At 56.9% G+C, this 45,879-nt stretch carries 38 protein-coding genes and 4 pseudogenes; 22 read left to right on the top strand and 20 right to left on the bottom strand.

Annotated features, from left to right (window positions below; genetic code table 11):
* Window positions 1-42: 42 nt before the first annotated feature.
* Window positions 43-396: pseudogene (locus tag GOB85_RS19320) on the bottom strand (IS5/IS1182 family transposase); the annotation flags it as partial.
* Window positions 397-598: 202 nt separating this feature from the next.
* Here GOB85_RS19320 and GOB85_RS13175 point away from each other — a divergent pair.
* From GOB85_RS13175 to GOB85_RS13165, 3 genes are read left to right on the top strand one after another with little or no spacing between them, the layout of a single operon-like run.
* Window positions 599-3,763, top strand: coding sequence for an efflux RND transporter permease subunit (locus GOB85_RS13175; protein WP_173577951.1), 3,165 nt, complete (start codon window positions 599-601; stop codon window positions 3,761-3,763).
* Window positions 3,756-4,931, top strand: coding sequence for an efflux RND transporter periplasmic adaptor subunit (locus GOB85_RS13170; RefSeq protein WP_173577950.1), 1,176 nt, complete (start codon window positions 3,756-3,758; stop codon window positions 4,929-4,931). Before GOB85_RS13175 ends, GOB85_RS13170 begins: the two co-directional genes overlap by 8 nt.
* Entirely contained in the window at window positions 4,885-6,339 is a 1,455-nt protein-coding gene (locus GOB85_RS13165) for an efflux transporter outer membrane subunit (protein ID WP_242011499.1), read from the top strand. The genes GOB85_RS13170 and GOB85_RS13165 overlap by 47 nt, the downstream gene beginning before the upstream one ends.
* A 336-nt stretch (window positions 6,340-6,675) precedes the next feature.
* On the opposite strand, the gene GOB85_RS13160 is transcribed toward GOB85_RS13165, so the two are convergent.
* Together GOB85_RS13160 and GOB85_RS13155 are read right to left on the bottom strand one after the other, a co-directional pair.
* Window positions 6,676-7,500 carry a family 1 encapsulin nanocompartment shell protein gene (locus GOB85_RS13160; RefSeq protein ID WP_173577949.1) on the bottom strand — a complete coding sequence of 275 codons (825 nt, stop codon included), beginning with the start codon at window positions 7,498-7,500 and terminating at the stop codon, window positions 6,676-6,678.
* The gene (locus GOB85_RS13155) at window positions 7,497-8,495 is read right to left on the bottom strand and encodes a Dyp-type peroxidase (protein WP_408737073.1); all 999 of its coding nucleotides are present in this window, start codon (window positions 8,493-8,495) and stop codon (window positions 7,497-7,499) included. Before GOB85_RS13155 ends, GOB85_RS13160 begins: the two co-directional genes overlap by 4 nt.
* Window positions 8,496-8,964: 469 nt before the next feature.
* Between GOB85_RS13155 and GOB85_RS13150 the strand changes: the two are divergent.
* The 13 genes and pseudogenes from GOB85_RS13150 to GOB85_RS19695 form a co-directional block, all read left to right on the top strand.
* A pseudogene (locus tag GOB85_RS13150) lies at window positions 8,965-9,369 on the top strand (cytochrome ubiquinol oxidase subunit I); the annotation flags it as partial.
* Window positions 9,370-9,372: 3 nt separating this feature from the next.
* Window positions 9,373-10,152 (top strand): cytochrome d ubiquinol oxidase subunit II, encoded by a 780-nt coding sequence (locus tag GOB85_RS13145; RefSeq protein ID WP_173577947.1) that lies wholly within the window; start codon window positions 9,373-9,375, stop codon window positions 10,150-10,152.
* Window positions 10,139-10,288 (top strand): DUF2474 family protein, encoded by a 150-nt coding sequence (locus GOB85_RS13140; protein ID WP_173577946.1) that lies wholly within the window; start codon window positions 10,139-10,141, stop codon window positions 10,286-10,288. Before GOB85_RS13145 ends, GOB85_RS13140 begins: the two co-directional genes overlap by 14 nt.
* 53 nt (window positions 10,289-10,341) lie before the next feature.
* Complete coding sequence (locus tag GOB85_RS13135; protein WP_173577954.1) at window positions 10,342-10,803, top strand: nitrate reductase associated protein; 462 nt, start codon at window positions 10,342-10,344, stop codon at window positions 10,801-10,803.
* A gap of 4 nt (window positions 10,804-10,807) precedes the next feature.
* Window positions 10,808-13,111, top strand: a complete 2,304-nt coding sequence (locus GOB85_RS13130) for an FdhF/YdeP family oxidoreductase (RefSeq protein WP_173577945.1) — start codon at window positions 10,808-10,810, stop codon at window positions 13,109-13,111.
* Window positions 13,112-13,181: 70 nt separating this feature from the next.
* Window positions 13,182-14,255 carry a GTP 3',8-cyclase MoaA gene (gene moaA / locus GOB85_RS13125; protein ID WP_173577944.1) on the top strand — a complete coding sequence of 358 codons (1,074 nt, stop codon included), beginning with the start codon at window positions 13,182-13,184 and terminating at the stop codon, window positions 14,253-14,255.
* A gap of 120 nt (window positions 14,256-14,375) precedes the next feature.
* Window positions 14,376-14,984, top strand: a complete 609-nt coding sequence (locus GOB85_RS13120; protein ID WP_173577943.1) for an NTP transferase domain-containing protein — start codon at window positions 14,376-14,378, stop codon at window positions 14,982-14,984.
* Window positions 14,972-15,214 (top strand): MoaD/ThiS family protein, encoded by a 243-nt coding sequence (locus tag GOB85_RS13115; protein WP_173577942.1) that lies wholly within the window; start codon window positions 14,972-14,974, stop codon window positions 15,212-15,214. Before GOB85_RS13120 ends, GOB85_RS13115 begins: the two co-directional genes overlap by 13 nt.
* A complete protein-coding gene (locus tag GOB85_RS13110) occupies window positions 15,211-15,687 on the top strand; it encodes a molybdenum cofactor biosynthesis protein MoaE (protein WP_242011498.1) in 477 nt (158 codons plus the stop codon). Before GOB85_RS13115 ends, GOB85_RS13110 begins: the two co-directional genes overlap by 4 nt.
* Window positions 15,684-16,487: a formate dehydrogenase accessory sulfurtransferase FdhD gene (gene fdhD / locus GOB85_RS13105; RefSeq protein ID WP_173577941.1), complete on the top strand. Its 804-nt coding sequence runs from the start codon at window positions 15,684-15,686 to the stop codon at window positions 16,485-16,487. The genes GOB85_RS13110 and fdhD overlap by 4 nt, the downstream gene beginning before the upstream one ends.
* A 193-nt stretch (window positions 16,488-16,680) precedes the next feature.
* A complete protein-coding gene (locus tag GOB85_RS13100) occupies window positions 16,681-17,619 on the top strand; it encodes a LysR family transcriptional regulator (RefSeq protein ID WP_173577940.1) in 939 nt (312 codons plus the stop codon).
* Between the two features lie 182 nt (window positions 17,620-17,801).
* Window positions 17,802-17,939: pseudogene (locus GOB85_RS19780) on the top strand (transposase); the annotation flags it as partial.
* Between the two features lie 26 nt (window positions 17,940-17,965).
* Entirely contained in the window at window positions 17,966-18,532 is a 567-nt protein-coding gene (locus GOB85_RS19695) for an IS5 family transposase (RefSeq protein ID WP_408737072.1), read from the top strand.
* 29 nt (window positions 18,533-18,561) lie between these two features.
* Here the strand turns inward: GOB85_RS19695 and GOB85_RS13090 are convergent, their stop codons facing one another.
* From GOB85_RS13090 to GOB85_RS13070, 5 genes are all read right to left on the bottom strand, one after another.
* The gene (locus tag GOB85_RS13090) at window positions 18,562-20,274 is read right to left on the bottom strand and encodes an FAD-dependent oxidoreductase (protein WP_173577938.1); all 1,713 of its coding nucleotides are present in this window, start codon (window positions 20,272-20,274) and stop codon (window positions 18,562-18,564) included.
* A gap of 11 nt (window positions 20,275-20,285) precedes the next feature.
* Complete coding sequence (locus tag GOB85_RS13085; protein WP_173577937.1) at window positions 20,286-21,350, bottom strand: Gfo/Idh/MocA family protein; 1,065 nt, start codon at window positions 21,348-21,350, stop codon at window positions 20,286-20,288.
* Entirely contained in the window at window positions 21,347-22,165 is an 819-nt protein-coding gene (locus GOB85_RS13080; protein WP_173577936.1) for a sugar phosphate isomerase/epimerase family protein, read from the bottom strand. The genes GOB85_RS13085 and GOB85_RS13080 overlap by 4 nt, the downstream gene beginning before the upstream one ends.
* A gap of 35 nt (window positions 22,166-22,200) precedes the next feature.
* Entirely contained in the window at window positions 22,201-23,934 is a 1,734-nt protein-coding gene (locus tag GOB85_RS13075; protein ID WP_198912216.1) for an FAD-dependent oxidoreductase, read from the bottom strand.
* A 124-nt stretch (window positions 23,935-24,058) separates the two neighbouring features.
* Window positions 24,059-24,913, bottom strand: coding sequence for an IclR family transcriptional regulator (locus GOB85_RS13070; RefSeq protein ID WP_173577934.1), 855 nt, complete (start codon window positions 24,911-24,913; stop codon window positions 24,059-24,061).
* A 475-nt stretch (window positions 24,914-25,388) separates the two neighbouring features.
* Between GOB85_RS13070 and GOB85_RS13065 the strand changes: the two genes are divergently transcribed.
* On the top strand, window positions 25,389-26,873 hold the full coding sequence (locus tag GOB85_RS13065; RefSeq protein ID WP_173577933.1) for a carbohydrate porin: 1,485 nt from the start codon (window positions 25,389-25,391) through the stop codon (window positions 26,871-26,873).
* Between the two features lie 7 nt (window positions 26,874-26,880).
* On the opposite strand, the gene GOB85_RS13060 is transcribed toward GOB85_RS13065, so the two are convergent.
* Window positions 26,881-27,684 (bottom strand): IclR family transcriptional regulator domain-containing protein, encoded by an 804-nt coding sequence (locus GOB85_RS13060; RefSeq protein WP_173577932.1) that lies wholly within the window; start codon window positions 27,682-27,684, stop codon window positions 26,881-26,883.
* A 51-nt stretch (window positions 27,685-27,735) separates the two neighbouring features.
* On the bottom strand, window positions 27,736-28,623 hold the full coding sequence (locus tag GOB85_RS13055; protein ID WP_173577931.1) for a helix-turn-helix domain-containing protein: 888 nt from the start codon (window positions 28,621-28,623) through the stop codon (window positions 27,736-27,738).
* Between the two features lie 130 nt (window positions 28,624-28,753).
* On the opposite strand from GOB85_RS13055, the gene pcaH reads away from it, so the two are divergent.
* The 5 genes from pcaH to GOB85_RS13030 all read left to right on the top strand — a co-directional run bounded on the left by pcaH (window position 28,754) and on the right by GOB85_RS13030 (window position 33,657).
* Window positions 28,754-29,557: a protocatechuate 3,4-dioxygenase subunit beta gene (gene pcaH, locus GOB85_RS13050; RefSeq protein WP_338421731.1), complete on the top strand. Its 804-nt coding sequence runs from the start codon at window positions 28,754-28,756 to the stop codon at window positions 29,555-29,557.
* Window positions 29,554-30,153, top strand: coding sequence for a protocatechuate 3,4-dioxygenase subunit alpha (gene pcaG / locus GOB85_RS13045; RefSeq protein ID WP_173577930.1), 600 nt, complete (start codon window positions 29,554-29,556; stop codon window positions 30,151-30,153). The genes pcaH and pcaG overlap by 4 nt, the downstream gene beginning before the upstream one ends.
* Complete coding sequence (gene pcaB / locus GOB85_RS13040; RefSeq protein ID WP_173577929.1) at window positions 30,146-31,543, top strand: 3-carboxy-cis,cis-muconate cycloisomerase; 1,398 nt, start codon at window positions 30,146-30,148, stop codon at window positions 31,541-31,543. Before pcaG ends, pcaB begins: the two co-directional genes overlap by 8 nt.
* On the top strand, window positions 31,534-32,703 hold the full coding sequence (gene pcaDC / locus GOB85_RS13035) for a bifunctional 3-oxoadipate enol-lactonase/4-carboxymuconolactone decarboxylase PcaDC (protein ID WP_173577928.1): 1,170 nt from the start codon (window positions 31,534-31,536) through the stop codon (window positions 32,701-32,703). Before pcaB ends, pcaDC begins: the two co-directional genes overlap by 10 nt.
* Before the next feature lie 126 nt (window positions 32,704-32,829).
* Entirely contained in the window at window positions 32,830-33,657 is an 828-nt protein-coding gene (locus GOB85_RS13030; RefSeq protein ID WP_173577927.1) for a shikimate dehydrogenase family protein, read from the top strand.
* A 133-nt stretch (window positions 33,658-33,790) separates the two neighbouring features.
* On the opposite strand, the gene pckA is transcribed toward GOB85_RS13030, so the two are convergent.
* The 10 genes and pseudogenes from pckA to GOB85_RS12980 all read right to left on the bottom strand — a co-directional run bounded on the left by pckA (window position 33,791) and on the right by GOB85_RS12980 (window position 45,808).
* Entirely contained in the window at window positions 33,791-35,410 is a 1,620-nt protein-coding gene (pckA, locus tag GOB85_RS13025; RefSeq protein WP_173577926.1) for a phosphoenolpyruvate carboxykinase (ATP), read from the bottom strand.
* 141 nt (window positions 35,411-35,551) lie between these two features.
* Window positions 35,552-37,441, bottom strand: a complete 1,890-nt coding sequence (locus GOB85_RS13020) for a bifunctional sugar phosphate isomerase/epimerase/4-hydroxyphenylpyruvate dioxygenase family protein (protein ID WP_173577925.1) — start codon at window positions 37,439-37,441, stop codon at window positions 35,552-35,554.
* 37 nt (window positions 37,442-37,478) lie between these two features.
* Window positions 37,479-38,234 carry a type I 3-dehydroquinate dehydratase gene (gene aroD, locus GOB85_RS13015; RefSeq protein ID WP_173577924.1) on the bottom strand — a complete coding sequence of 252 codons (756 nt, stop codon included), beginning with the start codon at window positions 38,232-38,234 and terminating at the stop codon, window positions 37,479-37,481.
* Window positions 38,228-39,055: a sugar phosphate isomerase/epimerase family protein gene (locus tag GOB85_RS13010; RefSeq protein WP_173577923.1), complete on the bottom strand. Its 828-nt coding sequence runs from the start codon at window positions 39,053-39,055 to the stop codon at window positions 38,228-38,230. Before GOB85_RS13010 ends, aroD begins: the two co-directional genes overlap by 7 nt.
* Window positions 39,055-39,885: a shikimate dehydrogenase gene (locus GOB85_RS13005; protein WP_173577922.1), complete on the bottom strand. Its 831-nt coding sequence runs from the start codon at window positions 39,883-39,885 to the stop codon at window positions 39,055-39,057. The genes GOB85_RS13010 and GOB85_RS13005 overlap by 1 nt, the downstream gene beginning before the upstream one ends.
* Window positions 39,882-41,273, bottom strand: coding sequence for an MFS transporter (locus GOB85_RS13000; RefSeq protein ID WP_173577921.1), 1,392 nt, complete (start codon window positions 41,271-41,273; stop codon window positions 39,882-39,884). The genes GOB85_RS13005 and GOB85_RS13000 overlap by 4 nt, the downstream gene beginning before the upstream one ends.
* Window positions 41,274-41,377: 104 nt before the next feature.
* Window positions 41,378-42,583, bottom strand: a complete 1,206-nt coding sequence (gene pcaF, locus GOB85_RS12995; protein ID WP_173577920.1) for a 3-oxoadipyl-CoA thiolase — start codon at window positions 42,581-42,583, stop codon at window positions 41,378-41,380.
* Window positions 42,576-43,238, bottom strand: coding sequence for a 3-oxoacid CoA-transferase subunit B (locus GOB85_RS12990; protein ID WP_173577919.1), 663 nt, complete (start codon window positions 43,236-43,238; stop codon window positions 42,576-42,578). The genes pcaF and GOB85_RS12990 overlap by 8 nt, the downstream gene beginning before the upstream one ends.
* A 2-nt stretch (window positions 43,239-43,240) precedes the next feature.
* The gene (locus tag GOB85_RS12985; RefSeq protein WP_173577918.1) at window positions 43,241-43,942 is read right to left on the bottom strand and encodes a 3-oxoacid CoA-transferase subunit A; all 702 of its coding nucleotides are present in this window, start codon (window positions 43,940-43,942) and stop codon (window positions 43,241-43,243) included.
* Window positions 43,943-45,044: 1,102 nt separating this feature from the next.
* Window positions 45,045-45,808: pseudogene (locus GOB85_RS12980) on the bottom strand (IS5 family transposase).
* Between the last annotated feature and the right edge of the window lie 71 nt (window positions 45,809-45,879).

Here is a 45,879-nt window from a genome sequence, read left to right as displayed (position 1 = left end):
AGAAGCTCTGCTTCAGTGATATCCGCCCTTGCCCGGGTGTCAGGACAGAATCACGGCCTTTCCTGCCGCATCGACAATGGCGTGGGTCTTTGTGGTCAGCCACCCCGGGATCGCCCAATGGCCTGATCCGCGCCCTCCGCCCTTTTTGCGAGTGCCTGTGCTGTGCTGATGCGCCCGGACAATCGTGCTTTCGGTCATCATGTATTCATTGTCGTGATCTGCGGCCAGATGTCGGAAAATTCGTTCGGTCACGCCGCCTTCGCACCAGCGACGTAACCGCCGGTGGACATTCTTTCCGTCACCGAGGCGCGATTCCCGCCGACATGACCTTCGCGCCCCGGAAGAAGATCCTTTTATCTGCTCTCGCTGACTGTCACTCAGGCCATACCATCGCATCCGCATTGCTCTCTGAAAATCAGGGAAAACATCATAAAACAAGCTGAAGTATAAGGTCGCTATCGCCTCCTGTTAACTGACGACACGTCCTGATTCAAAATTGTTGGCCCCAGGCCATAAACCGGCCAGCACGACAGGCGTTGTCTGCTGGCCTGCGAACATATGAATCATCAGGGCATCACAATCGATAGAAAATAACGGCATGAATGCAATTGTACTGCTGGCACTTGCCCGTCCCTATACATTTGTTGTGATGGCCATCCTTATCGCCATATCCGGGGTGCTTTCTGCCATCCGCACGCCAGAGGATATCTTTCCCGATATCGGGATTCCCGTCATTGCGGTGGCATGGACCTACAGCAACCTCTCTCCGCAGGACATGTCCGGGCGCATCGTACTGCCGTTCCAGCGCACGCTGACCACGACGGTCAACAATATCGAACATATCGAGGGACAGTCGCTGACGGGCATCGGTGTGATAAAGGTCTTTTTCCAGCCTGGCACCGATATCAGCATCGCGAACGCGCAGGTCACCGCTATCGCCCAGACCATTCTGCGCCAGCTCCCCATTGGCACCACCCCACCGCTGATCCTGAATTACAATGCCTCCACCGTGCCGATCGTGCAGCTTGCACTGTCAGGCGAGGGCATGACCGAACAACAGCTTTATGATTACGGTTTCAACTTCATCCGTAACCGGCTGGTAACAGTGCCGGGCGCGGCCCTGCCTTACCCCTATGGCGGTCGCGTGCGCCAGATCCAGATGGATCTCGACCCCGGCAAGTTGCAATCCCGGGGCGTATCCGCTCAGGATGTGAGCAACGCTCTGACCACCCAGACACAGATCACTCCCGCAGGTTTCGTAAAAATCGGGGAGTACCAGTATAATTTCAGGCTGAATAACGCGCCGCTTTCGGTCGAACTGCTCAACATGCTGCCCGTACGCACGATCAATGGTGCAGTCGTACGTGTGCGTGATGTGGCCCATGTGCGTGATGGTTCCACTCCCCAGCAGAACGTGGTGCATGTGGATGGCCAGCGCTCCGCGCTCCTGACCGTGCTGAAATCGGGCGCCACCTCCACGATCGCCATCGTGGAGGGGATCAAGACGATGATCCCCGATGCGACACGCGGCCTGCCCAGGCAGCTTAAACTCAGGCCCGTCAACGATCAGTCGCTTTTTGTCCGGGCGGCCGTGGATGGGGTGATGCGCGAAGGGGCTATCGCGGCTGGCCTGACCAGCCTCATGATTCTGCTGTTTCTTGGTTCATGGCGATCCACGCTTATTGTGGCGACCTCTATACCGTTATCGGTCATGGGTGCGGTCGTGGCACTGTCCGTGCTGGGTGAAACGCTGAATGTCATGACACTGGGCGGCCTTGCGCTGGCCGTGGGCATTCTGGTGGATGAGGCGACGGTCACGATCGAGAATATCGAGCGTCACCTCGAAATGGGCAAGGACGTCCATACCGCCATCGTTGACGGATCAGGGGAGATCATCGTCCCGGCTTTTCTCTCGCTGATCTGTATCTGCATCGTGTTTGTGCCGATGTTCTACCTGCCGGGTGTGGCGGGCTTCCTGTTCGTGCCGATGGCGCTGTCGGTCATGTTCGCCATGACCATGTCCTTCATCCTGTCACGCACACTCGTGCCGACCATGGCCATGTTCCTGCTGCGTCCACATGAGGACGCAAAACAGCCCGGAGAGAATATCTTCACACGCTTCCAGCACGGTTTCGAGCGACGTTTTGAGGCGTTGCGTGCCCGCTACAGTGCGCTTCTGGGAAGTATTCTGGACTATCGCGGTCGGTTCGTGGCTGGTTTCCTGTGCTTTGCCGCTCTCAGCATGGGTTTGCTCCCGTTCCTTGGTCGCAACTTCTTTCCGCAGGTCGATGCGGGCACAATGACTCTGCATGTGCGTGGCCCCACAGGCATGCGGATCGAAGAGACGTCGGCCCTGTTCCAGCGCATCGAAAAAGAGATCCGCCAAAGGGTTCCGGCAAGCGAGATTGATTCCATTGCCGACAATATCGGCCTGCCCACCAGCGCCATCAATGTCGCCTATAATGCATCGGGTACCATCGGGCCGCAGGATGGCGATATCCTCGTCGCTCTCAAGGAAAATCATCACCCGACCGAGCGGTACATCCGCATTCTGCGGCGTGAACTGCCCAGAGCATTCCCCGAGGCCAGTTTTGCCTTCCTGCCGTCGGACATCACAACCCAGATCCTCAATTTCGGCGCACCGGCCCCGATCGACATTCAGGTATCCGGCCCCAACCCTGACGAGACGCGGCAGTTTGCCGGCCGCATATTGCGAGCCATACGTCCCATTGACGGTCTGGTCGATGCCCGCACCCAGCAGCCCGGCCATTACCCCGAACTGCGTTTTGATGCGGACCGCACCCGCATCAACCAGCTTGGTCTGACGGAAGGGGATATCACCAGCGCCATCGCAACCTCCATTGCCGGAACCGTGCAGACTGCCCCGCTTTACTGGCTGGACCCGCACAGCATGGTCACTTACCCCATCGCGGTGCAGATGCCCGAATACCGGATCAGTTCTCTGGCGGATATCATCGGCCTGCCCGTAACCGGAGTGTCGACCACCCGGCTTCAGGTGCTCGGCGCCCTTGGCACAATTACGCGCGGCACGACTTCACCAGTCGAAGCACAGTATAATATCCGCTCGCTGATCGATGTTTTCGCAGGCGGGGACGGACGCGATCTGGGTGCCATCGCATCGGACGTGCAGGCGGCCCTGCACCATCTGGAACATGACCGGCCCGAGACCGTCACGGTTACGCTGCGTGGCCAGTACCAGGCCATGACAACCGCTTTTTCCGGTATGGGGTTTGGCCTGCTGGGAGCGATCGTTCTGATCTATCTTCTCATTGTCATCAATTTTCAGAGCTGGACCGATCCGTGCATCGTTGTGCTGGCGCTGCCGGGCGCGCTGGCGGGAATATGCTGGATGCTGTTTGCAACGCATACTCCGCTTTCCGTGCCCGCGTTGACGGGAGCGATCATGTGCATGGGGGTGGCGACGGCCAATTCCATCCTTGTCATCACCTTCTGCCGTGAACAACTGGCTGAGCATGGAGATGCGCTCAGGGCCGCTCTGACGGCGGGCAGCACCCGCCTGCGGCCTGTCATCATGACGGCGCTGGCTATGGTCATCGGCATGCTGCCTATGGCGCTGGGGCTGGGTGAAGGCGGGGAGCAGAATGCACCGCTGGGACGGGCCGTCATTGGCGGCCTGATTTTTGCCACCTGTGCCTCTCTGTTTTTTGTGCCGTCACTCTTCGCTATCATCTATGACAGGCGTGCACGGCATGGGACTGACGGGACACATGCCCATGGCTGAAAGCCACGCTGTCGCAGCCGCCGGTCCCAAACCACGTCTGCGCTGGATCATTCCTGTCGCGGCGTGCATTTTCGGGATCATACTCGTCGCGGGCACGATTATGCGTATCCATGACCGCCATCAGCTTCATGCGATGAATGTTGCGGCGCTGGTACCCAGTGTAACGGTCGTGCATCCAGGTGGCCATGCTGTTGATACACTGGTCCTGCCCGGCATCCTGCAGGCATGGTACAGTGCACCGGTCTATGCCCGCACCAATGGCTATCTGCGGAAATGGTATGTCGATATCGGGCAGAAGGTGGAAGCAGGCCAGCTTCTGGCGGAAATCGATACACCCGATGTTGATCTGCAGCTTGCCGGAGCAAGGGCCGCGCTGGGCACACGGACCGCACAACGTGATCTGGCGGGGATTACATCACGCCGGTGGGACCGGCTGAATGCCCAGAATGCCGTATCCCAGCAGGAAACGGACGAACGCCGGGGCGATCTTGCGGCCAGCGAGGCCACGCGGCATGAAGCTGCGGCGGAGGTGGAGCGGCTTGAGACGCTTTCCGGCTTCAAGCACATCATTGCTCCTTTTGCCGGTGTGGTGACCAGCCGCGCGACCGATATCGGTGCGCTGATCGTAGCCGGCACGGCGGCGAGCCAACCGCTTTTTACCGTATCGGACGTGACCCGCCTGCGGCTTTATGTGCGTGTGCCACAGGCCTATGCCGCGCGAATGCGGGAGGGCTTTGTGGCACATTTCACGGTGCCGGATTACCGTAACCGGCAGTTTGAAGCCCGTATGCTCCATTCCTCGGATGCGGTTGATTCCCAGTCGGGAACGATGCTGGTCCAGCTTGTCTATGAGAATGGGGAAAATCTTCTCAAACCAGGGGCCTATGCCCAGATCGCCTTTACGTTTCACGGTCCGGAGCCACAGGCGCCGCCCACCGTGCGTGTTCCCGCCAGCAGTCTGCTCTTCCGCAAGGACGGGCCAACCGTGGCGCTGGTGGATGAACATGACCATGCCAGGATACAGCCCGTCTCGATCCTGATCGATTTCGGGACCGAACTTGAGGTGACGGGGCTCGCACCACAGGACAGGATCATAACCAACCCGCCGGATGATATCGGGGATGGAGATTCCGTCAGACCGCGTGAAGGTGGTGGGCATGGCAACTGAGCAGGGCAGGGTGGTTCTGTTCTTCCTCGTTCTGCTGTGCGGCTGCAATCTGGCCCCCCGATACCATAAGCCCACACTCCCTGACATACCCGTGACATTCAGGGAAACCGGACCCTGGACACCGGCACAGCCCGCCGATACCGCTCAACGGGGGGCGTGGTGGGCGGTTATGGGAGATGAGGATCTGGACCGGCTGGAGGACAGGGTCGAACACGGCAGTCCGCAACTGGCCGCCGCCGTGGCGCGATATAATGAGGCGCGGGCGCTGGTCAGGCGGGCGCGGGCCGACTTTTTCCCCCAGATCGATGCAACAGCCAGCGCACAGCGTGAACGTGCCCTCTTTGTTGCCAACGGAAACTATTACGAATACCGCGATTATGAATCCGGAGGCACTGTTTCGTGGGAGCCGGATATCTGGGGTCGTATCCGCAATCTGGTCAGGGCGGCACGGGCCAGCGCCCAGGCAAGCGCGGCCGACCTCGCATCACTCCGTCTCAGTCTGGAAGGTGAACTGGGCGATGATTATTTCCAGCTCCGCGGTCTGGATGCCCGCGTCAGCCTGTTGCGAAAGACCATAGCGGCCTATTCCGCAGCGCTGGATCTGACCACAAAGCGCTTTGTCGGCGGGGCGGCGAATGAACTGGATGTAGGCCGTGCACACACCCAGCTGACCACAACACAATCCCGGCTGGAACAGCAAGTGGCGGACCGCGCGCTGATGGAACATGCCATTGCCGTGCTGATCGGTGAGCAGCCTTCCACCTTTTCAATTCCGCCGGTGGAGGACCTGCCGCCCGTGCCGGTCATTCCCATCGCCGCTCCCGCCCGCCTGCTGGAACGCAGGCCGGATGTCGCATCGGCAGAGCGGCACATGGCAGCGGCCAATGCCCGGGTCGGGGTGGCAAGGGCGGCTTTCTTTCCCAACATCACGCTTGGAGCGATGGGTGGCTCGGAAACCACGACCAGTATGCTGGCTTCGGCCGGGAGCGGTGTGTGGGCGCTTGGCCCGGCGCTGGCAACACTGGCCATATTTGATGGTGGGCGGCGGTTTGCCAATCTGGCCCTTACCCATGCAGAATATGCTGAGGCGGCAGCTGGTTACCGTCAGACGACCCTGACGGCTTTCCGCGAGGTTGAGGACCAGCTGGCGCTCCTCAATCATCTGGCCGACGCCGCCGCGCGGCAGGAGGAAGGGGTGACGGCGGCAACGCGCACCGACCATCTGGCCAGTATTCAGTACCGCGAAGGGGCCGTTGATTACCTGCAGGTTGTCATTGCCCAGACGGCTGAACTGCAGGCGCGCGAAGACCTGATTACGGTCAATACGCGCCGTCTCATGAGTGGCATTGATCTTGTGCGGGCCATCGGGGGCGGATGGCGCGACCATGATGGATTAGAAGGAAAATAGGTCTCTGTTGTTCAGACGTTTCCGCGGTGCCGACAGGCTGCTCCGGAACGCACTGGAAATTTATAAAGTCCCGTGTCGTTCCCACCATAACGGGTCTTCCTCTTAGGGCGCGCCGTCAGTCAGGGCGCGAGGTTTGATGAAGCTTGTACTCCTGCCTGATGTGTGATGTTTTTTCTCTATTTTCCCGGAGAAAACTCGGTGCATGAGGAACGCGATCGTGGGACTAATTGTGATCCTGTCGAATTTTCATAAAGGTTAAACTGACATTCTGGCCGAAGTGAGCCCGGGCAGAATGTCGCTGAAACGAAACACAAGAAGACGAAGACGTTCCTGGCGTCAGGCCGCCGGTGTCGTCTCCTGGGGTGCAGCGTCGATTGCCACCGTCGCTTCCGTGGTGAGGACGCGAAAGACGAAGCTCTCCTGCAGATATAACTCGACCGTATCTGCGGTATGATTCAGATAGCCGATTGAAAAATCCTGCCCGATATCGAGCACCAGATCACCACCGCGCATGGACACCACGAACGCGCCTTCGATGGCGGGGGCCCAGATGAGCTTTCCGTCAATCAGGCTCTCGATGTGCTTGCGGACGGGATATCCTTCATCATCACCACTGCTCACGGTCGTATAGGCCTGCGCGCCCAGCACAACAGAGTAAGGACCGTTCACGCCTGCGAGCCGGAGTTCGTTGAGTGCCTCGGTGATGACGCGGGGATAATCCCTGACGGATGCCGGAAACTTCAGATGGGCATTGGAGGTTGCTTCGCGGATGCCATGAATGCCTGCCGCGCTGTAACCGTCGAAGATCGCGCGATCTTCGGCAAACGCAATCTTCTTTGCTGCATCTTTCACCGGCTGCCAGTCCGAATCCTGGGAACCGCGATCTACAGCGTCGATCTCTTCACGTGATAACGTGAACGGAACACGTAATTCGACCAGCGGACGCACTTCACGCTGTATGGCCTGCACGCCGTCGTTCGGCGCCTGAATCGCGCTGCCGCGGCCGGTCCCGATCCCTGCGAACGACAGCCCCTTCGGCTCGGAAGTATCAACGACACGCCGTCCGGCCAGGTGGCGCCGGAGGGTGCGTGCGGCTTCGTCCTCGATCTGCTCCCAGGCAGCGCTGGAAACCGGCGCGAGGTGACGATGGAGATTGTTCATATTTGTGGTTCCTCTTTCAGTGAGCCGATGCCCAGAGACGTAGCGTCAACCGGGTGAGCAGAGACACAGGTGTCGGAAGCCGGACTTCCGGCAGCATTTTCGCCAGACGATATCGAGGGCATCAGGTCTGGCGCACCGTCGAGAAAATCGGCCGTCGGGATGAAGAAGAGCACGCCGGTGACTGCCGTGCTGACATCCAGAATCCTGTCGTAGTTACCCGGCGGTTTGCCCACGAACATGTTCTGGAGCATCTGTTCCGTGCGGGCGGGGGATCGGGCATAGCCTATGAAATAGGTACCGAATTCACCCTTGCCGACCTGTCCGAAGGGCATGTTGTCACGCAGGATCTGAAGCTGCTCGCCGTTTTCCTCAATGTTCGTCAGAACATTATGCGCATAACTCTTTTTGGCGGAATCGCGCTGCTCGATATCGGAAAGCTTGTGTCGGCCGATGACGTCTTCCTGCGTTTCGACCGCCATGGCATTCCATTTTTTCAGGTCATGCAGGTATTTCTGAACGATGACATAGCTGCCACCTGAGAAGTTCGGGTCTTCCTCTCCGATGATTGTAGAGTCGATTGCCACCTGGCCAGACGGGTTTTCCGTTCCGTCCACAAACCCAAGCAGATCTCGCTCATCAAAGTATTTGAAGCCATGGACTTCATCGATCACGGTCGCGGCACCTTCGAGACGGGAGACGATCGTGGCCGCGAGTTCGAAACACAGGTCCATTCGCGTGGCGCGGATATGGAAGAGAAGGTCTCCCGGCGTAGAGGGAGCATGATGCACGCCGTGAATTTCCCTGAACGGATGCAGATCTTTCGGGCGCGGCGTGCCGAAAAGCACATCCCAGGCCTTTGACCCGATTCCGGTCACGCAGCTCAGGCGACCATCGGGAATACGAAAACCGGTTCCCCGCACCAGCGAGGATATATCGCCCAGCAAGTCCCGGACCTGCGCCCCGATCGCGGTATCATTGCCGTCGTTCAGCGTCATGATCAGGAAGACGGCGGCCCGGGTCAGTCTGGCATCGACGGCCTGAAGTGTGGTCAATGGTCAAAAACTCCTCGCCATAGGGCTCGCTCGCGTTGCGTATCCAGATTCTCTGACTACTCGTTCTGTCGCGTATTCAGTCCATATTAAACTATAATCATATCAGATCAAATTCTCCTGTTTATATAACCAGTACGCATAATTTTATAACGAGAAGGTCTTGGACGCTTGTGTAAGAATGATCTTATAATACTCCTCAAACGAACAGTGCGGGAATTTTGCGCGTTATCAGTCGGCTATTTGATGTGCTCTTCTGACTGTCAATTCAGGTTCACTCTTTTCAAATAAAAGGCATCTTTCCTGATGTCGGGAAGATCCTGGAAGTTATGAATGCAGAATGTTCATGATATAGCGTTCCTTCTGGCACGTTTTCAGTTCGCCTTTACCGTTGGCGTTCATATTATCTTTCCAGATGCTGGTCGGGCTCTGGTCGCTGTGGCATCGGCGGAACAGCACGCTCTTTACCAGCCCGGCCTTCCATGGCGTGGCGTTGTGCATGGCTCCCGCCGGTTTTCTGGCCCTGCTGTGTGGCTGGGTGACCACCGAGGTCGGTCGCCAGCCCTGGACCGTCTACGGACTTCTGCGGACCTCACAGAGTGTTTCGCCGGTCGTACTGTCGAGCATGGTCGTGTCGATGACCGTGTTTGTCGTCGTCTACGTGGTCGTTTTCGGCTCGGGTCTGGGCATTCTTGTCCGGATGCTCGGTCGGGAACCCGAGGAAGGGGAGTGTGACGCCGATCCTTCACACGCATCCGATATTCTGGCGACGCGCGCACATCCCGCCGTCATCGATGTCTCTGCTGCGAAAGGCGCCTGAAAGATGATGGATTTCGCACACTGGCTGCCGATCATCTGGGCCGTCATCCTGATCGCCGCAATCTCGATCTATGTCGTTCTCGAGGGGTTCGATCTCGGAATTGGCATGCTATTCATGCTTGAACGGGACGAGAGCCGACGCAACGTCATGATCAGCACGATCGCGCCGGTCCGGGATGGCAATGAGACATGGATGGTTCTGGGCGGCGCCGTGCTCTACGGCGTTTTCCCGGGCGCCTGTGCAACACTGCTGCCTGCCTTCTATCTGCCGATCGTGCTTATGCTGGCTGCCCTGCCTGGCGCAACGTGGCTGGTGTGGCGGACGACCGGCGCTCTGGAGGCTTCGTGCCGTCATCGGGCGGAGCGGCTGGCGATCGGGCTCTTCATATGTATTGTCGCCGTCAGTTTCCGGACACCTCTGCTGCATGCGCCTTATCTCCGCCGCTGGACGGAATGGCCAAACATTCTGTTCGTGGCGCCGGTGCCGGTAGTCATGATCGTGCTTGGCTCCCTGCTGGTGGCAAGTCTGCGAAAGGGACACACGCGCGTGCCGTTCCTTTGCGCGCTGGGCTGGTTCTTTCTGTGCCTGTCCGGTCTGGGCATTGCCGTATGGCCCTGGGCCGTACCGCCGGCACTGACCCTGTGGGATGTGTCGTCGCCGCCATCCAGCCAGCTCTTCCAGCTTGTCGGGACCGTCATCCTTCTGCCCATCATCCTGACCTACACGATTTACTCCTATCGCGTTTTTCGCGGGAAAGTGTCCGAAGCCGATGGCTGTCATTGAAGTTGTAAGGGGTGACGGGTCGCGGGCGTCCCGTCACCTGAGCATCCGGCTGGCGTGGCTTGCCGCAATCTGGATTGTCAGTACCACCGCATTCTTCGTCGCAGCCTCGTTACTCCATCTTCTGGTGCCCAAATGAAAAATGCATCTCTCCTGATGGCCGAAAGAGCCGGCATAATGTCTGAAAGCTCCATGATTTTCGAATTCGAGCGCGATTTCGCCGGTTCGCTGCGTTGCATTCCCATGATCGCGCGACAAAAGCTCGATATTGTAGGAATCAAGATGACGCTCCGTCAGTGGAGCCGCCTGTCGCGCGAGGAACGGGGCAGGCTGGTGGAGATGCTGTGCGATACGTCCGCGGAACAGGAAGCATACCGCGCCCTTGTTCTGGATCTGATTGCCGCCCGGGCAGATGAACCTGTTCGCTTTCTGCCTCCCCAGACGCTGGCAGACTGGCGCGAGGAGGATTGTATGCCTGAAGCAGTTTCGATTCAGGCACGGGCGGATGGTGTTCCGGTTCCAGCGCCGGAGCAATGGGCCAAGCTGAGTCCACTCGAGCGCTTCGCGTTGATCAAACTCGCAAGGTCGAAGCATGAGAACGAAAATTTCGTACCTGCATTGAAAGAATTTGGCATCCTCCAGGGGGAGCGTTGACATCATGAGCAAAGAAAAAGAATCTGAATTCAAGCCCTACCATCATCCGGCCGGAGGATGGGGCGCCGCGAACGCGACAGCCAGGGTCCTCATGGAACAGAGCGTCCTGGTCAAGGGATCACGCGGTCTGCTTGCGATGAACCAGCCCGGTGGCTTCAAGTGCCCGAGTTGTGCCTTTCCTGATCCCGATCATCGCAAGACACTCGAATTCTGCGAAAACGGCGCCAAGGCGCTGGCGCATGAGGTGACCAAAGCGCGCGTCACGCGGGAATTTTTCGCCCGGCATACCGTCACGGAACTGATGGAGCGCAGCGATTACTGGCTGGAGATGCAGGGGCGCCTGACCGAGCCCATGCGCTATGATGCGGCAACCGACAAATACGTTCCGGTCGCATGGGACGATGCGTTCGCGCTGATCGGCAAGCACCTCCAGGCGCTCGAAAGCCCGCATCAGGCGGAGTTCTATACATCCGGAAGAACTGCCAACGAAACAGCGTTCCTCTATTCCATCTTCGTACGCGAATTCGGCACCAATAACTTCCCCGACTGTTCGAACATGTGTCATGAACCGACGTCGCGGGGGCTCCCGCCGTCCATCGGGATTGGCAAGGGCACGATTGTCATGGCCGATTTCGAGCATGCCGAGGCAATCTTCGTTATCGGACAGAATACGGGCACCAATTCCCCGCGGATGATGACAAACCTCGTGGAGGCGCGCAAACGCGGTATCCCGATCGTGCTGATCAACCCGATGCCCGAACGTGCGCTGATCCGCTTCACCGAGCCGCAGGACATCCTGCAGATGGGGACGTTCGGTTCAACCGCGATTTCCAGCGAATTCGTGCATGTCCGGATCGGCGGCGATCTGGCCATTTTCAAAGGCATGATGCGTGCGCTGTTCGAAGCCGAAGAGCGTGGCGAGAAGGTTCTGGATCAGGACTTTATCGCGGAACACACGGCGGGGCTGGAGGCTTTGCGCGCGGATGTCATGTCCGTCTCCTGGGTGGATATCACCCGGATATCCGGAGTGTCTGAAGAACAGATCCGTCGGATTGCCGGAATTTACGCAAAATCGAACGCTACGATCATCTGCTACGGGATGGGGCTGACGCAGCATCAGGAAGGTTCTCACCTTGTTCAGCAGGTGGCGAGTCTGCTGCTCCTTAAAGGGAATTTTGGGAAAAAGGGTGCAGGTATCGCGCCGATCCGGGGACATTCCAATGTGCAGGGCGACCGCACGGTCGGCATCGACGAGAAGCCGACACAAGCGTATCTCGACCGCGTACGCGATGTTTTTGGCTTCGAACCGCCGCGTGAGCACGGTCATCATGTCGTTGAAGCGGTTGCGGCCATGGAAGAGGGCACCGCGAAGGTGTTTTTTGGCATGGGCGGCAATTTCGCCCGCGCCATCCCTGATACCGAGCGCTCCTATGCGGCGATGGGACGGCTGAACCTGACAGTCAACGTCACAACCAAGCTCAATCGTGGCCATCTGGTTCACGGCAAAGATGCACTGATCCTGCCGGTCGTGTCCCGCTCCGAGATCATCCGGACATCCAGAGGTGAGCAGTTCGTCACCATCGAGGATGCGATGTCGAACGTGACCCCGTCGCGCGGTGTGTTCGAACCGGTCAGCCCGGATGTGAAACCGGAAACGGAGATCATCTGCCGCGTGGCAATGGCAACGCTGCCTCATTCGAAGACATCGTGGGCGGATTATATCGAGGATTATACACTGATCCGTGACAGGATCGCGGAGGTCTATCCCGAGATTTACACTGATTTTTCGGAGAAGATGAAAGATCCTCACGGTTTTCATCTCGATATTCCGCCGCGCCGACGCGTCTGGAAAACGCCGAACGGCAAGGCGAACTTCATTGTCATGCCGGGGCTTGAGGTCAATGACGTGATCGAGGATCCGGCCATGCTGCGTCTGGCGACAATCCGCTCGCATGATCAGTACAACACCACGATCTACAGCAACAGCGACCGGTATCGTGGTGTGTACAACAACCGCCTCGTCATTTTCATGAACAGGGAGGATCGCGAAGATCGGGGACTGGAGAACGGAGCGGTCATCGGTCTGGAAACCTATAGCGAGGACGGACGCCGTCGGTACGTTGATGGGCTGACGATTCTTGACTACCCCATGCCGCGTGGCGCCATCGCGGGATATTACCCGGAACTCAATCCGCTCCTGCCGCTTGATTTTTATGACGAGGTCAGCGGTACGCCAGCCGCCAAGGCTATTCCGGTCAAAGTGGTGCCGAGTATCGCGTCGGCCGCGCCAATCCGGATCGCTGGCTGAGTGTGTCCCATTCAATGCGGCATCATCCATCTTCGGGTGATGCCGCGAGTGGAAAGCGAAGACCCAAATCATGAATGCGGAATTTTTGCCGGGCGTCAGGCCCACAAAAGACCGGCTCCATCGACCGCTCAGGGATCTGCGAATTTCCGTGATGGACCGGTGCAACTTTCGTTGCCCTTATTGCATGCCGGATTCGATCTATCATGAAGGCTTCAGCTTCCTGACGCCTGATGAGCGGCTGAATTTTGACGAAATCGAACGGGTGGCACGTGCGACTGCGGAGCTGGGCGTGACCAGGCTCCGCCTGACAGGCGGAGAGCCGTTGCTTCGTCAGAATCTGCCGGAACTGGTGGAACGGCTCGTACGGATTCCGGGGATCGAAGATATCGCGCTCACAACCAACGGGATGCTGCTGGAGCGTCAGGCAGCGGCACTCCACGCAGCGGGCCTGCACCGTGTGACCGTAAGCCTCGATAGCCTGGACCCGGCAGTGTTCGCGCGCATGAGCGGCGGACGCGGTGATCTGCGGACCGTGCTGGATGGCATCGGGGCAGCCTGTGCGCTCGGATTTCCGCGTGGGGTCAAAGTCAACACGGTCGTTCAGCGTGACGTGAACGATGCAGGTGTACCGGAACTCCTCGCACACTTCCGGCATACGGACGTGATTGTACGCCTGATAGAATATATGGATGTCGGCAATCGCAACGGCTGGGAACGTAGCGATGTCGTAACCTCGCGCGAGATGATCACGCGGATCGATGCGCTCTGGCCTCTCGATCCGGTGTCACCCACTTATTGCGGCGAAGTCGCTACCCGTTACCGCTATGCCGATGGCGGTGGGGAGATTGGGTTCATCTCCTCGGTCAGTGCGCCGTTTTGCGGAAATTGCTCGCGGGCGCGGCTTTCTTCGGATGGTCAGCTTTTTACCTGTCTCTTCGCCACGAAAGGCACCGATCTGCGGGCAGTCCTGCGTGATGCCGGTCATGCGGGCAAGGATGAGCCGCTCCGGCAGACGCTGGCGAACATCTGGCATCGTCGCACCGACCGGTACAGCGAAGAGCGTCAGGAACGGCGATCACGGGCTGAAGCTGCTCATGAGGATAAGGCGGGGAAGAAAATTGAAATGCACTATATCGGAGGGTGATGCGATGAACGGAGAAACAGCCGTCCTGACCCATGAGATGGTGATCCGCGAGGTACGTCTTGCCGCCAGGCACGGAGGAAAGCACGATTTCGGCAATACGATGCCTGTGGCTGCGGTGTTATGAGATCCCTCTGCGGACTTGTCCTCGCAGGCGGTGTCAGCCGCCGCATGGGACACGACAAGGCAGCGCTTGCCTATGAGGGCCGGCCGCAACTCGACCGTGCGTTCAGCCTGCTTGCGCCGCGCGTCAGCCGCTGTTTCGTATCCTTGCGGGAAGATCAGAAAACCGATGCCTTGAGATGCGTCTATCCCGGAATTACCGACAGGTTTCAGAAAATCGGACCCGCCGCAGGTTTGCTCGCCGCCCATGAGGAATACCCCGATGTCGCATGGCTGGTGCTGGCATGCGACCTGCCGTTTCTGGACGCGCCAACGCTCGATGCGCTGATTCAGGGCCGTCGGGAGGGATATACGGCTGTTGCATTCCGAAGCGAACATGACGGGTTGCCGGAACCGTTCTGCGCCATCTGGGAGCCTGAAGCTCTGGAAATATTATCTCGTCAGGTAGTGGCAGGCAGGGTCGGGCCGCGCCAGGCGCTCATCAGCAGTGTCACGTATCTTTTGCCTTCATGTACCCCTGGCGCACTCGACAATATCAATACACCCGGGGAGCGGCAGCAGGCTGAAACCAGGCTTGCCCGCTGTCAGGAACAGACATGCCAGGGATAGAACCTGAATATTTCGCACAGCCGGGCGAGCAGGCAGGCCGTCGCGCCGAAACGAGAGAAACGTCCGTCACCACGGCGGTGGCATTTTATGAGGAGCTTCGCGTGGCATACGGTTTTGCGCTTCCTGCCGGGCAGATGCGTGTGGCCGTGAATGCGGCATTTTGTCCCTGGACCCGGAGCCTGAAAGAAGGCGACCATGTGGTGTTCATTCCACCGGTGAGCGGCGGATGAACCGCTTTCTGATTGCCGACACATCCGTCGATATCGGCACCCTTCGGGAAACGCTTCTGAAGCCCGAAGCTGGTGGCTTCTGCACTTTCGAGGAATGGGTGCGGCAGACGAACGACGGAAGGCTCGTTTCAGCCATCGGATATGAGGCGTTTGCTCCTTTGGTCACGTCCGAAGGACAGGTCATTCTCGACGAGGTGCGAGAACGCTTCGATATCGCAGAGACCTGCGCGATGCACAGGACGGGCTACCTGCCCGTCGGCGATCTCGCTGTATGGATCGGTGTTGCCGCACCTCATCGCGGTGCCGCTTTCAAGGTCTGTTGTTACATTATCGATGAGATCAGGCGCCGTGTGCCGGTCTGGAAACGCGAGCATTATGTCAATGGGCAGATTGAATGGGAGTCTGTCATCATGTCGGTTGATGTGACCGGCCAGCCGGGTCCGTTCAAAACGGGCGGCGGCCACGCTCCATGATTCCCTTGTTTCATGCAAGGAAAGTGACGAGCCTCGATCGTCCGGAGGAAGAGGTCGATCTGAACATCGCCGACGAGGTGCCGGTCAAACTCGTCTTTAACGGAATATTTCCCTACGGCGTGATGATGCTGACGCCGGATCATCTGACGGATTTCGTGTTTGGCTACTGTCTGACGGAACGCATCATCGAGGCGCCCCGGCAGATACGGTCGGTCGTGGTGTCGGAAGGCGAGGATGGTCCGATGCTTGATGTCATGATTTCGGGCGACTGCCTCTCGACCCTGTTACGGCGCAGGCCCCGTGCCCAGACCGGGCATTCGAGCTGCGGCATCTGTGGCAGCGACGATGTGCCATCTGTGGATGTGACCGGCCAGTCACCTTTTCCGCTCAATCCCACGATTGCATCGGCTGCGATCCGCCGTGCGCTTCATGATCTCGATCGCTGGCAGGACCTGAATGCTGCGACACGCATGGTCCACGGAGCAGCCTGGGCGAACAGGGAAGGCGAGATTCTTCTGATCCGGGAGGATATCGGCCGCCACAATGCGCTCGACAAGCTGATCGGTGCCCGCATGCGTAACGACACACTTTCGGAAGATGGAATCTGTCTGCTGACCAGCCGCTATTCGTATGAAATGGCGCTCAAGACAGTGTGTGCGGGCATGACCACCGTAGTCGCAGTGTCGGCGCCGACAGAGCGCGCTTTCCGGCTGGCCGAGCGGATGAACCAGACGCTGATCGCGATCGCGCGGCACGACAGGCAGTTCGTCTTCTGCGGCGCCGCGCGCCTGACGGAGTGATGATCGCAGCAGGCGGGGAAATCTGTTGTGGCGTGGCTGGCTCCAGGTGCCTGCCATCCCTTCATCCGGTCATCGCATCACGACGGAGGTGGAGCGCGCATTACAAGCATCGTCGAGAACGTATTCGTGTCCGAAAACGTGATGACACCGATGGCGCCGGACCCGCCGATCCATCATTGGAGAAGAGTTTGATATGTTCCTGAAGCAGCTGCAGTATCTGCGTGAAATTGAACGCTATAAAAGCTTCTCGAAAGCGGCCAGTGCGTGCGGCGTGTCGCAGCCCGCCTTATCGCGCGCCATCCGTCAGCTCGAGGATGAGCTGGGCATTGTCATCATCGACCGCAAGAAAAAGGTCTTCGGCGTTACGAATGAGGGCGCGCGTGTCCTGAAATGGGCACACGATATCCTCAAAAGCATCAGCGAACTGCGCAATGAGGTCTCGGTCACCAGGCAGGCGATCGCCGGACACGTAAAAATCGGCGTCATCCCGACTGCCGTGCATATCGTTCCGCTGCTGCTGGAGGCCGTGCAGGCGCGGTGTGGCGACTTCGCGAGTGAGGTGAGTGTTCTTCCTAACGGAACACTCATCGATAAGCTGGTCAGCAAGGAACTTGATATCGGAATTATGTATTACGACCAGTGCCCGCAGGCGAAAGCCTTCGAGGTTCGCACCCTCTATGCCGAACAGCAGGTGCTGGCGGCGTCCCGCACGTTTCAGCTGCCTGAAGGAGAAGACATCAGCTGGGACGCCGCATCCAGATTACCGCTTGCGCTCCTCACCAGGGAAATGCGCTGTCGTCAACTGGTCGATGTCGGATTTCAGACCGCCGGGGCTGAACCGACGATACGTCGTGAAACGAATTCACTGGAGTTGATTCACGCTGAAGTCATGGAGGGAAAGGTCGCAACCATTCTGCCGATCCTGTCTTTTCCGCTGCGCGTGCCGCCTCCGGGGAGGCTCAGGATGCTCCGGTTACCGGGCTTTTCTCCAGGCGCTGTAGGCATCGTGCGTCTGAGCGAACAGATCACCTCTGAATTTGCGTCGGACGTCTGGGATATCGCCCTGAATACAAACTTTCAGGACAATATAGACTCATTGTGCAAACCAAGGCCTGTGCCGCCTACCGCCTAAGGAATTATGTGGAGAACTGAACGGAACTTTCTCGTCTTTGGAAACCACTCTGATTCCCCGGCATTATCGTATACCAGGCTGAGGACCTGTTAATTTATTGAACTGAGCGGACCGTTGTGATTCACAGTCTTACCGTTGGAGGTGAGGCTGTGAGTGAGATATTTTTGCTGTCTGAGCGTCAGATGGATCTGATCAGGCCGTATTTCCCTCTGGCGCGTGGCGTGGCACGCGTGGATGACCGTCGTGTTCTGAGCGGGATCGTTTATGTGATCCGCAACGGGCTTCAGTGGAAAGACGCACCGAACGTCTATGGTCCGGACAGGACTTTGTATAATCGCTTCATCCGGTGGAGCCGCCCGGGTGTCTTCGGCCGGATCTTCGTCGCCCTGACAGAACAGGCTGGCCGTTCGAGACGCCTGATGATCGACGCGACACATCTCAAAGCACGCCGAACGGCAGCCTCCCTGCTCAGAAAGGGGCTTTTCCCCGCCATACCGGACGCACAAAAGGCGGGCTGAACTCAAAGCTTCATGCCATGTGTGATGGACAGGGACGCCCTGTCCGGCTGCCTCTGACAGCGGGTCAGGTGAGTGACTTCAAAGGCGCGGACGTTCTGCTGGCGGACCTGCCGGATGAGACAGAGGAAGTCATCGGTGACCGGGGATACGACAGCAATAAAATCAGACAGTCTCTCGCGGACCGGAATATCGCCGCCTGCATTCCGCCGAAGAAAAACCGGACATCAAAGCCGCCTTACGACTGGCATCTCTGTAAAAAGCGCCGCCTCATCGAAAACATGTTCGCAAAGCTGAAGATCTGGCGACGTGTTGCGACCCGATACGACAGATGCGCCCACACATTCATGTCCGCAATCCATATCGCGGCAACCTTCATCTTCTGGCTTAAAGAATGAGTCCTGAGCCCAGGTCCTTCATGACCCATTCAGCAAGAAATTCTTGATTCTGCCTGTTCCGCCGCATCCCTGCCGGCAATGTATCCGAACGTCATCGCTGGTCCAAGATTGATCCCGCCTGACGGATAGTATCCTCCCATGACACTGGCCTGATCAGATCCCGCCACCCACAGGCCAGGCACTGGCTGGCCCTTGCGATCCAGGACACGGGCCTGCGCGTCAGCGCGGATACCCGCAAATGTGCCAAAGCTGCCGGGCACAATCCTGATGGCCAGATAAGGTCCTTTTTCTATTGGCATCACGCAGGGATTTGGTTTCTGAGAAGAATCGCCTCCGGACCGGTTGAACGGGGTGGAACCGCGGCCGAATTCAGGGTCCTGGCCCCGATCCGCAAAATGATTGTAGGAACGAATGGTTTTCTCAAGTCCTTCCGGAGATATACCACATTTCCCGGCCAGCTCCCGGATCGTTCTGCCTTCTGTAATGTAGCCGGAACGGATGTACGGACGCAGGGGGAATGGCGCAGGGCGTGAATACCCAAGCCCCCAGCGGCGCTGAAAGGCACGCGTACAGATAAGCCACGATACCGGCTGTTCTCCCGGTTCCAGACTACGAAAGAGGTTCGTCACATAATCATAGTAGCCATCGGCTTCATTCCCAAACCGGCGACCATTGGCTCTTACCGCAATGATCCCCGGCTTGGCCCGTTCGATGATGTGAGGATAATGACCCACCGTTCCATCTCTGAAGGGTACCAAGGATACAGGGCACCACGCGGCTGGTGAGGCTACCGCTGTGTCAATATCTGCACCGGCAGCTTCGGCCAGTGAAAGGCCATCGCCGGATGTGCCGGGAGCGGCAACTGTCCAGTGTTCCTGCCCGGTGGGTGTATTTGGAAACAGAGCTTTGCGGCGTGCAACATCATGTGGAAAGCCACCCGTGGCCAGGACGACACCGACGCGCGTTCTGACTGTCAGTTCACCATTTTTCGATTTCAGGATGGCGCCTGTGATGGCTCCGTCCCTGGTAAGAAGTCTTTTCGCCGGGCTGGATGCCATGAAACGAACTCCGACTTTGTCTGCCGAAAGCATCAGTCTTGCGACAAGAGCATTTCCGTTGACGAGATGAGTACCGCGACCATAGCGGAGCAGATCAGAGAAATGGCGGCCAAGGCGGCCGGTCACATGCAACAGCGCGCGAACGGAACGCTGTGCATTCAGAAAGGCACGCAGATCTGGTCCTGCCTGTATCCCCATACCATAAAGTGTTGTTTCCCGCATCGGACGCCGGAGCAACGGCCAGAGATTACCCAGCTTTCTTCCATCGACCGGTGCGGCAACAACAGACCGCGAACCCGTACCGGCACCAGGTATGTTGCCATGGATATCGCAGATCCAGGTGCCGGAGGAAAACCGGACATCCGGATCTTCCTCCAGAAAGTCAATCATTTCCGGACCGGCTTCCAGAAGAGCCTTTACCCGTTCTGCATCGAACTTTTCTCCGAGCTCATGCCGAAGATAGGTTTCAGGGGCATCGGTATTTTCATCGTTTCCGTCCAGACGGGCATATTTTGTACAGGGAACCCACATCCAGCCGCCGGACCAGGCTGTCGATCCGCCAAAGACAGGCTCCTTCTCAGCGACGATCACATTCAGGCCACGACGTGCTGCCGAGAGTGCCGCACAGAGTCCTGCCGCCCCTGACCCGACAACCAGAAGATCACAGTTTTCAGTATGAGACATCGGAAACTCTTTTATGCAAATTGGCTGGATGGAATATGAACGGTCTTTCCCGTCCGTGCGGATTCTGCGACGGCGAGCGTGGCGCGCAGTGTGCTAAGTCCTTCCTGCGCATCAACGACGGGGACGGCTTCTCCGCGGCTGACGGCGCAGAGATTGCGCAGCTGGGCGATATAAGGACTTTCCTTTCTGTATCCGGTTGTTTCCCGTGTCAGAGGCTCATACCAGTCCGGCTTGCCGCGATACGACCAGAAATCGAGTGACGGCAGTGCAAGTGATCCGTCAGTTCCGCTGATGACCATCGTTGTGACGGGCGCGGCAGGCGCGGGATAGGAATCAATTTCACCAGCCTGGAGATCCCAGCTCCAGGGAGAGCTGGCACAATCACTGAGGGAAATGGTGACCAGGGCTTCGTTATCAAGCCGAAGAAGAATTGCCGCCGTATCCTCGACTTCAAAACCGCGTATCCGGTTGCTGGTCACGGCATGAACAGAGCTGATTTCGCCACAAAGATGCCGGATTACGTCGATTTCATGGATCAGGTTGATCAGGACCGGACCGCCACCCGGCTCCCTCCTCCAGCTCGCCGTGAAATAGTCGTCAGGCTTGCGAAACAATGCCATGAGTGAAACCGAAACAAGCTGCCCGGGAGCGCCTCTGCTGATGATTTCATGCGCAGTGCGGATAATGGGATTGTGTCGCCTGTGATGACCGATGAGTACGGGCACTCCGGCTTTCTCCGAGGCTGTCACGATTTCAGTGGCATCCTCGATGGTGCTGGCAATTGGTTTTTCAACCAGAGGAACAATGCGCTCCTCAATCAGACGCAGGGCAAGAGCGCGATGCGTCTGATTGGGGGTCGCAACAATGGCCGCATCCGGCTTCTCATGAGCCAGAGCCGTATCCAGATCTGCAAACCAGGGCACGCCAGCAGCTTCGGCCCACTCCCTACCCGCCGGAGCAGGTTCGACGATGCCCGACAACGTGCAGAATGTACACTCCTGCATTTCACGGAAATGCAGGCGGCCGATCGCACCGGCGCCAGCCAGCAGAATACGGGCCGGTGACTGCGCGCTCATCTTGCAGGCTCTTTATTCAGAAAAGATACTGTTGCACTGAAAGCATCTTTCGCCCACCCGGTCGCGCCCCGGACAGCATGTCCCTCTTTGTTGGGAATTTCGACGCTGATGGGAATATCGGGAGGAAGTGCCTCCATGATTGCGTGCAGATCAATGCCACCCTGACCTGGCAGCAGGCGGGCCTGCCGCGCCGTATAGATCAGCTCTTCCTGTGTGGGTGGAATGCCTGCGGGCGCGTCGCATATCTGAAAACAGGCCAGCCGCTCCGGCGGGATGGCCCGCAGATCGTCAGGAGTTGTGGAAGAACGCGCGACATGGAGTGCATCAACGATTATTTTTCCATTGTGTGCACCGGACTTTTCAATGACAGAGAGAGCTGTTTTTGCATCCTTCACGCTTGTCCAGGGCATGAATTCAAGAGCCGGACAGATACCCCTGGGACGACTGGCTTCGCATAAGGCATTGAAGGAAGCAGTCAGACGAGAAAGATCAGGATCATCGCCCGCGACGAGAAATGCTGAAACAGACAGTTCGGCACACAGATCGAGGAACGGCTCGACTGATCGGACCGTAAAACCTTCGTTGATTCGGACGATTTCCATGTCTGCAAGGATAATGCCTTCAGCAGCCGCGCGATGTTTTACGCTTTGCCTCAGACTCTGATCCTGCAGAAGCTGCGGGATGTTGTCACCCTCGGCGGCTCGCAGAGCGCGCAGACTGACACCGGTATAACCACACTCTTTTGCCACGGTAATCATGTCGCAGGGTGGCATGGGAGCGGTTGTCAGCCAGGAGAGAAAGATTTGTCTCGTCATTTCCGTTTGTTCTTTTTCTTACAGGAAAAAACTGGTCAGGCGGAGACATTCTCCGTGACCGGCTGACCGTGTTCAGTCTGTTCAGGACTGCGGATGATCGTCTGCGCAGCCGGGAATCTTCCTGCAAGATGGGCAGCAATCCGCCAGGCCATGACGAGAGCCGGTCCGAGCGTGGTGCCAGGGCCTGGATAAGTGCCCCGGAACAGTGACGTCAGATCGTTGCCGCAGGCATAAAGTCCTTCGACAGGCACACCATTTTTATCAGTGACCTGTCCGTTGATGTCTCCCGTAAGTCCGGCGCTTGTCGCCAGATCCGCTGGCCGGACCGCCATGGCGTAATAAGGACCTTCGCCAACAGGACGCATGCATGGATTGGGTTCATAGCGGGCATCACCGTTGAAACGATTGACCGTTGTGGAGCCACGGCCAAAATCTGTGTCTTCTCCTGATCGGGCCAGTGCATTGTAGCGGGCGACAGTCTGTTCCAGCGTTGAAGGGTGGGCGCCGATCTTTTCGGCCAGTGCTCCGATGGAGGATGCCTCAATGAGATAGCCTGAACGGATGAAACGCCGAACGCTGTGTGTTCCCGCCCAGACCATGCCAAGTCCATACTCGCGCAGAAAGGCCCGGTCGCAGATCAGCCAGGCTGTTTTGTGCTTGTTTTCAATCATGCCTGTACAGAAATCATGGTATGAATTCGCCTCATTTACGAAACGTTTTCCATCCTGACTGACAGCCAGGAGACCAGGTTTTGCACGATCAAGTATGATGTGAGGCCATACCAGCTCCGTACCGTTCCTGAGGCGTCTTGTGGAGCAGGGCATCCACAGGGCAGGACTGTCCACGCCGTCGGAGAACCCTGCTCCGGCACGCAGACCAGCTTCAACACCGTCTCCGCTGTTGCTGGCCGGCGCCAGGGAAATCATATCGGGAAAAGGAAAAACCTTCCTGCGCAGAGACGTATTTGTCGCGATACCGCCGGTAGCCAGAACCACAGCTCTGTGCGCAGTGATCGTTCTCTCCCCTTCCGGCGTTGAAAAACGGGCACCGGTCACCTTTCCGTCCGTCACGATCAGATCGTCCAGTGACCAGTTATATAAAACCGGAACGTTGTTCCTGCGCAGACTCAGAAGCAGTCGTCCGACAAGAGCATTGCCCATGACCAGCCTGGTGCCGCGAGGCCAGGAGACTCTGTCTTTTGCCAGCTGCAGAAAGAGAGAGAGAGTCTGACGAAAATTCCTGATCGAGGAGAACGGTTTCAGAAGAGCGTCAAGCTCGTTTCGGCCGACCATCATCCCGCCCGGAGCCAGAAACTCGCGGCGAGGCGGACGGACACGGGAAAAATCCTTTCCCAGCTTTCGTCCATCGAACGGAAGAGGCGCCAGGGCCCGCCCACCCCAGGCCGCGCCCGGGCCATCACGATAATCAGGATGGGCCGATGCTGCGGCAAACCTGACATCCGTATGATTATGCAATTCGGTAATCGCGGCTGGTGCGGCTTCAAGAAAGGCGTCCCTGAGGGCGTCGCCGCCCCGTTCACCTACAACCGACTGCAGAAACCTTCTGGCATCATCGGGATTGTCCTGAGGACCCACTTCCCGGGAAAGATCAGTGCCCGGGGCCCAGACCGTGCCACCGGATGTTGCCGTAATTCCTCCGGCCATATCCGTCTTTTCGCAGAGAATAACATCCATATTCCGGCGTTTTGCGAAAAGAGCGGCACTCATTCCTCCCGCTCCGGCACCGATCACGAGGATGTCCGTTGCCATATCGGAGGACACAGGAGACGACGAATGAACAGAATGGAGCATTGTAAGACCTTTTTTGTTTTTGTTGGTGAGGCCACCTGATCCATAGTTTTCTGATATTTTAAGTGCTACATAGCTATGTTTTTTATCCGTTATCGCGTGGGACGATCTGCATGTCCCCGAGTTCACGTGCAGCTTCGACGAGAAGCTGTCCAAGTTCGAGTGCCCGTGATTCCGGCAGCCGCAGCGTCGGGCCGGCAATGCTCAGCGTTCCAAGGGTTTCCTGAGTGCGGCCCGACCGGACAACGCAGGCGATGGCTGTCATCCACGGGGCGAATGTTGCCACGGTCAGGCTGAACCCTCTCTGACGCGTCGCCTTCAGAACAGAGAGAAGAGCTTTGCTGTTGCGCGGCGCATTCGGCCCGAATTCATCGGGAGACCCGTACCCCTGCTCCTCAGCGAGTCTGAGCGCGGCGGCATCCGGCATGGTCGCAAGCCAGGCCAGACCTGTTGCCGTCGATGACAGATGAGCCGCCTGACCCATGTCAGGGTCATATTTCAGGCCCGAACGACCGCCCTGCGCCCGGGCGATCCAGGAAAGACTGCCTCCATCCGGAACAGCGAGACGCACAAGTTCTCCGCTTTCTGCGGCCAGTCGGTCCAGGACAGGCTGAGCGAAATCGGTGATCCCGCAGGAAGCCAGAAATCTGAAAGCGACTGATACCGGCTTCATTGTCAGCCGATAGCGTCCACCGGAACCGCCTTCCTGCTGGATATAACCCAGAGCCTGCAGATCCGATGTCAGCCGATGGCTGGCGCTTAATGGAATCGAGAGCATGGTGCTGATGGATGAAATCGGAAGACCAGACCCGTGGTGTGACAGCAATTCGATGATCGCCAGGGTTCTTTCCATGATTCCCGACGGTGCGGCGCTCACCTCATCTGTTTCCGCTACGGAGGGGCGGGATGCCGGTTTTCGGGAATGGCTCTTCGAATTCATCTTTTTTCTTCATGTGACAGGATAAATCATCTGCCCCCGTTGATAGTGGAAAACTTTTCCAATATCAATTCCAATATTGGAAAAGGGTTCCGATTCCGGTAAGGGCAGCTTTATCACTGCCGGTCAGGGCTGTGATCCGACAAAACGATCCAAAAACAAGAACGTCATATGAGGCGTCAGATGACCATCAGTGTTTTAAGAGAAATCCTCCCGTCAGGTACGGATGAAGGGTGCGCCGTCGCTCTTTCCCGGAAAACGTATTGCTCCGTATCCGGCAGAACAGTTCTGCCGGAAACATCCGCCTGATGAGAAGGGATTTCGCATGTCCTTCCGTATCTCATGGCGGCCTCTGCTGTCCGCTGCTCTCCTCTTCTGTGCGGCTGGCATAATACCCCGTGCCGAAGCAGCCCCCGTTTCCTCTGTCAGCCGGCATGCCGGACCGGCGGTATCTCCGTCTGTGCTTTCCAGGAAAAAAATGATGCGGCATCGGCACGTTGTCGCCGCATCCAGGTCTGTTGCTCCGGCATCCGCCGCAGGGTCCGCTGCAACCTCTGAGCCGCTCCAGCTGGCGGCATCATCCGGCAATGCAAAACCAGGGTCATTCTGGAATGAAATGCACGTACTGACCGAGGACAATGCCGCTTCCTCGTCTCAGCAACGGGAACGGGTCGGTGTCAATGCCTCAGCTCTTGGTTCCGCGTGGCCGGAAGTCCGCGTCGTGCCGGAACTTGACCGGTTGCTCGGTTCGCTTGGCGGATGGCGTCAGCGCCTCTCCGATTATGGTTTCGATTTCACTCTGACCTACATGGCCGAGGGCATGTCGAATGCTGTCGGAGGCCGGCGGCAGGGGTTCGATTATTCGCATCAGGTGGTCATGGGCACCGACTTCGATCTTGAAAAAATGTTCGGCCTGAAGGGACTTTCGTTCCACATGCTTGGCGTCCAGCGAGCAGGGCGCAGCGTGGCGACAGATTATCTTGAGAAAACAGGACTTATCCAGCCTCAGCAGGATTACGGGGCCGGTGGCAATGTTCTTTACAAGCTGGTCTACATGTATTTTGAAGAAAGCCTTCTGAACAAAAAGCTTGTAGTCGATGTCGGGCGTATGCCGGCCAATATCAAGTTTGGCACATCCTATTTCGGCTGTTACGCGCTTAACAGCATCATCTGTGCACACCCGACCGCAATATCCGTGTCATCCAAGTGGCGCTCCTGGCCTTTTTCACAGTGGGGCGCCATGGCCCGGTTTAATCCAGGATATCATCTGTATGCGCAGGCCGGTGTTTTCGAGGCTTCGGCAACTGAAGGCGGCCAGGCCGGCTTTAATTTTTCTTTCGCTCCCCTTGGCTACGTCATTCCTGTTGAGCTCGGCTGGGAACCAGCTCTCGGAAAGGACAAACTGACCGGCCATTATAAAATAGGTGGTTATTTCGATACGTCCGATCATCCGGATCCATTTACTGCGGTCGACGGATCACCCATCCTGATTTCTCACAAACCGGCCCGGATCGAACATCAGCGCGGAGCGTGGTATGTGGGAGCGGATCAGATGGTGTGGCGCTTTGGTCCGGCGAAGGATCAGGGCCTGATTCTTTTCGGCCTCGCAGGCTGGAATGAGGGCTCTTCTCTTTCTGGTCAGACCCAGTATACGGCAGGCATCATCTCGCAGGGTATGTTCCCCTCCCGCATAACGGACGCTGTGTCACTTTTCTGGACATGGCAGTCCGTCAACCGGAAGATCACCCGCCTGCAGGAACTGGAGTATGATCTCGGATATCCGTTAAAAAACGGTGTTACCTTGCCGCAGTCGAATTTTCAGGTTCTTGAACTGACCTATACTGCTTTTCTTACCCGGGGCCTGAAACTTCTTCCGGATCTTCAGTATATCGTTCATCCTGATGCAACCCGGTCCTATCCCAATGCTCTTGAGGCAGGCTTCCGTCTTCTGGCGCAGTTCTGAAGGAGTATCAGGCTCCCCGTTGCTGATGCTGCAGGGCATTACCGAGCGCGGCTGCCGCTTCCGTTACAGCGGGTACAATAGTACGTCGCAGCACGCGGAGCGGCGTACGAGTGGCCTGGGTGCTGATATTCAGCGCAGCCACGACACTTCCGTCATGTCCGGACACAGGTGCCGCAACGGACCGGAGGCCCGGTTCCAGTTCCTGATCCTGGAGGCAATAGCCATCAGCCCGGATTTCATCCAGCAACGTATTAAGCGTTTTGTGGTCAGTTGTTGTCCTGAAGGTCCGGGCATCAAGCTTTTCCGGAATATGACGACGACGTTCAGCCTCCGGCAGGGCAGCAAGCAGCACACGCCCCATGGACGTACACCATGCAGGGAGTTTTGCACCGACCCTCAGATCCACAGCAAGAATGCGACGGATTTCAGAACGCGCGATGTAGAGAATGTCCGTTCCATCCAGAATCGCCAGTGAAGCGCTTTCACCCAGAGTATGGCTGAGCTTGTCGAGAATTGGCTGGGCAAGCCGGGGAAGCGGCATATCCGCTACGCGGGCTGAAAGATCAAGAACGCGGGGCGTGGGCTGAAACAGCCGGCCGTTCTGCACGACATATCCGGTGGCCACCAGGGTCAGGAGCGCCCGGCGCGCGGCAGCGCGTGGAAGGTCCGTCTCACGGGCGACATCTGAAAGAGAAAGCCCCTCGGGAGCAGCGGCGCAGGCCCGCAGGACATCAAGACCCCGCGCAAGGGCCGTCACGAAATCCCGGCTTTCGGTCACGTCGTCCGCAGAGGTGCTGGGGTCCCTTTTCATATCATTGTTTCTGCCCGAGAAGCCCGGCTGTCGCAAGCAAACCGGACTATATCATTTTGTGTCTCGTTCATCCCTGAATGCGCGAATAGTCGTGCCCTCCCGCGCACGGAACCAGCGCGAGAAATAGGCCGGATCGCTGAAACCCAGTCGATCGGCGATATCGGCAGCGCTCATGCCGGAAAAAAGCAGGAGCCGACGGGATTCGGCTGCAATCCGGCTCTGAATTATCTCATGGGGTGATGGCTGCCCCATGCGCTTGCAGGCGCGTCGCAGCGTACGTTCCGTCGTGCGCAGCACATCCAGATAGGCGCTGACCGGAGCATGAGACGCGAAATCCCGTTCGACAAGGGCATGGAACCGTTTGACGAGTTCGGCATCACGGCGCGAGGGAACAGGTGTGTTTGCTGAACGCAGAAGGCGGAAGATCGTCGCCAGAATAAGTTGCGCGAGTGCCTCCGTGACCGTTCCGGTTGCCTGGTCGGGCATGGCAGGCTGATAGCGTGCAAAGGTAATCAGACGGTCGAATTCGGAAAGATCAGTATCCCCCGCCAGTGATGCCGCGAACAGGGGCGCCGCTTCCGGACAGCGCATTCTGAACGTGAAGACGTGACCATGGCCCAGCGTTATCACATAGCCGCGTGTCCGCGGATGATAGGCGAGGGAATGGACATGACGGGCCGGAATCCACACGAAACCAGGTGAGGCAAGTTCGTGGCTCACCCCATCCAGCTCAACTGTACAGCCGCCGGTGGAAAGAAGGAAAAGCTGAAACATGGAGGCATGGCTATGCCGGCGAACACGCCAGTTCACAGGACGGGAACGAACTTCCAGCGATTCAATGTCCAGAAAGTCCCGAAGACCTTCATGGCCAATGATGTCGTGGATCTGAAAAGGATCCTGATCGTAGCCAAAAGAATGAGGCGTTTTTCTGTTTTCCATGAAAGGGATCGCATTGTCGTGAGGTGTCCGGAAAGTGCAACTTTGTACGCGTTTGTACATCGACGCCAGCCGGCCCGATCATGCAGTCTGCCTCTGTTACTCACGATCCTCTGTCGGATCGGAAATGCCGATGAGACCGCCGGTCACAATGCCATGCACAACGCCCTTCGCATCCCTCCCGGTCAGAAGCGTGGCGGTGAAGACGGTCCGGAGCAAAAAGGAAAAAACAATGGATGTGCTCCAGTATTCCCCACAGGCTCTCTCCGAGCCACCGTCATTCGCCCCCGGATATGTCAGCACAGTCGCCCGTTCACCCCGCAAGCCACTCGTGCGGATTCCGCAGACTCTGACAGAGGTGACCGGCCCGGCAGATTTTGGCGAGCGCCTCCTCCGTGCACCGGTCCATGACATGACCCGGGAAGGAAAAGGCGAGCCGCTTGGCGAACGTATCATTGTCTCCGGTCATGTGCTTGATGATCGCGGTCATCCCGTTCCCAACACGGTGGTTGAAGTCTGGCAGTGCAATTCTGCCGGTCGCTATGTCCACAAGAAAGATCAGCATGATGCGCCGCTTGATCCCAATTTTACCGGGCAGGGTCGCGTGGTGACAGACGAAGAGGGCCGCTATCGCTTCGTCACCATCAAACCGGGCGCCTATCCATGGCGTAATCACTATAATGCATGGCGCCCGGCTCATATTCATTTCTCTCTTTTCGGCCCATGCTTTGCCACGCGTCTGATTACGCAGATGTATTTTCCCGGTGACCCGCTGATTGATATTGATCCCATTGCCTGCGCCGTGCCGTCGGAAGCGCGTAACCGCATGGTATCCCGGTTTGATATCGACACGACCGAAAACGAATGGGCGCTCGGCTATGTCTATGACATCGTCCTGCGGGGCCGGAATGCGACGCCGATGGAGAATCCACAATGAGCGACACCCTTGTTTCTGAAGTGCGGCCTTTGACTCCCTGGCAGACGGTCGGCCCCTTCTTCCATTACGCACTTCCCTGGGAGGGTGGAGAAAACCTTCTGCGCGAAGGCGTGCTGGGAGAGCGGATCATCATCAGGGGCCGGGTTCTGGACGCGATGGATCAGCCCGTCAGCGACGCTATGGTTGAGATCTGGCAGGCCAGCAGCAGCGGACGTTACGATCATCCGGAAGACAACCGCACAGAAGTGCCCGCCGATCCGGCTTTCATCGGATTTGGCCGGTGCCCGACAAACGAAGACGGCGTCTTCACATTTCATACCGTCCGTCCCGGACCGGTACCAGGACCGGGGAATACGGAACAGGCGCCTCATATCGCGATCAGTCTGTTCGGCCGCGGACTTCTCAGACGTCTCGTGACCCGTCTCTACTTCCCGGAATCCGAAGCCAACGCACACGACCCGATCCTGGATCTCGTGGGACCGGAACGCGCGGATACGCTGATTGCGAAACGGGATGAAGAGAGCGGCGGCGTACCGACCTACTGGTTTGATATCCATATTCAGGGCGAGAATGAAACCGTGTTCTTCGATGTCTGACGCCCGCTTCGAGACCGCCGGAACCGGGAGTGACATTCTGCTGGACGGCATGTTCACGACGCAGGCCGTTTCCGCTGCACTTGATGATCAGGCGCGACTGCGGACCATGATGGCGTTCGAAGTCGCTCTGGCGGAAGCAGAAGCAGCACTCGATATCATTCCTGTCCAGGCCGCCCGGCACATTGCCTTCTGTGCCCGGCCGGAACGGATGGATGTGCCAGCTCTTGCGGCCGCGGCCGCCCGGGCAGGGAATATTGCCATCCCGTTTGTGGCCGCTTTTACCGCGATGGTCGCCAGAGAGAACTCTGAAGCCGCGCGCTATGTCCATTGGGGCGCGACAAGCCAGGACGTGATCGATACGGCCACGATCCTGCAACTGCAGGAGGCTGTCATGGCCATCAGAGCCGACCTGCTGCGCCTCGAACAGACCCTGGCAGGGATCACGAAGGATCACATCGGAACCGTGCTGCCGGGCAGAACCTGGCTCCAGCACGCGGTGCCCACTACATTCGGCCTGAAGGCCGCGGGCTGGCTCACCGCTGTCACGCGGGCGCGCTGGCACCTGGAAGCAGCCGTGGCGCAGGCCTCCTGCGTACAGTTCGGTGGCGCTGCCGGCACGCTCGCATCCCTTGACGGGCGGGGCATCGAGGTCGCTGCTGAACTGGCCCGGCGTCTGAAGCTGGGTGTGCCGCCGTTGCCATGGCATACGCTGCGCAGTGATCTGGCCGCGTGCGGCAGTGCCCTCGGCATACTCTGCGGCGCACTTGGCAAGCTGGCCCGTGATCTCTCCCTGATGATGCAGACGGAAATCGCTGAAACACTGCCTCCCGGGGGCAAGGGGCAGGGCGGCTCGTCAACCATGCCCCACAAGCGCAATCCTGTTGGCTGCGCGATAGCACTCTCGGTGGCGACGCAGGCTCCCGGTCTGGTAGCCACGCTGCTCTCCGCCATGGTGCAGGAACATGAGCGCGGCCTCGGTGGCTGGCACGCGGAATGGCAGACCCTGCCGGCGCTGCTGCGTCTGACCAGCGCCTCTGCGGCACAGATGGCGGACACAGTCGAAGCGATGGAGATATGTCCCGATGCCATGCGGGATGACCTCGGAAAGACCCGCGGACTGATGATGGCGGAAGCCGTCAGTATGGAGCTTGCGAACCGGCTGGGACGGGAAGCTGCTCATCACCTGCTCCAGGAACTGACCCGAACCGCCGTAAAGCGTAACGTGACGCTCGATACGGTGCTTCGGGAAGATGACCGGGTCACGGCCATCCTGTCGCCGGACGACATCAGTCGTCTCATGAATCCGGCGGGTTATCTCGGAAACGCCCGTGCCTTCTGCATCCGTGCCCTGGAAGCATGGCGTAATGGAGGAAATGAGGAATGTTCATAAAGCTTCCTGATCTGAACGTAAATGTCCGGATCGATGGTCCCCCCGGTGCACCAGTGCTGCTGCTCCTTCATTCATTGGGCACATCCTCGGATATCTGGGACGGCCTGATCGGCGGCCTTTCCCGCCGCTATCGTGTGATCCGTCCGGATATGCGCGGGCATGGTCTGACCAGTGTGTCACCAGGGCCGTATACGATTGAGGGTCTGGCGGGAGACGCATTTGCGCTCATGGATGCCCTCTCGATCGAACATGCACATGTCGCCGGCGTTTCCATCGGCGGGCTGATCGCTCAGAGCATGGCGCTGAGTGGTCCGGAACGCGTCCTGTCTCTGACACTCATCGATACAGCCGCGGTTTTTCCCACCAGCTCATCCTGGAATGAAAGAGCGGCAACAGTCCGCTCCGGTGGTCTGCTTGACATGGGCGACGCTGTCATGAGCCGGTGGGTCACGCCAGCCTGCATGGACATGCCGGCCGCACTCGGTCTGCGACAGATCTTTCTGCGCACCGACCCGGAGGGATATGCGGCAGCCTGTGAAGCGCTGGCCCAGTGCGATCTCTCCAAAGACATCGGAAATATCAGGCAACCAACTTTGGTGCTGGTAGGCGAGGATGATCCTTCTACACCTGTTTCCGTCGCCCGGGATCTCGCCGGAACCATCCCGTCAGCCCGGATGACGGTTATACCACAGGCATCCCATATCCCGACAGTCGAACAGCCGGAAGCGATCGCCGAAGCCCTTCTGACATTCCTCGCCGGAGAGCCAGAGGACAGTCATCCCCCAGATCTTTACAGCCGGGGAATGGACGTACGCCGCGCTGTCCTGGGAGCGGAACATGTCGCGCGCTCAACAGAACGCATGACGGATTTCGACCAGTATTTCCAGACCTTCATCACACGCACCGCCTGGGGGCAGGTGTGGTCGCGCCCGAACTTCGACCGAAGAACACGTTCGGTCATAACCCTGGCTCTTCTCGCAGCACTGGGCTGTGAGGAAGAATTCGCCCTGCATGTCCGGGCGTCCCGCAATACGGGATGTTCTCCGGAGGATATTGCCGAACTGCTGCTTCATGTCGCCGTCTATGCCGGGATACCGCGAGCAAACAGCGCCATACGGTGTGCGAAAGAAATTCTTGCTGATAATCACAGCAAAAAATGATTGCGGAAGAAGAAACCTTCTTATCTGCCACGCTGATCGAATATGCGGTTCCTGTTGCGATAAATAACAGGGCAAGAGGTGAAACATAAGGAAGTTACAAATGAAAAATACAAATAAGGTATAGATATGCTCTGGAAAATTGACGGTAATACAAAAATTTATCCCATTGTTGGCGATCCTGTCTCTCAGGTGAAATCGCCACAGGGTATGTCAGAAGGATTTCGCGAGCGCGGTATCAATGCGCTTTGCATCCCGGCCCATGTCTGCCCGAACGATTTTCCCCTGTTCGGACAGATGCTTCTGTCGATGCAGAATGTTCCGGGTTTTATCGCAACTATTCCTCATAAATTCGCCACACATGATCTCTGCCGGGTGCTGAGTCCTCGCGCAGACATACTGGGTGCGGCCAACGTCGCCCGCCGTCTGCCTGACGGAGGCTGGTATGGCGACATGCTTGACGGAGAAGCCTTTCTCCAGGCATTGCGAAATGCCGGTGCAAAACCGGAAGGTGCATCAGCTCTTCTGACAGGAGCCGGCGGGGCGGGCAGCGCCATTGCTTACGCGCTTCTGAACGCTGGTGTCACGGAACTTGGCATTTATGATCCTGACCCAGAGCGCCTCGAAAATCTCATTCGGCGCCTGGAACATGGCGGCATGACGGCGCAGGCCCACGTCCGGGCGGTTTCCTCACCCGATGCACATGGATTTTCCCTGGTGTGCAATGCAAGTCCCGCCGGAATGAAGCCCGATGACCCGCTTCCTGTGCCCAGGGAGAGTCTGCAGGCGGATATGGTTGTCGGTGACGTGATCACCGAGCCGGTCGTAACGCCGCTGATTGCCGCAGCCCTCGAAAAAGGCTGCCATACGGCAACGGGCATCGACATGTTTCATTTTGTCAGAGATTTTATGCTGGATTTTTTCGTCGAAAGTCTTCCGGGACAGGAGGCTGCATAATCTTCCGGTTATCGCGCTCATACAGTAACGGAAGTCAGACTGCCAAATCTGCTGATACGGCTGGCACCATGCAGCGAAACCACGACCGGCATGGTCCTCGCCGCATTCAGGCCGGACCTTACGTCAGGATCTGTCAGCGCGCTGCCAGATCCATCCATGCGCGCGCCACAACCTGCACGGCTTCCGGAGCACCGGCCTCCATCGAGCGGAAATTGTCCACAAAACGTGCCACCAGCCCGCGTGCGGTTCGCGCATAAGCGGCTTTATCTTCCCAGGCATTTTCCGGATCAGGAAGATCATCGGGAACACCAGGCACACTGACCGGAATCGTGAGACCAAAATGAGGTTCGACACGGAATGAGGCGTGGTCCAGATCGCCATTGAGTACAGCGTCCACCAGCGCCCGTGTATGCGCCAGCCTGATCCGTGTTCCGGTCCCGTAAATGCCTCCGGTCCAGCCTGTATTCAAAAGCCAGCAGGTCACGTTCTGCTCCGACAGGAATGTCTCAAGCTGCCGGGCGTAGGTCTGGGGCGTCCGCGGAAGAAAGGGGGCGCCAAAACAGGCACTGAATGTCGCCTGTGGTTCCTTGCCCAGGCCTTTTTCTGTTCCGGAAATCCGGGCGGTGTAACCCGACATGAACTGATAAGCCGCTTCCGCCGGATTCAGCCGTGAAATAGGCGGAAGCACGCCGAAAGCATCTGCCGTCAGCATAATGACGTGACGCGGTTTTCCGGCTCTGCCGCTGAGACGGGCATTGGGTACATAGTCAATCGGATAGCATGACCGTGTATTTTCCGTGAGAGACCCGTCATCAAACCGAGGTACGCGGTCATCATCCAGGATGACATTTTCAAGGACAGCTCCAAAACGGTTGGAAGCCGCCCATATTTCCGGTTCGGCTTCCCTGCTCAGATTGATGACTTTTGCGTAACAGCCACCCTCGAAATTGAAGACACCGTCCTGTCCCCAGCCGTGCTCATCATCACCGATAAGCTGTCTGCGAGAATTGGCCGAAAGTGTTGTCTTGCCAGTACCCGACAGACCAAAAAATAACGCAATATCCTCATTCTCACCCACATTGGCAGAACAGTGCATCGGAAGAACGTTCTGAGAAGGCAGCAGCCAGTTCATGACCGTGAAGATGGCTTTCTTGATTTCTCCGGCATATTCGGTGCCGGCGATGACGATCAGCCTTTGCCCGAAGGACAGAAGAACGCCGGTTTCAGACCGCGTTCCATGTACGGCCGGTTCCATCCGGAATTCCGGAGCGTGCAGAATGACATAATCCGGTTCGAACCGCTCAAGTTCGTCTTTGCCGGGACGGATAAACATATTGCGGGCAAAAAGGGCGTTCCAGGCATGAGTGGTCACAACCCGTACGCGGATACGATGAGCAGGATCAGCACCGGCATAGAGATCCTGAACAAAAAGATCCTGTTTCGCGAGCCACGCCCTGACATCCTGACCTGCCTGTCTGAATTTTTCCGGCTCAAGAGAAGCGTTGGTGTCTCCCCACCAGACATCCGCTTCACTATCTGGTTCCCTTACAATGAATTTATCCCGTACGGACCTGCCTGTATGTTCACCTGTAAGAGCGACAACAGCGCCACTGTCGGAAAGTTTTGCTTCATTACGCCGAATTGCATGCTCCACAAGCGCAGCACAGCTCAGATTTGCCCACACGGAACTCTCTGCTTCGATACCTGTTCCACTGAGTTCTCTGAAAAACTGTTCTGACCCTGCTTTCTTCATACCGGCTTCCCCGATTTGTGTTTTTATTTTATTTTCGGGCAATATAACATTACCAGCGATAATCAGGAAAAAGATTTTTGTTTCCTGACATAAGCGTAGTCTGATAACGAATTGCACGCAATTTTTCTGTCAGATCTTCTTTTATGTAAGCAGCCTGGAAACTTCTTCTGTCTCGCCGGCGAGACGTTGCGCTGTCAGCCTGACCTGAGTATTTGCAGCTCCATAACCGCCGTAACCTCCGGTGCGCTGCACTATTTCAAAGAAAAACATCTTGTCGATGGCCCTTGAAAATATCTGATAAAATTCTCCACCTGTCTCGTCACAGTCATAAAGAATATTCCTCTCCGAAAGAGAAGTTATCAGCGCATCACTCAGATCAAAGCGGGCCTGCAGATCGTCATAATAGTTTTTCCCTATCCGAAGAACCGGAAAACCTCTTTCCCTGAGATCATCTGCAAAAGAGAAAATATCATCTGTTTCCAGCGCAAGGTGCTGGTACCCCGACCCCATGAACTTTTTCTCGAAACGCGATGCAAGTGTGCGCCCGCCCAGCGCACCGTTCAGTGTCAGACGTAAAGATGCCCTTCTGTTTTCCAGAGCCTGACTCTGTACGACACCTCCCGGATCAATAAGATCGACTTCCTCGCATGGCCGAAGGTCGAACAAACTCGTCCAGTAAAGCACCCAGGACAAAAATTCATCATACCGCACAACAGAAGCTAAATGATCAAAAGATATAATTTTTTTTCGACCATCCCCTTTTACCGGATCATTTATTTCGAACTCCTTTTCCAGAAGTTCTCTCATTATGCCGTCATCAAGGAGATAAATCAGACTGCCTCCGATCCCCCGTATCGCCGGAACAGAATACTGCGCCAGACTGTCCGAGCTTTCGTCAGCTGGCTTCATACCAAGACTGACAGCGCGGTCAGCTGCTGCTTTACGATCAGCAACCTGTACGCCTATGGCGCACAGGGAGTTACCATGTACCAGACCGTAACTGCCGGCAAAAGACTCTGTCTCATGATTCAGAATGATCGGAAGACCCTCTGAGCTTTGCCAGAGATCTATGTCTCTTTTTTTGTGTGAGCCCGTTTTACGAAAACCGATTGCCTCAATCATATCAGAGAAATCATTTCTTCTGAAACTCGTTGTTGAAAATTCAACAAACCGAAGGGCAGCTTCAGAGCGTGGAGGTAATACTCCTTCGCCTGTAAGAAGACGACGGGCATCATCTCGCACAGCTACCAGTGACCGATGACCATCAGCCGCGATCGTCCCTGAGAGGCCGGCACGAAAACGATCGTTAAAAATCTCCAGAGACAGAGGGCCGTCATAGCCGATCTGCATCAGTGCAGCGACCCACTCCGTGACCGGAAGACCGCCCTGCAACGGCATGCAGCGAAAATGCCGGCTCCACTGCAGCAGATCCATGTTCATGAGTGGCGCATCGGCCATCTGGACGAGGAATATCTTTTCAGGATCAAGGTCATTCAGAGATGAAGGTGAAATTTTTCGAGCCAGCGAATGGAAACTGTCCAGAATAATTCCCACGGAAGGCAGATCGACGTCCGTTACAATTGCGGCGACCTGTCGGTGATCGTTGATATGGCGCCCCCACGCAAGGGCCTCGTATCCTATCCGCAGGCCACGTCGGGCAGCACGTTCTCCAAGCTCCCTGAAATCATCGACGATCCTGCCATGGTCACCATCCGCTTCTTTCAGAGTTGTCGAGCAGACCAGGAGCAGATCTGTTCCCATTTCCTGCATCAGGTCGAATTTATGTTCCGCACGACTGAACGCCCTGCGCCGTGCATCACCTGTCAGTCCTTCAAAATTCCGAAACGGCTGGTAAAGAATGTTTCGCAATCCGAGATCATTCATCAGCATACGCACATCGGCAGCAGAAAGCTCAGAAGAGACGAAATCGTTTTCAAAGACCTCGGCTGCTGTAAAACCAGCTTCAGCGATTGCTTCAAGCTTTTCCCGAAGCGTACCTCCCAAAGAAACAGTCGCAATCGCATCCAGCATTCTGTACTCCTGCCACCCGGGGTTGTTGAATATCCGATCAGGCTGACCCCGATGCCTCCGATATGATTGTCAGAACATCCCGCATGGGGCCAAGTTGCATCTGCCCCGGCGCAGATCCATGTCCGGCCGCAGCGAAGGTGGCAATGGAGCCAAACACACCACCGATCAGACGCGACACGGCACCGAGCCTGCCCATCGACATGGTAATCAGAGGTGTATCCGGATAAAGGTCTTTCATGGCAGCAGTTGCCGACAGGAGACGCAGAACATCATCCGGTCTGAGCGGCATAACAGCCATTTTGACGATATCAGGACCCGTCTGTTTCATGCTGACAAGCTTTTCAAGAAGACGTTCTTCAGAGTCAGTTTTTTGAAAGTCGTGTGTAGATAGTATAGTTTTCATACCATACATCCGGGCAGATCCGAGGATATTATCCACAACACTTCTGCCCCGATTGTATTCGACATCGATATAAGAAGCGCAGCCAGCTTTCGCGATATCGCATTTCAGGGCAACATATTCAGCATCCGCGATGGATGCTTCACCACCTTCTGCATGTGTCCTAAATGTAGCAATGAGCGGCTTTTCGCCCAGAATATCTTTTGCTGTAGTGCAAAGCTGGACAAGTCCGTCCACGGTCATATCCGGCCACATATAATCGAGGCGCAGTTCAACGATGTCCGTTCTGTGGTCTTTCGAAAGCCGCCGGATAAAATGAACAGCCTCTTCAGACGTCCTGCAGATGATCGGACAAATCACAGCTGGTATTTCACCCTGCATACTGGTCAGCATGATGAACACTCCATCACTTCAAGACATCGTGTCGCTGCCCGGGAGACGTGAAGGGCGACAGCCTCAGCGCCTCTTTCTGCAGTCATCCGCTCAAGAGGCACTTCAAGACTGACAGGAATTTCAGCTGGCATTGCCGCAATCAGGGAATGTAGCGGAAGGACACCTTCTCCCGGTGCCAGGCGCTCAGCACGGGCCTCCCGGAGACGTCCTTCCAGATCGTCTGCGCCATGCGCCGGTCCATCACACAGATGAAGAAAAGGCAGCACGGCAGAGTTCAGACCCTGAAGATCCGAAAAGCTGCTGCCTGATCGGAAGAAATGCAGGGCGTCCACCAGGATACCACCATTTTCCGGTGATCCGGCCTGCTTACGCAATGCCAGAGCCTCTGCAAGATTCGGCACGACGGTCCAGGGAAAGAATTCAAGGACCACACCGAGCCCATAACTGGCAGACAAGGCACAGATTTCGGCAAATCTGTCGGCCATCCGGGACAGATCAGGATCGTAGGGCGCCACGATCAGGCGCGATGCTCCGAGTTCCGCACCAGTGGCACAGAACCGGTCAAGCGACTGCACATTCAGATCGGGTTCCAGTTTCACGAATTCAATGTCATGAACCCGGATACCTGTTTCGGACATTGCTGCACGTGTTTCACGTAACATGACAGCATCGTCCATCAGAGGATAACCCGGACTTTGCGGCGTCACGCGGATCAGACGAAGTCCCACACTCTGATAGCCGGTACGGGAGGCAACACGGATCATTTCCGGTGGAGGGAGAGAGATAACCGTCAGATGCGCAAGGGAGAGTTCCCGTTTCATCAGTCAAACTCCTTTAGCATCCGCTCCCTGTCGGGCCTGAGGCCAGTAAACAGCTCGAACGCATCAGCAGCCTGGAAGACCGCCATACCGACGCCGCTGACTGTGGGACATCCTTTTGCTCGTGCCTGAGCAAGGAGTTCGGTTTCCCTGGGGAAATAAATCACTTCGGAAAACCATTGCTCAGACGAAAGAAGATCCGGTGAAAATGGCACTCCTGGATGTGTGGACATGCCAATGGGCGATGTCTGGACCACGCCGGAAGCGCCTGTGATCGCATCCTCCACCCGGCTCACTGCACTGACACGCGTTTCAGGAAACAGTTTCTGCAGCCGCTCAGCAAGAGCAGTTGCACGTGCTCTGTCAACGTCGAAAAGCTTCAGCTCTCTGGCACCAAGTGTCAGAAGAGCATATCCAACGGCCGATGCCGCACCGCCGGCACCGATCTGTCCGACCCGCTCAAGCGAGGCATCAGGGAGAGTTCTGCGGAAATTCGCCGCATAGCCTGACCAGTCGGTATTATGCCCGATATATTTTCCGTTCCGGAATACGACCGTATTGACAGCACCGATAGCCGAAGCTGCATCCGACAGTTCGTCAAGCAGCGGAATGACAGCCTGTTTATAAGGATGCGTAACATTGACGCCGTTATAATTGAAGCGTTTCAGCCATTGAAAAATAGCCGGAAGGTCGGCTGCAGTGCCTTCCCACGCCGCCGTATCCACAACACGATAGACAAGAATTTCCCCGAGGTTTTTAGCCTCGCGTTCGTGCATTGCCGGGCTGCGGGAAGCCGCTATTCCTTCACCTACGAGACCACAAAGCCAGCTCATGGAACACTCCTTCCGGCAGAACGCTGGAGAACAGACATCGAAAAGACACAGATGATACAGATCACGAGAGGGATGCTGTATATCGGAAAAATATAGGAAATACGGACATGATTCTGGAGAAGAAGTCCGCCGATATAGGGTCCTGCCACGGCGCCGATACGCCCTACGCCCATGGCCCAGCCCATACCGGTTGCCCGGACCTTCACCGGATAAAGGCTGGCGGCGAGCGGATAATGCCCGTTAAATCCACCCTGAAGAAAGATACCGATGAGAAAAGCGACAAACAGCATGACTGCAAGAGGCATTGTGATAGTACCGAATACAATCAGGGCAGTTGCTGCCAGAAACAGATAGAGCATTATTGTCCGGTGCAGCGTAAGGCGGATTGCAACGATACCAATGGTCGCGCTGCCGAGAAATGCTCCGATATTGTAAAGTGCGCCGGCATAGATGCTATCCGATACCTCAAGGCCCGCCTCGACCGTCAGTTTCGGAATCCAGCTTATTATAAAATACAGTGTCATGAATCCGCTTATGATGGACGTCCACAGAAGCGCTGTTCGTGCGGCTCGTCCTTCCCGAAACAGGCCTCCGACCCCTGTATTTCGTGTTTCGACCGGAGCGGGCGGGGGCAGTTCGGTTGTCAGTGGAAGATGAAGACGACGCTCAATGGCCTGAATACGGTTCAATGCATTGCGCGGGCGCTTCTGAGCGAGAAACTCCATCGACTCCGGAAGAAAGAAAAACAAAGGCGGTATTGCGGAAGCAGAAAAAATACCTGCGCCGATCAAAAGCGCATTCCAGCTCCATGTATGTATCAGGGGCGCGACAATGAAACCCGTGATCGTCGCGGCAATAGGATAGCCGCCCTGTAGCATCGCTACCGCAAAATCATGATGTTTAGGCGGTGCATATTCGGCTGCAAGCGTGGCAATACCGGCCAGTGCAGCTCCGATTCCCGCACCTACACCGATACGCAATACAACAAGCTCTCCCATGGACGAGGCATAGCCGGAAGCGATCATACAGACGGCCATCAGGACGACGGAAAAAATAATGAGAGGTCGTCGACCGGTTTTGTCAGAAAAGGGCGCAAGGACCAGCCCGCCAAACGCCATGCCTGCAAGGCCGGCGCTAAAAACGACGCCGAGCTGTTCAGCGTTCAGATTAAGCCCTTTCGAAAGAGTGGGTGCAACATAGGAAAGCATCAGTACATCGACACCGTCGACCATGTTCACGCCGAAGCACAATGCGATGATGATCGTGCGCATGAACGTCCAGCCGGCAGGATCTCTGCTGCCGGTCGTCACCGAAGCCTGGTGATCATGTTTGTCACAATGCTCAGACGAAGTTGCCGGTGGTTGTTCATAAGGAATAGAGCCAGACATGCCAGCCTCCACAGGATGAGCAGGATCTTTCCGTCCTGTCTCTGTTATTTTTATTATTTATTCTGGATATTCTGAATCCGAAGGTAACTGGAAATGCCAGCCGGTCAGATGCGTTCGATCAGGGCTGCAATGCCCTGCCCGACACCAATGCACATCGTCACCAGTGCACGTCGCCCTCCACGCTGCTCGAGGCCATTAACCGCTGTCAGAGCAAGCCGCGCGCCGGACATGCCGAGCGGATGACCAAGGGCAATGGCACCGCCATGAGGATTGACCCTTTCACTGTCATCAGGCAATCCAAGACTGCGCAGGACAGCAAGGGACTGGCTTGCAAATGCTTCGTTCAGTTCGATGAGATCGACATCATCAAGAGACAGTCCTGTTTTTTTTAGAACGCGCTGAACGGCAGGTACCGGACCAATCCCCATAACGGCTGGTTCGACACCGGCTGTCGCCATCGCAATAACCCGGGCCCGCGGGGTCAGACCATGTTTTTTTGCGCCGGCCTCGGTCGCAAGCAGCAGAGCTGCCGAGCCGTCATTTACTCCCGATGCGTTTCCAGCCGTGACGGTCCCTCCGGTTTTACGAAATGGCGCTCTCAGTTTCGAAAGCCCCTCAAGCGTGGTTTCCGGGCGTGGATGCTCATCGTCGCTGACCAGTACATCCGTTTTCCGTGTCCGGACGGTCACGGGAGAAATTTCGCGTGCAAAATAGCCTTCTTCCCGTGCGCGGGAAGTCTTTACCTGGGATGCGAGAGCAAAAACATCCTGATCTTCGCGTGTAATATTAAATCTTTCAGCAACATTTTCACCTGTTTCGGGCATGGAGTCGCATCCCCAGGCCTCCCGCATAGCCGGATTGACAAACCGCCAGCCAATTGTTGTGTCGTAAAGAGCTGCTTCACGGGAGAAAGCTTCCGTCGCTTTTCCCTGCACGAATGGCGCACGTGACATGCTCTCAACACCGCCGGCAATCATCAGTTCGGCTTCGCCGCTGCGCAGGGCGCGGGCGGCCTGTCCGACCGCATCAAGACCGGAACCACAGAGACGGTTGATGGTTGTGCCCGGTGTGCTGACGGGATATCCCGCCAGCAGAACTGCCATCCGCGCAACGTTACGATTGTCCTCGCCCGCCTGATTGGCGCATCCCATGAAGCAATCATCAAGAGCATCCCAGTCGACGCTGCTATTTCGTTCACGCAGTACGCGCAGCGGGTGGGCCGCAAGATCGTCGGCGCGCACAGAGCTCAGGGCTCCGGCATAACGTCCGATCGGACTGCGCGTGAAATCGCAGATATAAGCTTCACGCATATTCCATTTCCTCAAACATCAGTCTGGTGCCGGTCTGTTTCTGCAAATCCTCGCGGCTCAGACCAGGCACCATCTCTCTCACGACAAACCGTCCTTCCGTGACATCGATGACCGCGAGATTGGTGTAAATCCTGCCGACGACACCTTGTGCGGTAAGCGGATAAGCACAGCTTTCCACAAGTTTCGGCTTGCCATCACGGGTCGTATGCTCAGTGGCGACCCAGACACGCTTTGTTCCGACAGCCAGGTCCATTGCGCCTCCGACAGCCGGTGCGCTGTCTTGTGCGGAAGTCGCCCAGTTCGCCAGATCACCGTTTGCAGATACTTCGAAGGCCCCCAATACGCACAGATCAAGATGTCCGCCGCGAATGATCGCGAAACTGTCTGCGTGATGAAAAAAACTGCCCCCGGGACGCAGGGTGACATGCTGTTTTCCGGCGTTGATCAGCCACGGATCAATCTTGTCGGGATCAGGAGCCGGCCCAAATCCCAGAATGCCGTTCTCACTGTGCAGGATGACTTCACGGCCTTCGGGAATAGCATCTGCAATCAGCGTCGGGATCCCTATTCCAAGATTAACATACCAGCCCTCCGGAATATCCTGCGCTATGCGTGCGGCGATTTGCTTACGGGAAAGAGGAGTAAAACCACTCATGATCAGCACATCCCTCCGGCGGTCTCATTGATTTGCGTATGGGCCGGAACAACAACCACCTGATCAACAAAGATACCGGGCGTCACAACGGCTTCCGGATCGAGCATGCCGAGCGTCACCATTCCACAACTCTGGACAACAGTCCGGTCACCGGCCATGGCCATGACTGCGTTGAAGTTTCGCCCGCTTTCCCGATAGATGCAGTTTCCCATCCGGTCGGTTCTCCAGGCTTCGATAAGAGCCACATCTGCGTGCAGTGCACGCTCCATGACATAGGTTCGTCCACTGAACTCACGGGTTTCCTTGCCTTCAGCCAGTCTGGTTCCGACAGTGGTAGCCGTGTAGAAGGCTGGAATTCCGGCTCCGGCGGCCCGTATGCGCTCCGCCAGCGTACCCTGAGGCACGATTTCGAGTTCCAGCTTTCCTGCAGAGAAGAGTTCCTCGAAGACAGTCGATCCCGCTGAACGGGGAAAAGAGCAGATAATTTTCCGGACATGGCCGGCTGCCATCAGCTTCGCCAGTCCGGTCATGCCAGTTCCTGCGTTATTGGCGATGATCGTGAGATCACGCGCACCCTGTGCGATCAGGCCCTCAATGAGCGCGTCAGGTTGTCCGACAGAGCCGAACCCTCCAACCATAATGGTGGAGCCGTCGCGCACATCGCCCAGAGCTTCTGCGATATTCGGAACCTCCTTGTCGATCATCTTTCCCCCGAAGTTTGTCTGTTTTCATTTGTTCGTCATGCGCACACATGGTCGTTTTACGCATAATAGTCAGCACCTTTACCCGGCAGACAGCAAGCACGAAAATGTTGCTCCCGATTATGTGATGCTTGTGAGTTCAATAACGGACGCCTTCTGCCTACAGGTGGCTATGGCAATAATCCTGATGGCTAAAAATGAGGATCGAAGTCATTTGTGTAAGGTGGAGGCTGCATAACTATGGATTTTCGGCATTTACGCTGCCTGCATCAGTCATTATAGCATGGCTATCCGAAACAGCTCTCCTGAGCCTGGAAGGCATTGCGGCTGGCGATGTCATCGGGAGTGCAGGCGGCGATTCCTGCTCCTGTGGTTTTTTGCTTTGAGTAATGTCAGCCTTAAAATACTACGGGCTCCGCTATTTCACCGACGTTACCGGCATTTGATCCTGCAGTCTGCGATTTTTGTTTTGAACCAAAGAAACCGACTCCTGAAATACTGACCATATTTACTGTCCTTGTAAGAAGCGATCTGGTGCTCTCATTGAATAAATGACGATCTGACTGGTATTTTTATTCAGACAAACCAGACAGGCAGATCAGTTTCCAGTCCGTGCTCTGACGGATGCGAGAAGCCGTTCCCCCGGTGATCCGCCGGAAGAGGAAGGAACAGGCCGGCCTGCTTTTGCCGTCGCTTCCGCTTCACGCTGGCTATTTGCGAGCGCAGAAAATCGCTCGCCTGGGCGCATGTTTGCGAATAATATCGTTGAGAACCTGCGGGATGACGATACCTGTCCGGCATGGTCATATCCGGTGCAACCAGGCCGGTATCAGGGAGCCCGTGCGACCAGTTTCTGTCCCGGCGAGAGGTTTTCCGAGTCGGTCGCTGAGGACCCGCCATCATATTTCGAAATATGCGAACTTTCGGCCGGTCCATTGAGATGAAGGAAACTGCTTGTCGGTGAACTGCTCATGGCCGAGGTTCCCGATTTATGGTGGGCGGCGTTTGCGTTGCGTTTGCGCAGCTTCGCAAACGGATTGATGGTTTTTATGCGGTAACTTTCGAAATTCCCACGTAAATGTCTCTACGTATCTAGGATCAGGGCTCATTCTTTGAGATAGAAGATGACGCTTGCTGCGATGTGGAGAGCGGACATGAAAGTGTGTGCGCAGCGGTCGTATCTGGTCGCAACACGTCGTCAGTCTTTAAGTTTCGCGAACATGTTTTCGATGAGGTGACGCTTTTTACAGAGATTCCAGTCATAAGATGGCTTTGAGTTCCGGTTCTTCTTTGGCGGGATACAGGCGGTGATGTTGCGTTCTGCGAGCAACTGCCTGATTTTATTGCTGTCGTATCCCCGGTCTCCGAGAACTTCTTCGGTCTCATCCGGCAGGTCTGCCAGCAGAACATCCGCACCTTTGAAGTCGCTGACCTGTCCTGCCGTCAGATGCAGCCGAACAGGCCGACCCTGACCATCACAGACGGCATGCAGCTTTGAGTTCAGGCCGCCTTTTGTCCGTCCGATATGGCGGGGAAAAGCCCATTTCTGAGCAGGGAGGTGGCTGTCCGGTGAGCCTTGAGATGGGTCGCATCGATCATCAGGCGCTTTGAACGACCCGCCTGTTCTGTCAGCGCTGTAAATATCCGGTCAAAGACACCCAGGCGGCTCCAGCGAATGAAGCGGTTGTATAAGGTCTTGTATGGACCATAGGTTTTCGGAGCATCTTTCCACTGAAGCCCGTTGCGGATCACGTAAACGATCCCGCTCAGGACACGACGGTCATCCACACGCGGAACCCCATGTGCCAGTGGAAAAAACGGCTCAATCCGCTCCATCTGGCTCTCAGACAGCAAAAACACGTCACTCACAGCCTCACCTCCATTGGTAAGCCTGTGAATCACAACAACCTGCTCAGTTCAATGAATTAACAGGTCCTGAG

This window comes from Acetobacter fallax (assembly GCF_011516735.1).
GTDB classification, from domain to species: domain Bacteria; phylum Pseudomonadota; class Alphaproteobacteria; order Acetobacterales; family Acetobacteraceae; genus Acetobacter; species Acetobacter fallax.
The sequence above is the reverse complement of the archived record's forward strand: the minus strand, read 5'-3'. Positions and strand labels throughout refer to the sequence as shown.

Excerpts from the sequence above, each read along its gene's own strand:
- GOB85_RS13175 (WP_173577951.1), top strand. The coding sequence starts at position 599 with ATGAATGCAATTGTACTGCTGGCACTTGCCCGTCCCTATACATTTGTT.
- GOB85_RS13170 (WP_173577950.1), top strand. The coding sequence starts at position 3,756 with ATGGCTGAAAGCCACGCTGTCGCAGCCGCCGGTCCCAAACCACGTCTG.
- GOB85_RS13165 (WP_242011499.1), top strand. The coding sequence starts at position 4,885 with ATGGAGATTCCGTCAGACCGCGTGAAGGTGGTGGGCATGGCAACTGAG.
- GOB85_RS13160 (WP_173577949.1), bottom strand. The coding sequence starts at position 7,500 with ATGAACAATCTCCATCGTCACCTCGCGCCGGTTTCCAGCGCTGCCTGG.
- GOB85_RS13155 (WP_408737073.1), bottom strand. The coding sequence starts at position 8,495 with ATGACGCTGAACGACGGCAATGATACCGCGATCGGGGCGCAGGTCCGG.
- GOB85_RS13145 (WP_173577947.1), top strand. The coding sequence starts at position 9,373 with ATGATGGATTTCGCACACTGGCTGCCGATCATCTGGGCCGTCATCCTG.
- GOB85_RS13140 (WP_173577946.1), top strand. The coding sequence starts at position 10,139 with ATGGCTGTCATTGAAGTTGTAAGGGGTGACGGGTCGCGGGCGTCCCGT.
- GOB85_RS13135 (WP_173577954.1), top strand. The coding sequence starts at position 10,342 with ATGATTTTCGAATTCGAGCGCGATTTCGCCGGTTCGCTGCGTTGCATT.
- GOB85_RS13130 (WP_173577945.1), top strand. The coding sequence starts at position 10,808 with ATGAGCAAAGAAAAAGAATCTGAATTCAAGCCCTACCATCATCCGGCC.
- moaA (WP_173577944.1), top strand. The coding sequence starts at position 13,182 with ATGAATGCGGAATTTTTGCCGGGCGTCAGGCCCACAAAAGACCGGCTC.
- GOB85_RS13120 (WP_173577943.1), top strand. The coding sequence starts at position 14,376 with ATGAGATCCCTCTGCGGACTTGTCCTCGCAGGCGGTGTCAGCCGCCGC.
- GOB85_RS13115 (WP_173577942.1), top strand. The coding sequence starts at position 14,972 with ATGCCAGGGATAGAACCTGAATATTTCGCACAGCCGGGCGAGCAGGCA.
- GOB85_RS13110 (WP_242011498.1), top strand. The coding sequence starts at position 15,211 with ATGAACCGCTTTCTGATTGCCGACACATCCGTCGATATCGGCACCCTT.
- fdhD (WP_173577941.1), top strand. The coding sequence starts at position 15,684 with ATGATTCCCTTGTTTCATGCAAGGAAAGTGACGAGCCTCGATCGTCCG.
- GOB85_RS13100 (WP_173577940.1), top strand. The coding sequence starts at position 16,681 with ATGTTCCTGAAGCAGCTGCAGTATCTGCGTGAAATTGAACGCTATAAA.
- GOB85_RS13090 (WP_173577938.1), bottom strand. The coding sequence starts at position 20,274 with ATGTCTCATACTGAAAACTGTGATCTTCTGGTTGTCGGGTCAGGGGCG.
- GOB85_RS13085 (WP_173577937.1), bottom strand. The coding sequence starts at position 21,350 with ATGAGCGCGCAGTCACCGGCCCGTATTCTGCTGGCTGGCGCCGGTGCG.
- GOB85_RS13080 (WP_173577936.1), bottom strand. The coding sequence starts at position 22,165 with ATGACGAGACAAATCTTTCTCTCCTGGCTGACAACCGCTCCCATGCCA.
- GOB85_RS13075 (WP_198912216.1), bottom strand. The coding sequence starts at position 23,934 with ATGGCAACGGACATCCTCGTGATCGGTGCCGGAGCGGGAGGAATGAGT.
- GOB85_RS13070 (WP_173577934.1), bottom strand. The coding sequence starts at position 24,913 with ATGAATTCGAAGAGCCATTCCCGAAAACCGGCATCCCGCCCCTCCGTA.
- GOB85_RS13065 (WP_173577933.1), top strand. The coding sequence starts at position 25,389 with ATGATGCGGCATCGGCACGTTGTCGCCGCATCCAGGTCTGTTGCTCCG.
- GOB85_RS13060 (WP_173577932.1), bottom strand. The coding sequence starts at position 27,684 with ATGAAAAGGGACCCCAGCACCTCTGCGGACGACGTGACCGAAAGCCGG.
- GOB85_RS13055 (WP_173577931.1), bottom strand. The coding sequence starts at position 28,623 with ATGGAAAACAGAAAAACGCCTCATTCTTTTGGCTACGATCAGGATCCT.
- pcaH (WP_338421731.1), top strand. The coding sequence starts at position 28,754 with ATGAGACCGCCGGTCACAATGCCATGCACAACGCCCTTCGCATCCCTC.
- pcaG (WP_173577930.1), top strand. The coding sequence starts at position 29,554 with ATGAGCGACACCCTTGTTTCTGAAGTGCGGCCTTTGACTCCCTGGCAG.
- pcaB (WP_173577929.1), top strand. The coding sequence starts at position 30,146 with ATGTCTGACGCCCGCTTCGAGACCGCCGGAACCGGGAGTGACATTCTG.
- pcaDC (WP_173577928.1), top strand. The coding sequence starts at position 31,534 with ATGTTCATAAAGCTTCCTGATCTGAACGTAAATGTCCGGATCGATGGT.
- GOB85_RS13030 (WP_173577927.1), top strand. The coding sequence starts at position 32,830 with ATGCTCTGGAAAATTGACGGTAATACAAAAATTTATCCCATTGTTGGC.
- pckA (WP_173577926.1), bottom strand. The coding sequence starts at position 35,410 with ATGAAGAAAGCAGGGTCAGAACAGTTTTTCAGAGAACTCAGTGGAACA.
- GOB85_RS13020 (WP_173577925.1), bottom strand. The coding sequence starts at position 37,441 with ATGCTGGATGCGATTGCGACTGTTTCTTTGGGAGGTACGCTTCGGGAA.
- aroD (WP_173577924.1), bottom strand. The coding sequence starts at position 38,234 with ATGCTGACCAGTATGCAGGGTGAAATACCAGCTGTGATTTGTCCGATC.
- GOB85_RS13010 (WP_173577923.1), bottom strand. The coding sequence starts at position 39,055 with ATGAAACGGGAACTCTCCCTTGCGCATCTGACGGTTATCTCTCTCCCT.
- GOB85_RS13005 (WP_173577922.1), bottom strand. The coding sequence starts at position 39,885 with ATGAGCTGGCTTTGTGGTCTCGTAGGTGAAGGAATAGCGGCTTCCCGC.
- GOB85_RS13000 (WP_173577921.1), bottom strand. The coding sequence starts at position 41,273 with ATGTCTGGCTCTATTCCTTATGAACAACCACCGGCAACTTCGTCTGAG.
- pcaF (WP_173577920.1), bottom strand. The coding sequence starts at position 42,583 with ATGCGTGAAGCTTATATCTGCGATTTCACGCGCAGTCCGATCGGACGT.
- GOB85_RS12990 (WP_173577919.1), bottom strand. The coding sequence starts at position 43,238 with ATGAGTGGTTTTACTCCTCTTTCCCGTAAGCAAATCGCCGCACGCATA.
- GOB85_RS12985 (WP_173577918.1), bottom strand. The coding sequence starts at position 43,942 with ATGATCGACAAGGAGGTTCCGAATATCGCAGAAGCTCTGGGCGATGTG.